The sequence below is a fragment of the Vibrio sp. 05-20-BW147 genome (assembly GCF_013369385.1).
Classification (GTDB): domain Bacteria; phylum Pseudomonadota; class Gammaproteobacteria; order Enterobacterales; family Vibrionaceae; genus Vibrio; species Vibrio floridensis.
This window is the reverse complement of sequence record NZ_SZTO01000005.1, coordinates 1-57,671: the sequence shown is the minus strand read 5'-3', so window position 1 is coordinate 57,671 and position 57,671 is coordinate 1. Positions and strand designations below refer to the sequence as shown.

Genomic DNA, 57,671 nt, shown 5'->3' with positions numbered 1-57,671 from the left:
CAGTGCGATAGGGTAAATTATTCGGGTCGCTGAGCAACTTGCGTTGATGTGCAGGATTGCGGTGAAACTCATCAATGCATCGTCCCATCAACCACTCTTTGCTGGCAGTAAAACCAGACCAAACGCCCCGAAAGGCCGCTTCATGGCGACGAAATAAGGACACCGTTTCTTCGTTGACGTAGGTAATGAGGAAATCACGGTCAATCATCACCATTGCAGTTTGCGCTTGGTCGATAGCGGCTTGCAAACGAGCAATGCGATCTTCTTTGCGTATGGCTTCCGTGACATCTTGCCACTCCAATGTGTTCCCCACATAGTTTCCCGATGCATCAAGCATCGCGCCAACATTCAATTCTAATCGCACGTCGTCAATAGCGATGGTGGTGGTGTATGGCAAATTCGCTGGCGTCGAGAGCAGTTGCCTTTGATGGGCAGGATTGCGGTGGAACATGTCGATGCACGCGCCCATCAAAAAGGTTTTATCAGCACTGAAATTGGGCCAATGTTTACGGAACAAACCTTCATGCTGCTTGAACAACGACATTGATTGTTCGTTGATGTAGGTAATTTTAAAATCGCGATCCACCATCATTAACGCGGTTTTAGCGGTGTTCAATGCCGATAGCAGTTGTTCTTTACTGAGCTCTTCTTGCTCTTCCACCTCATTTAACAAGGTATCTCTTGGATGAGATACTTGTGGACGAAAGCTGTGTTGCGTTTCCTTGTTGCGATTCCAAAATGCCATACCTGACCTCACATTAGCGCTTCTTCTACTGTTGTTCTGCTCAGCTCTGCCACATCAAATAGAGCTTCCAGATTAATTATCATCAAGTGACCATTGGCCGTTGCTGCCAATCCTTTGATGTATCGTTGTTCCATTTTCATGGTTTGTGGCGGCGGTTTAATTTCGCCGTCATCTAAGGCATAGACCTCCGCCACGGCATCCACAATGATGCCCAACGGGTTATGTTGCACATCGTTAAGCACCACCACCACCGTGGTATTACCAATTTCAGATGGCGAAAGATTAAAACGCACGCGCAGATCGGCAACAGGGACATACTCTCCGCGGATCTCTAACACACCCACCAGATACTTCGGTGCGTTTGGCACTTTTCTTACCTCGCTCCAACCTCGCACTTCACGCACATCCAGAATCGGCACACCGTATTCATCGTTATCCACTACAAAGCTCAAATACTCTTGCTGTTCCATCAGCTTGCCTCCTGAAATGACTCTATGTCCATCAGCTCAGACGTATCAAGCAACGTCATTACATGCTCACCAACGTTCACTAGACCAAGCATAAAAGTGGAAACCGGGGTGTCGCCGACTGGCCTGTTGATATCGTGGGTGCTGAGGCTCACCACATCGGAAACAGCATCCACCACAATGCCCATGAGACGCTGCTGTTCGAGAAAGCGATGACGAAGCACAATCACTACCGTAGTGGGCAGATAGACACACTCTCCGACGGAAAAACGCTGACGCAAATCCATCACGGGCACAATCATGCCACGCAGGTTAATCACCCCTTTCACAAACAAAGGAGAGCGAGGGATCGGCGTGGGTCTTTCCCAAACGCGGATCTCTTCCACATCTTCAATCGCTATGCCATACAGCTCATTGGCCAAGTTGAAGCTGAGGTACTCCACTTTTGTTGTACTGTCTTGCTCATCGCTCTCGGCCAACATCCTATTTAACGGTTGAACTGCGTCCATGATTGCCACCTACGCTGCCATGCCAGAATTGCCACTCTCGGCACGGCGTTTTAAAAAGGTTGTAATGAGCCCTTGCACATCCAAAATGAGCGACACCGAGCCATCACCCAAAATCGTAGCTCCTGAAATACCGGGCACTTTCTGATAATTGGATTCCAAACTTTTGATCACCACTTGTTGCTGATCCAACAGCTCGTCAATCAGCAGCCCGACTCGCGTACCCGCAGCTTCAACAACACATAAAATTTTGCTGCGGAATTCACGGCTGTTGCCCATATCGAACTCATGCTGCAAACGTAAAATCGGGATGTTTTCTTCACGTAGACGATAAAGCTCAACACCACCAGCGGCATGTTTGATGTAGTTCGGGTCAATTTGGATGGATTCGATGATGGTAAGCAGAGGAATGACATACACTTCACCCGCCACTTTCATTAACTGCCCATCAAGGATAGCCAGAGTCAGTGGCAAGCTAATGGTGAAGTTACTGCCTTGTCCGTAGAGGGACTCCACTTCAATATGGCCGCCCAACTCTTCAATATTGCGTTTCACCACATCCATTCCGACACCACGCCCAGAGATATCGGAAACTTGATCTGCGGTCGAAAAACCGGGGGCAAAAATAAGGTTGATGATCTGTTTGTCGCTCATCTCTTCGCGACGAGAATCGGAAGGCAGTACTTTTTTCTCTACGGCTTTTTGCCAGATGCGATCGCAGTTTATGCCTGCCCCATCATCTTTCACTTCGATAATGATTGAACCACCTTGATGGAAAGCATTGAGCGTGAGGGTGCCAAATGACGGTTTTCCCTTCTGCTCTCTCTCGTTTGGCATCTCAATGCCGTGGTCGATGCCGTTACGCACCAGATGCACCAAAGGATCGACAATGCGCTCCAAAACGGTTTTATCCAGCTCCGTGTGTTCTCCATGAATTTGCAAATCCACCTCTTTACCAAGGCGTCCACACAAATCTCGCACCAAACGTGGGAAACGGCTAAACGCAAAGCTCATCGGCAACATACGAATATTGAGCACATGTTCTTGCAAATCTTTGCTGTTTTGCAGCAGTTGATCTAACCCTGCTTTGAGCTTGTCCAGTTTGTCGATGGAGAAATCACTGCCAATTTCGGCCAACATGGATTGGGTGATCACCAACTCTCCAACCAAGTTGATTAGGTTATCGACCTTATCGATATCAACACGAATCGACGTCACTGCCGAATCGCTTTTGCTGTTTTTACTGCTTCGTGATACGGGTTTCGCGGCATCAGCAACCACCGTCGTTGGCTCAGTTTGCGCCACCTCGCGTTCAGGTTGAATGATGGGCGTGGCTGGGGCTTCTCGCTCGATATGGGTGGATACGGCAGGTAAAGCGGTAATCTCTAAATCGCATTCATCCTCCACCCACTCGAATATCTCTTCGATTTGCGATTTTTCGACCTCTCCAGATAGGGTGATAAACCAATGGGTATAACAGAGCTCAGGGTCAAGTGCTTGAATGTCGGGAAGTTGACTCGTATCGCAAGTCAGTTGCGCGTGCTCATCCAACTCGTTGAGCTCGCGTAAAATCCGCAGTGGATCGTTTCCGCTATAGAAAATTGTAGGGTGTGGACGAAACTTCACTTGCCACTGACTGGTAGTGGTGGCGCTGGTTTCTGTTTCAAACGGCGCGATGGCAGCTTGAGACTCGACCTCGTTATCTGACGTTTCGCCCAAGGCATCACTGCTGTTGCTATCATTGCCAAGAAGCAACTGAGCAAGCTCCTGGCTGACTCCTGCTAAGCTGTCGCTTTCCACCGCTTCCCCTGACTCGTGACCTTCAAGCAAAATTCGGATTCCATCGCAGCTGCGCAGCAAAACATCCACGCTTTCTCGTGTCATCACTAACTCACCATTGCGTACTTTGTCTAAATACGCTTCGACGGTGTGCGTGAACTCACTGATATCCAACAAATTGAAGGTTGCCGCTCCACCCTTGATAGAGTGAGCCGCTCTAAAAATGGTGTCGATGAGATCTTTTTCTACTTGAGCTGGGTCGAGATTAAGCAGGATATCTTCCAACACTTCTAAATTTTCACGACACTCTTCGTAGAACATTCTGCGCAGCAGTTCCATGTCCAAAGCCATCTGACGCTCCTTATTCCGACATTTACTCGCTTGTTAAAGTACGCGTTTTAAGGTTTTGAGTAATGTGTCGGGATTGAATGGCTTCACCAGCCACCCTGTTGCCCCTGCGGATTTACCTTCCATTTTTTTCTCAGGGCTGGTTTCCGTGGTCAGCATCAGTATAGGAATGAACTTATATTGGGGAATGGCTCGCATGGCTCGAACTAACTCAAAGCCGCCCATGTTGGGCATATTGACGTCGGAAATCACCACATCGAATTTGGTGAGTTTTGATTTGTTGAGTGCATCACTACCATCGTTCGCCGTTTCTACATCATAACCCGCGTCTTTTAGTGTATGACTTACCATTTGACGAATTGAGACAGAATCGTCCACTGCGAGAATCTTCACCATCTCGGCCCCCTAGATTGCAAACTGACACTAATTAATTGAGCTCGTACCCGAGAAGCGCGATGGCATCCTCAAGCACTTCAGAGAAATCTTTACACTCCATGATTGAGCCTGTTTGTTTGACGCTAAGAATAAACGAAGCAAGGGCCTGAATGCCTGCAGCATCCACTTTGCGCACCGCGCTTCCCATCAGTAGAAGAGGTTGGTCAGATTCAAGCCATTGCAAGTATTGTGCACGGCATTCATGTACCGAACTTATGTCTAAGCACTCAGCCAACCAACATTCCATCTATTTATCCTTATTGTCTTTTTTATAAACATAGGCTCATATTCTGAGTCTAGAAAGGATTCATTAATACGCAAATTCAATAAGGGTTCTTTTTTTGATCTGCTGAATGATTAATAACAACGAGTACGAATTTTCACAGATAAAACAAACAGCTAAGCTTGGGGAGCTTTGGACACGAGAGTGGTACGGTTTTGATCGGTTTGTCTGATTTACACTGTAAATATTCGTGGTGGCAAAACAAACAGTGGGGAGTAAGTCAGGCTGAACTCTCAACGACATCAACCCGACGTTGGTGATTTACAGTGTAAATCAGTGTTGTAAAAGCAAAGTCGCAATCACTTGACGTAATTGCCCTTCTACCTGTTTACGTCCTGGCAACGAAAATTCGCGGGCGCATTCCGTCCACGAGCGATTTTGCAATACTTTACGAATCAGCAGTTCATCAACTTGTTGAGCTTCAATCGTGAGTAACCATTGTCGAAGCCAAACTTGCACACTCTCAAAACTGTTGCCACCTTTAGCGTAATAACGAACAAGATTAAGTTGAGCAGAAGAGAGAACTCGACCGTTGAGTGAAGGCAACAACGCGCGCACAACATCGGTTTCGAGATCGCGAAGTGAAGAAGCCAGCCACTCTGGCACACATTGGTCAAACATCTGTTCGGCTTTAATCAACCAAGATTGAGTGCGGCCAGAGAGCGGCTTTACCATCATAAATGAGTGGCAACCACTAGCAGCATCTCGAGAAAAGCCAATACGAACGCCTTGATATTGGCAACGAGACCAAAAGCGCAATAGCGCATCGGTAGCGCCGAAACTGGTTGAGAGGAAATCGAACTTCTGTCCAAACTGTCGCTTTAGCTGTAACTCTAACTGCGCCAACATAGCATGCCCAATACCTTTCGATTGGTGTTGAGGATGAACAGCAATCCGCATTATGCGTAAAGAATGTTGCTCTGCCGCTTGAGATAAACCAAGGTGATTAGCCAACGATATGGGAACTAAATGACCTGAGGGGCGGCGTTTGCCTAACTGAATTTGCTCAATCAGATCGCTCGGTAAGCCGCCCTCTTCTACCGTCAGCAAGCAGCCGACAACCACATCATTGCTTTGTGCCAGCCACAATTGGCTTGCATCATCAGAAAGAAGCTGCATCAAATCATTCGGTGAGGTTTGATAATGCGCATTGACCAATAAGGCAAAACATTCACGCAAGAGCGAACTGTCTTGCAACAACTGGGACTTACTCACCAAGCGCAGTGACAAGTTCGAATAATCGACCGTTTCTGGCTGTGATATGTCGGCATCGAGCAAGAAGGTCTGGTTTAACCACTGCTCTAACGCATCGTTTGGATTCCAGCGAATAGGATGATCTAAGTGGCAATGCTTCATCCCTGGTCGATGAGTTTCTAGCCACGGCAGAAACTTCGTCGTAAAACCTCGTCCACAACCTTCATAGCCATGAATCGTGGTGGAAAAGACACAGCGATGATAATGCTCAACCATGCGTTTTAACATTGGCAGTGGAATCGCAGCCGCTTCGTCCACCAACAACAAATCGCAGCTAGGCAAGCGCTGTAATAAATCATCAGGGGCAATAAATTCCAACGAGGCATCCTCGGTCGTCATTTTACCGTGCGATACGTGGCCATTTGTCAGAGTGTTCTGTGCATGTTGGAAAACGGGTTCAACCGCACCAAGACTAGGCGCGGTTATCACAATATGTGTTTTCCGCTTTAACATCAGTTCACCACTGGCGATGCCTAAAGCACTGCTTTTGCCACGTCCGCGATCAGCCGTCAGCAACAGGGGACGTTTCCGATGCCCCGTGACCACACGTTGAATGGCTTCCACGGCAAAATTTTGCTGTTCAAAACGGAGGGAGTGAATACCATCGACGCAAAATAGTGATTCGGTAGGCTCAAAAAGGTGATCAGGTAGAAGCTGAATGAGTTGCTCCAGCCGTGAAGAAAACCACTGATGCCACACCGATTCTTGTGAGAAATTCGGAGGTAGAATCAGTAACAGCCCCCCACCACAGAGCGAGCCGCAAGCTGCGGAAAAACTGTTGGCATCGAACTGCTCACGGCAATCGATGATCAACAGTTGACACTCTTGACCTAAAAGACGTTGGCCTTGTTTAATGGAAACCACTTGCGTCACTAAAGAAGGTTCAATAATCCCCTCCCCCATCACAAACACACGTTGCTGATTTGGCTTTTGAAGCAGGTTACGAAGCAATGCATGCTGTTCGTTTTCATCGCCGTGTAATACCACGCCATAGCGTTGGCCCGTTAAGCGCGCTTGTTGCTGAAGTGACAAAAGTGATTGTAGTTGCTTGTCCATCATCGATTCCGAAAAATAAAATCACGCTATGGTAGCACAAGATCAAAAAAAGCCGCATGAGCGGCTTTTCGTTATTATTTCACTGAAAATCAGTTTAGCTTACTGGCCAAGAACTGCAGAATTTCGTCCATGGTTTTGTCATCTACTTTTTTCAAGTTTAGTGACAAGTTGCTGCCTTTGCGGCTGTAGCTTGCGCGATCTTTTACGAGTTCAACTTTCTCAGCTTTAGCCTTCGCTTTCACTGGGCTCAGTTCCGCAATCCACGCTTCGATGTTTTCCGTCACTTCTTTGGTTAAACGAGCCACACCTTGCGCTTGGCTGCGTTGCCAAACAAAGCCTTCATTGGTGCGGCATTTATTAAGTAGAGCTTTTTGCTGCGGTTCTGCCAACGAATTGTATTGCTTGTGCAGCTTGACGATGGTTGGACGTCCAAGGTCACTCACATTTGGATACGCTTGCAGTAACTCAAGTGGCAATGACGCCGCTTTTAATGCGCCACTGACGAGGGCCTCACTGCACTGGAACATTTTCGCCAGCGCTTTTTGGTCTTCCGCGTCGCCTTTTTCCAGTTTTGCCAACATCTCTTTGCCTTTTTCATACAAAGACAAAGGCTTGTGGGCATTCGCCACATCAGATAGGAACTTAGCATGTTCCGTACTGATGTTATCCGCCACATAGACTAAGAAATCTTGGCCCGCCAAAATACAAGACATACGACGGCGACTACCGTCCAGCACTTCAATTTTGCCATCCGCCGTACGACGACCCACCGCAGGGTATTGCTGACCACGTTCACGCAGTGTTGCCAAAACATCAGACAGCGCGTGCTCGGTTAAGAAAGATTGTTCACGCGCATTTTCTGCAAAAACTGAGGTCTTTGAGGCCACTTGATCCGCCGCAATACGAACCAGTTCAAACGTCACGGTTTCTTCACCCGCCACTGCCAGCTCAATCACCTGAGCTTGTTCTTTTGCCGCAGTTTGCGCTTCTTGAGGAGTTGCAACGCGGCGTTTGTTTGCTTTGCCAAACAGTTTCGCATTGAGATCGGAAGTTTTGATTGCCATAACTTAATTACCCTTAATTCAATGAGGACCAGTAAGAGTGAAGAACACGCTCAAGTTCTAATGCGCTCTTTTGCACCGCATCTTGCGCCGTGGCGAGGGTCTTTTTACCCCCTTCGAAATCACTGGTGGTGAGGTCAAATACCGTACTGTAGGTATCAGCACACGTTTCAAACGCTCGGCTGCGTGGAATCGTCGCCATCATCACTTGGTCACCCAACAAGTAGTTCATTTCTGTTAGCACAGAGACTTGCTTTTTGTTGTCGTCTTCAAACATGGTTGGCATTAGACGCACAAACTCCAAACCTTTCCAATCCTCTGGGAACATTTCATACACCGTAGGTAAATGCTGGAAGAAGTTCACCGTTGATGCCCAGTCCAAACGCTTGGCCGCACAAGGGATCAACAGTGCATTTGACGCATACATGGCATTCCATACTAATGGATCAACGTGCGGTCCCGTATCAATCATGATGATATCGAAGTCATCGGCAATTTTGTCAATCAGCTTCTCTTTGAGTAGACGTACAATATCTAGCGATTGATTTTGAGAGAGATATTGCCATGCTTCTGCGTTGAACATTGCATCTTCAGGGAAGGCAGAAATGGTTTTCAGGTTCGGATATTGCGTTGGTAACAACACATTTTTCTGTAGGAACGTACGATCAACGTCGACATTTTCCGGTACATTGTCCAACATAATATCGACCGCAGAATAAATGTTGTCGTGCTCTGCAATACTAATTTGTGGATTGAGGAACAGACGTAGCGACCCTTGAGGGTCCAAGTCAATCAGACAGATACGGTAACGCTTATCCAAATTCAACGCCAAGCAAGCAGCCAAATGCACCGCTGTCATGGATTTCCCCGTACCACCCTTTTGGTTCTGTACGTTGATGATCCAAGGTTTACCATTACCACCATTCTTACGCTGGTGGAATTTTGGCACGCCAGCAGCATCCATCAGCATGTGCGCTTCTTCAAGAGTGATCGAATAGTGATTCGCGTTGTTCTTGGTAAATTGGTGACCTTCAGCCTCCATCTTACCAATCGCGTCATCCAACTTGCGACGAGTTAATCCTGAACGTGTTTCCATTAATGCCTTTGACATTGGTGGGAAATAATCATCACTGCGCTCTTCTAGCACAATCTCAATACGGTCTGCTTGAACCTGTTGGGTAGATTCAGCCAACTGAATGAGATTTTCGATCGTTTTTTCTCTTTTCATTGTCTATTCCTTTGAGAAATATCTTTCTCCAGATTGTACAGCACTTACAACTTAAAACAACAAAAAGGTGAACGTTCATTTTGAAGAATAATCACATAAAAATGAATTATTCACGTCATAATGATGTAAAAATCAACATAGACTGGTCAATCGACCATTTCTTCATCATGGAATTTCGTTGATAATGGCATTCAAACAGGGAAACTTTTAGAGTGTTACAGCATCACTTATTTACATTGTAAAGTGAAGAATCACGGAACGATTGACATACATCACTAAATTACGGCCCATGTAAGATGAATATTAACGGAACGTTGGAAAATCGCTGCTAAGCTCAATAAAGCGCCAGCACAGACAATAAATGACACAACATAACTATGCTCGCTCACCATCGCACCCAATTATTCATGATCATGCTTCTGGCACTAGCTGGCCGCTTTTTCACCACAACATTGGTAGATTGATATAGGAAGAATGATCAAGTGTAGCGTTGATCATTCTTCCGCGACATTCATTCCTCACGAAACGATGATCATGGAGAGAATGATGAAAATTGATCGTGAACTCAGCGGAGATAATGATCCTTTTTCTACGGAACAATGATCAAGTACATTTATTCTCGGAAGCATGAAAAAAAACCATCAAACTACGGTCAAATGCAGATAGAATGGGAGATGCGGCAATAATCTGTCTGTGAGAGATAGACACCAATTATCAAGCCAACCAATTCATTTACAGCGAAATATCATGATCATGCTTTCGAGTATTGAACCGTGTTTTCTAAATAAGCCAATAGCGAGCATATTTTCACCTTTATATGGGCATGAGAGAAAAAGTGGCGAAATAGAGAACAACCAGTATAGAGAGAGGCCATTGGTGATCATGCTTCCGATTCACATTGTTGCCAAAGGAAAAGTACGAACAAGCTATTGAATAGCTGCAACTGTGGATAAGTTGTTTATCCATCATGATCATGCTTTCATGTTCACGTTGATCACACTTGGGGATTTCTGATGATCATCTTTGCGGGTCTATTTGATCATGTTTTCAAAGGTTTAATGATCATGCTTTCATTGTTATTATGATCATCCTTCCGACGGGAATATTTAAAAGTCTATTATTATCATAAGGTTATACCCTTCCATTCCTCTAGATCAATAGATCATATAATCAATTAAGATCAGTTTAATCAAAAAGATCAGTTATTTAAAAACAAGCTTTTTTCTTTATTTATGATCTAATTTTCTTTATTCTCTTGGAACTATAGTGCTTTTACGGCCAATGTGATCTGGATCTAGAATGACAATAGAAGAAAAAATACTGATCAAGGCTCCACGTAGCCACAAGGATGGTCATTTATTCGAGGTTAACGAATCGTCAGCCGATTGGGTTGAACAATACCAACATTTTAAAGGGGTAACCAAAAGCATTCTTGAGTTGCTTAACCTGATTTCATTACGAGGTTTTAGCAGTAAAGATGGTCTGGTTTCTACTACGGAACTAGTTGAAGCGACAGATGGGCATCTTACTCGCGCTGCGATTCAGCAACGATTGCGTGCCGCTGTTGCCATTGGTTTATTTACCCAAACACCAGTTCGTTTTGAAGAAGGACTAGCAGGTAAAACCATGCTGCATCACTTCGTTAATCCAAACAAACTGATTTCAGTGCTTGGTGCTAGTAGCCTAGTGACAGAAAAAGTCAAACAGACCGAAAAAGAAAAACGCTCAAAAGCACTAGCACAAACTCAAGTGAACAAACGCCTGTTGAATGAACATGGTCTTAACACTCCTCCAGGAATGAAAGACGAGGCCGATCAATTTGTTGTTTCACCAACCAACTGGGCCGGTATTATTGATCAAGCACTGGCACCACCCCGAACGCGTAAAAGCTATCAAAAGTCCATGGTGTCGATCTCGGGTACGCGGGCCGTGATCGAAACACGATCATCAAAAAACATCATGACGGTCGATGATCTGATGACCTTATTTGCCTTGTTTACGTTGACGGTTCAATACCATGATCATCACAAAGAAGAATATCAGATGGATGCGGCTCATGTTCCCAATAAAACGCCACTTTACATTACGGACATTCTCTCTTTGCGTGGCAAAAAAGACAGTGGTCCCGCTCGTGATTCGATCCGCGATAGCATAGATCGTATAGAGTTCACGGACTTTCAGCTGCATGAACTGACGGGACGTTGGCTGAGCGAAAATATGCCTGAAGGTTTTAAAAGTGATCGTTTTCGTTTCCTAGCACGCACCATCACAGCGTCGGAAGAAGCACCAACGGAAGGGAGTGATGGTGAAATTCGTATCAAACCTAACCTTTACATCTTGGTTTGGGAGCCGTCGTTTTACGAAGAGCTGCTCACTCGCGACTATTTCTTTCTGTTCCCGCCCGAGATCTTGAAACAGCATACCTTGGTGTTTCAACTCTATTCCTATTTTCGGACGCGTATGGCACGCCGTCATACCGACAGCATGCTGCTAAGTGAACTGAACCAAAAATTGGCGCGAAACATCGAATGGCGTCGTTTTTCCATGGATCTGATCCGCGAATTGCGTCGTTTGTCGGAAGGGAAGGGGACCGATGATCTTTTTGTCGTGAATTTATGGGGCTACCACTTAACACTGGAAACGATCGTTGAACAAGACAAAGTGATCGACTACCAAGTTGACATCAAATGTGATGTCGAAGAAGTATTACGTTACTCGCGTGCGCGCACCACCAACGCAGGCAAACGCAATATGGCGCCAACGCTGCCAAACCCACTCCGCAATGAAATGGTGAGTAAACAGAAGCTCGATGAGCTCTCAGGCATTATTGATGGCGAGTTCGAGCCAATACAGCGTAAAGAGCGTTCGCCAAAAGGCAATTTGGGACGTCGGGTAAAGCTACGTAAGCACCTTGTTGAAATCAATGCGGACGAAATCACCATTACGTTAACTAAATATACCTCTTTAGAGGCTCTAGAACGCAGTATAACGGCTTTGTCGGCAATGACAGGGCATCCATATGCCGCAATTAAAGAAGAGTGCCAGGAGCTGTTAGAGAAGCTTGATTACATTCGGGTGGATGAACACATCTTGCCTTATGAAACCCTAAGTAAGGTAGTGGAGCTGTACAACAGCCAAACGGAGAACAAACACCTCTCTATTGAACGACTGATCGCGGGTCTTGCCGTTCGTAGGAAAGTTTGTCGCCAAGTGTTTGAAGGGCATCTTGATGAGACGGTTTTTCGCGCTCTAGACGAAGTTTCGGTTTAAACGCATCGTTCCTTGATCATGCTTTCAGGCTCAAAATTGATCGAGCTTGATGTTCCATCGCGCTACTTTACGTTATTCACGTAACGAATTGTTGCCATTTGCAACAAATTGTATATTGATGGAAATCAGACCGAACGTTAACAATTCGCTGACATTAACGCGAGGTGGTGGGGATAATATCAACAGCGAATAGACAACCTTTTGTCCTTTCTGATGATTAATAGATTGGCTCATATTGTTACATTCATTCTGAATAGATTTCGCGAGTTCGTATGAACTCGCTTTTTTTTATCCAAAAATGTGCTGGTAACTTGTCTTCTCGTTGATCATCGATTCGTGATTGAGTTCGATCAATGCCAAGTGACTTGATCATGCTTTCGTGGTTCATTCCAAGCAAGCGCATCCATCAGCTTCACATGCCCTTCGATAATACTATTGGCTTTGGGTAACCAAATCCTTTGATCACTTTGTTCTGCACAAAACTCCAGACTGAGCACCGCCATATGTTGCAAGCGTTTGATACACCAATCGCGAATCTCAATGTCGGTGGAATAATCGCAACCAACTTGCTCGAGTTTACTGGCGGTATACATTAAGTACTCAAAAGCGCGAGAGGGATTGTGATACCGATAGTGTTGGAAAAGTCGAAGGCATCCATCTAGCCAACAAGCCACGGCCTTGCTTTGATCATCCGTCAGCTCAGGGCCAAAAACCGAATCGGGTGCGGAAAAAACCAGTGCTTCCAGTTCACGTCCTTGATCATGTTTTCGGTGCTGATACCAGTCGGAAAAGCTTGCTAGCCAGATAGAAAGATCCATTACGCCGCCTTAGTCCAAAGTTTGACAAAGTGATTAGGGCCAATCTGCTCGCATTCGTCTACTACGATACTGCTTTGCTGACGAATGGCATCCGCATCCACTGAATAGTTTGGTTCACTTTGAACGAGATTGCCAAACGGCAAATCTGGATCGGGCACCGCCGATATCAACAACTTAGTGTAAGGATGCTGAGGGTTTCGCAAAATCGCTTGTGTATCTCCCCATTCAACAATCTGGCCTTTGTACATGACCGCAGTCTCTTCGGCGATGTAGTGTGCGGTGGCGAGGTCGTGGGTGATGTAGAGAAAACCAATGCCCAGCTCTTTTTTCATCCGCTGCATAAGGTTCAATACCCCCAAACGAATGGACACGTCCAGCATGGATGTGGGTTCATCCGCTAAGATGATTTGTGAGCCAACCGCCAGTGCTCTCGCTAAGTTTACGCGCTGTCGTTGACCTCCGCTAAGTTCATGAGGGAACTTGGCCAGCGTCTCTTCTGGTAACTCGACTTGTTTGAGCAGTTCAGTTAGCCGTGCTGGAATCTCACTATCCGAGCGGACTTGAGCATGAATCTTAAGTGGTCGTGTTAAGTGATGCTCAATGGTGTGGGTGGGGTTGAGTGAGCCAAATGGATCTTGGAACACCATCTGTACTTTACCCCGATAGGCGAGTACATCTTTACGCGAACGCAGTTCTGCAATATCACGTCCATGGAATAGGATCTGCCCATCGGTGGGTGGATAGACCTTGGTAATCAATCGAGCGCAGGTGCTTTTTCCACATCCAGATTCTCCCACCAGCGCCAGTGTACGTCCTGAATAGAGCTTAAAGCTAACGCCTTGCAGGGCTCTAAAAGGTTCGCTGCGAGCAAACCCACCGCCAACGGTAAACTCTTTGATCACGTTTTTCACTTCAATGATTGGTGCATTCATGATTAGGCTCCTTGCTCTGCGGTTTTGTGGACATCATGGATATTGGGGAACGAAGCCCAGAGTTTTTGGGTATAGGGATGTTTAGGGTGATTGCGAACTTGATAGGAGAGGTCCACTTCAACAATTTCTCCGTGGCGCATAATGGCAATGCGATCGCAGAGCTGGCTCATGAGGGCCAAATCGTGAGTAATGAACAGGACCGAGAAGCCAAACTCTTCCCGCAGTTGATAGATTTGCTGCAAGATTTCTCGTTGCACCACAACATCGAGTGCTGTTGTTGGTTCATCCATGATAATGAGTTTGGGGTTAAGTGAGAGTGCTATCGCAATCACTAGGCGTTGACGCATTCCGCCGCTGAACTGGTGAGGATATTCGCTCAAACGATGGCGAGGAATGTTGACCAAATCCAATAGTTTTTCTGCTCGATCTTTCGCTTGGCTGTCGGAGAAGCCGCGATGATGGCGTAAAACATCGGCAAACTGTTCTTCAATTGTGAGCACTGGGTTGAGTGAGTTCATCGCACTTTGGAATACCATGGCAATCTCACTCCAGCGAAGAGCGCCGAGTGCTTGGTCTGAAAGTGACAAGAGATTACGATCTTCAAAGATAATCTCACCACCAGAAATAAATGCGGGCGGTTTATGTAAGCGATTGATGGCAAAAGCAATGGTACTTTTACCGCAGCCAGATTCACCAGCCAAGCCAAAAATTTCACCTTTGCCAATATCGAAACTGACCGATTTGACGGCATTAAAATCGCCGTTGTCAGTGATGTAGTCAACACACAAGTTTCGCACCTGCAGCACAGGATCAGGATGAAACGCTTTTGCGAGAGAATGAACACTCATAAGACACCTTACAGATATAATGATAATTATTATCATTTAACAGTTAGTGTTGATTTGAAAAAGCTTGCGGTGGAAATTTGTTGAAGTGGCTCGAAAGATTGGTGTTGAATAGGCGCAGAGAAGAAAAAGTATCGGCTGAAAATGAGAGCTTGATCAGTTCATTTTCGTTGGGGGAATTGCCTGAATGTACTTTGAAGATTTCGATTAAGCAAAAAGTTAGTGATGGTTTTATAATTTAGTTAGTAGAAGGGTGGAAAAGGTCACAAATCCTCACTGTTTTACTTAATTCACGAAATCGGGTTTGCTATAGATCGGGTGTCAACAACATGGTGCGTTCGGAGGAGATATGTCCATTAATTCAATCAACCATGACGAGATGGCAGATATGGCTCACAAGTGGGAAGTTTCTGAAGAAGAAGTTGTCATTAGGCCAGAGAAGCAAGTGAAATCAGCAGAAGCGAGACGCCGTATTGAAGCGCTAAGAGAGATCCGCGAAAGTGGTCTGAGCATTGAAGAAGCCAAGGAATTAGGATTGCTTCATTAAGTTTTGCTAACGATATGATTTTATAAAACTTGAGGGTAGCGCTACGCTACCCTTTGTGTTTTTCAGCACCAGAAGAACCCTTGTTTGGTTTGACAATCCTTCTGCGCGTTACTAAACACTATATCAATAAGATATGCATTTTATTTCTTATTGTTTGTGTAGTGACGTCAGGAGTAACACCATGGACAAACCGATTTATTTCTATGAGCCAGATGATGATCATGGCTTCCTCGCCAATTTCTTTCCGTGCTCGATTACTGTGTCCGGTGAGGTGTGGCTCAGCAGCGAGCACTATTACCAAGCACAGAAGTTTGAAGATCCCGCCTTGCAGTTGCAGCTTAAAAACGCGGAGTGCGCCGCCGATGCCTTTGCCTTGTCTCGTGTGCATGAAGCGTGTCAGCGACACGATTGGCTTGATATTCGCGTGGAAGTGATGAAATTTATTGTGCGCGAAAAGTTCTTTCAAAATCCTCCACTTGCTCATCAGTTGCTTGCCACCGGAGAAATGGATTTGCTCGAACATTCCCACAAAGACGCTTTTTGGGGCGATGGCGGGGATGGAAAAGGGCACAACCATTTAGGGCAAATTCTCATGACGGTGCGCGATGAGCTACGGCAAACCTCACCATATAATTTGGTGCAGTTTATCGACAGTGCCAAGCTGCCCACCCAATGGGGAACATTTCAAATGTACGGTTTTATCGAAAACGCCACGGGCAAAGAGCATCTGGCGCTGGTTTATGGTGACATTCGTCGTGATCCTTCCCCATTGATCCGGCTTCATTCAGAGTGCTTGACGGGGGATGCCTTGTTTAGTGCTCGCTGTGACTGTGGATTTCAGCTAGCACGAGCGCTAGAAAATATCGTTGCCGAAGGGTGTGGGGTTTTACTTTATCTCCGCCAAGAAGGACGAGGTATTGGTTTGATCAACAAAATCCGAGCGTATCATCTGCAAGATGAAGGGGCCGATACGGTGGAAGCGAACGAGCAGTTAGGTTTTGGCGCTGACATGCGAGATTACACTTTCTGCCGAGGCATCTTGAGTTATTTGGGCATAGAGAGTGTCAGGCTGATGACCAACAATCCTCGCAAGGTGAATGCGCTGAAGATGGCCAATATTGAGGTAAGGCAACGCGTGCCGTTGCAAGAAGGGAATAACCCGCATAATCATCACTACTTGAAAACCAAAGCCAATAAGTTGGGGCACATGTTTGATCAAAACTTCGTTAAACCTTAGCGTGCATAAAAGCGGATAAGTGAAGCAAAAGGGCCGTTAGGCCCTTAAATGTACTTGTCGATGATCGTTTGGAGCTCACCACTTTGCTTGATCTCTTTCAAGCGACGGTTGATGAAAGCTTGCAGTTGTGGATCCATGTTCGGTGAGAAAGCGAGGTAGATATCATAATCTGGTATCACCTGTTCAAACGGCTGCAGTGAATAGTGCGTGGGGTTGAGGCGCAGTTGTCTGATGTTGTAGTTCACCCGCGAAGTCATCTCCACAAAGGCGATTTCTCCCGGGGTTCGGCTGACAACTCGAAATGCCGCTTGATAATCTTTCACACGAATTTCTTCAAGGTAGCCCTGCTCGATATAGGGAGTGAGTTGAGGATAGTCAAACCCCATCAACAACACCAAGCCCTTGCTTTTTAAATCTTCAATGCCTTGAAATGAAAACGGCTTTTGGCTGCTGGTGACCAAAGTGTGTTTTACAGTGTAAATAGGTTCTTCGGAAAGATTCTCTGATTGTGCCTTGCCCCAACTCGGGCTGCCGTAGGTGAGCCAGTTTTGTTCGCCTCCGGCATCTAAAATCGAAATCATGCGATTGAAAGGATAGGTGTGATAGTTCACCGTGTGTTCGCTTTGGGCAAAAATGGATTTCACAATATCGGTCACAATGCCTTCTTGATGCTGCCCTTCGATCTCTATTTGAAAAGGCCGCGCCTGATTCGCAATGACGTAGTAGTTCACTTCGTCACTGTAGGCCGATGGCGCAAGTGACCAAGCGCAGAGAGAAAGGTACGTCCATTTGAATACTTTCATATGCCCTCCGTTTACTAATGAGCAGTCAGGACTATATTTATACTAGAACATGTTAAGTAAGGCGCTAGTTTCATATGAGTAAAAATATGAACAGCAGACGTCAGATGGGCATCGATAAACAGCTGATGATTGCTGTAATTCTGTTGAGTTTGGTTTTTACCTTAGTCAGTACAGCGTTCAACGTTTATTGGGACTATAAGCTTGAGCTCAAAAAGCGACAGGCGGATTTGAGTTGGGTGGAGCAAAGTTATCTGCACAGTCTAACAGAAAGCTTGTGGGTGGAAGATCGTCAGCATCTTGAATCTCAAGTACAGGGTATGATGACTTTGCCGTTTGTGGATGCCGTGGAGATCACCAGTGACAGTGAAACCATTGTGCAAATCAGCGAACTATCTGATAACGCACACAACGTTATTGAGCAGCGCTGGCCGATGGAATATCAACTGAGCGGTAAAAACTACTTGTTGGCCAACTTGATTGTACGTTCCGACTTAGAGGCAGTGTACCTCGGTCTGTGGCGCAAGTTTGGACTGTTGTTATTGGGAGAGTCGATTAAAACGTTCCTCTTGATGGTCGGAGTGATTTACATCGCGATCCATCTTATCGTGAAGCCCGTTTCTCTACTTTCAAGAGCGGTGAGTGATTTTAAAGATGGTGAAACCCCCAGCCGGTTAAGGCTTCCGACCCGCGCGTTTGATGATGAAATTTCGCTGTTGGAGAAAAAATACAACGCCAGTATTGAACGGCTGCGTCAGAATTACGCTGATCTTCGTCTTGCCAAAGAGCAAGCCGAAGTTGCAAACGTGAAGAAAAGTGAGTTTTTGGCGACCATGAGTCACGAAATTCGCACGCCAATGAACGGAATTATCGGGGTCGCTTCACTGCTCAAAGAGATGGCGCTGTCACAAGAGCAGCAGCAGTATGTTGAGATGATCAACCACTCCTCAGAATCGTTGCTCGATATCATCAACGACATTCTCGATTTCTCGAAAATTGAAGCGGGCAGAATGACCATTCAACAAGAGCCTTTCTGTTTAAGCGACTTAGTCGAACAAATGTGTGCAATCTACAGCTTGAAAGCCCATGCAAAAAATCTGCAATTTGTGGTGGAGTTAGAAGACGCGGTGCCACATTCAATGGCTGGGGATAGCAAACATCTTAAGCAAGTGCTCAACAACTTACTGGGCAATGCGGTCAAATTTACCGAGCGTGGCTATGTTAAGTTGGTGGTGTCTAAATTGACGGATGCGGAGCAGAACACGCACATTCGTTTTCAAATTTTTGACTCGGGTATTGGTATCGCTAAAGAGAAACAAGAGCTCGTTTTTGAACGCTTTCAACAAGCTGATGACAGCACCACCCGCAAATACGGTGGCACCGGTTTAGGGCTCGCTATTTCACTGCGTTTGGTGGATTTGATGGGGGGCAACCTGTCGCTCAAAAGTGAGGTGGGTTTAGGCAGTTGCTTTGAATTTACCGTGCCATGCATTGATGGCGAAGGGGTGTTCACCAAACAGCCCCCAGGTAACGTACTGCACTTTCAAGATCTTGCTCCTCAATCGCAGGAACGTTTGTCGTTAGAGAGAAAAGAACCGAAAAATCGCCCACGAGTGTTGCTGGTGGAAGATACCTTTATCAACCAAAAAGTAGCGAGGTTGATGTTAGAGAAAATCGGTTTGGTGGTGGATATCGCGGAAGACGGCCTGAAAGCTCTCGAGCTGTGCGCCGAGCGAGAATATTGTTTGATCTTCATGGATTGCCAGATGCCAGTGCTGGATGGTTTTGAAACCACCAAACTGCTCAGAGCCAAGGATTCATGGAGCCGCGTGGTGCCGATCATCGCTCTAACAGCGAATGTGGTTGTGGAAGACAAACAGCGCTGTTTTGATGTCGGCATGACAGACTTCATCGCCAAGCCCGTCACGCAACAGCGAATGATAGAAGTGGTTAACCGCTATCTCTCATTTGGAGATGAATCGCCCTCAAACCAGCAAACGCCATGATGACGCTCGCGTGCGGCTTCGCTATTGGCTCTTAGACATACGTCAGCGTTGGTTACCCGCGTTTGAGGTGTGAAATTTCTATTCTTCCAATGCGGCTTTTTATGCTATATTGCGCCGCTATACTCAAATAGCCTTGGATAACGCGTTATCGTGACGTGTGCCAATCAATTGGTCAGCCAAGGTGGTCATGTTTTAGTACATCAATTTAGTACACATTGTTCGAGGATATGCATGTCGTTTAATCTTTCACTGTTACCTGCGGATGAAAAAAATCGAATTGAGCTGGATAAGCAAGCTTCCTTTTTAGTCTGGCAATTGAAAGAAGCGAAATGTGGCCCTGAAGCGATCATCAAACAGGCCGAGAAGTTAACCGATCCCAGCGAAAAAGCGACTTTTGAGCAATCGATCGAAAAATATAAACGAGTGATGGGAGTGGCATAGCTCGATTTGTGCCCTGTTTCCTTTATTTAAGTGACCGGTGCCCCATTCCTCAGCTGAGCGAAAATTGAATTGGTTTCGCTTTTTGCTAAAATCCTTCGCGTTAAAAATGTAAATGTAGAGAGACATCCCGATGGGAAGAAGTTTTGAAGTGCGCAAAGCCTCTATGGCGAAAACTGCAGGCGCAAAAATTAAAGTTTATTCCAAATACGGTAAAGAAATTTACGTGTGTGCGAAAAACGGTGGTATTGACCCAGACATGAACTTGTCACTGCGTCACCTGATCACGAAAGCGAAAAAAGATCAGGTTCCATCACACGTTATTGATAAAGCACTCGACAAAGCAAGTGGCGGTGGCGGTGAAGATTACCAACCAGCTCGCTACGAAGGTTTTGGCCCAGGTGGCATTAGCGTGATCGTTGACTGTCTAACAGACAATGGCAACCGTACTTTCCAAGACGTTCGTCAGTGCTTTGTGAAGACAGGTGCAAAAATCGGTACTCCTGGTGTGGTTGCACACATGTTCGATCACCAAGCGGTATTCCAGTTCAAAGGTGACGACGAAGAGTCATTCCTAGAAGCGCTGATGATGGCGGATTGCGATGTGACTGACATCGAGCTTGAAGATGGTGTGATCACTATCTACGCGCCAAACACTGAGTTCTTCAAAGTGAAAACGGCGCTAAACACCGAGTTCCCAGATTTGGTTATCGATGTTGAAGAGATCACTTTCGTTCCACAGAACTACAGCCCTGTGCCGGAAGAAGACGCAGAAAAATTCCAGAAGTTCCTAGACATGCTGGATGACTGTGATGATGTTCAGCAGGTTTACCACAACGCTGAAATGTAAGATGTAAAAACCGAGCTCAAGTAGCTCGGTTTTTTTTATGCGCTGATTTGTGGGCTCGTCACTTTACTTGCCAGCCATGTGGCCATTTTTCTCACCTGTGGTAATACGGTGAGATTCAGTAGTAAAGCGCAAGGCCAAGCGATGGTGAAGCTTTGTAGCCAAATTGACGGCCAGTCAGCCAAAAGCGTTAACCTTGCTGATTGAAGCATTGTTAGAGAAAGTACAACAAGCCGAGTTCCGAGCGCGCCCCTAGCGCATCTGCCCCTTCTTTCAAGCTAACGCGCACTTCATTGTGCGCTTAATCCGTTTGTCTCCAATATCGACCCTTTATCCCGTTATTTTTCCGTTGGTCGCAAACCCCTGCATAGGGGTTTTAGTGCATTTATTCTGTCATCGTCAATCAAAGAAAAGGATACCCTGATGATGCTTATGAATAAGAAAACGTTGGTGACCCGTTTGCTACTTTCTACTGCGCTTTTAACATCGCTAATATCGCCTGCTGTGTTAGCCAATCCTGATCAAAGCCTGATTAACCAGTACAACTTGGCTGCAGATGGGGAAAGTGGGCTTGCTGATAGTGTCTACGACCAGTTGAATGCCTTAATTGCGCGAGAAGGGGCGAAACCCTTGTCATTGGTGTATCTCGGTAGCACACAAACACTGCAAGGCCGTGATGCCTTCTTACCATGGAACAAAATGAAGTTTACGGAAGAGGGATTGGCAACCATCTCTAAAGGGATTGGTATGCTAAACACCTTGCCAGCATCACTCAGTGAACAGCAGCGCATTCAAGGGTTGCCAGAGGGCTACCTTGCCCGTGCGATGGCTGCCGCCACGTTTACCTCTCTACCCGATATGTTCAATCATTTCGAGCGCGGCTATGAGCTCTATTTAGAGTTGTTAGCAGAACCGGATTTTCAAGCGCAGTCCTTTGCCGCCACCTCGTGGGTCTATCGCTATGCCATTCAAGCGGCACTACGAGCTGAGGATTTACCACAGGCCAAATCATGGCTGAGCGAAATGGAACATCGTGATCGCGATAACCTTGATACGCGCGCAGCTCAAGCCCAAGTGAACAGTCAAGGTTGAGGAGGCACTATGATTCAGTTTGCCAACGTACAACGGCATTATCAGCTTGGTCAGGTGGAAGTGCCTGCGCTACAAGAGGTGAGTGGGGAAATTCTTCAGGGCGAAATGGTGGCGCTTTGTGGCCCTTCGGGGTCTGGGAAAAGCACGTTACTCAACATTCTAGGGTTGCTTGACATGCAGTACCGCGGGCAAGTGACGCTGCATGGCGATGATTACCCTCGCTCGGCCTATCAAGCGGCAAAACTTCGACGCGAAAAGCTCGGCTTTATCTTCCAAAAATTCAATCTTGTGCCCGTGATGACGGCACTAGAGAACGTGGCGTACCCGTTGTATCTCAATGGTGTTGATAAGGCCAAACAGCGTCAGTTAGCGGCTGAAATGCTCGAACGTGTTGGTTTAGGGGAGAGTTTACATGCTTTGCCGGATCAGCTTTCTGGCGGTCAACAGCAACGGGTGGCCATTGCACGGGCGTTGGTGCATCGACCCGCCTTAGTGATCGCCGATGAGCCGACGGCCAGCCTAGATAGCGTCACGGCCAACTTAGTCATCGACATCATGAAGCAACTTGGCCATGAGCAGGCCACCACGTTTGTTGTGGCCACCCACGATGGGCGAATGGCATCACGTTGCGATCGCACTATTGAACTATTGGATGGCCGCTTGCGTCAGCATCACGAGCCGGAGGTGATCTCATGGGCCAGTTAGTTGCACGTCTGTTTCCTGATTCGCTGCGCTTGGCGTGGCTCAACCTAAAACGCAATGGTCGCCGCAGCTTGTTGTCTGTTCTGATCATTGCCATTGCGGTATTCGCGTTGACCAGTGCGGGTGGGTTTGGTTTGTACACCTACGACAGTTTGAAAGAGTCAACGGCAAGAGACACTGGCCACATTACCATCAGTACGCCGGGCTTTTTTACTAAAGAAGAAGAGATGCCTCTGAGCAATGGCTTAAGCCAGCCGGACGACCTTATTGCCAGCGTCATTGGCCTCAATGAGGTGCGTGGTGTGCAGCCGAGAATAGAATTCAATGGTCTCATTTCCAACGGCAGTAAGTCGGCGATTTTTGTCGGCATTGGTGTAAATGATCGTGAATTTGATATGAAAGGGCCCTTTCTCGATGTTCGAGAAGGTAAGACGTTATCCAACCCACGAGGACAACGCTACGATCCGGCGGAACCGGAAGTGATGTTGGCGATGGATCTGGCGCGAAATCTCAACGTGACGGTGGGGGATTGGATTACCCTGTTGGCCACCACCACGGACGGAGCTCTCAATGCATACGACTTCAAGGTGCGTGGTCTCTACGCAACGGGGGTGCCTGAGTTGGATAAGCGCCAGCTTTACATCCACATTGACAGTGCGCAATCGCTGCTGGCAACAGACAAAGTGAGTGTGATTTCGGTGTTCCTGTTTGAGACCGAAAAAACCGCAGCCGTGCAGCAGCACTTGTCGGCTTTGCTGAGTCAATTCTCTCAAGAGTTGGAATTGACGCCTTGGCAAGAGCGGGCCTTCTTCTATCAGAAAGTGAAAGATCTGTATGACCGTATTTTCGGCATCATGGGGGCGGTGATGGGGCTGGTGGTGTTCGTGGCACTGTTCAATACCATGACCATGTCGGTCACTGAGCGAACTCGCGAAATTGGTACCTTATCGGCTCTGGGCAGCTACCCGCGCGACATCATCATTGGCTTCTTACGTGAAGCGGGGCTATTGGCTTTGCTGGGGAGCCTTGTTGGTGCGCTAGCCAGTGGTGCTATTTCACTGCTTTTAATGGTGGTGGATGTACAAATGCCACCTCCTCCAGGGCGCAGCGATGGCTACCCATTGATGGTCTATTTTTCATTTGAACTGGTTCTGATGGCCACCGCAGGCGTGTTGGTTATCTGCTTAGCGGCTGCGTTTCTTTCTGCCCGCAAAGGCGTCCACAAACCGATTACCGAGGCACTCACTTATGTTTAGTTTACCAACCCTAACCCAATCCGCGGTGCTAAGTTTGACCCTGCTCTGTGCTCCACTCTTCGCTCAGCCGGATCAACTCAATATCGAAAGCATGATCAAGAAAGCAGACGACTATCGATTAAAAGAAGAATCGGCACGAGTGATCTCATTGGTGAGCCTGTACGAAAATGGCGAGCTCGACAAAACTCGCGAATACCACGTATACACCCGGCCAAACCGCGAATCACTGGTCATTTTTAAGTCGGCCGTGGAGGCTGGGCAAAAGATGTTGATGCTGCAAGATAACTACTGGTTACAAATGCCAAAAAGCCGTCGACCGATTCGCATTACGCCAATGCAGAAACTGCTGGGAGAAGCGTCGGTAGGGGACATTTCAACCCTCACTTGGAGCGAGGATTATCAAGGCAAATGGGTCGCAAGTGAAAAGGTCCTCGGGCTTCAGGGTGAGAGTGTTGCAACACAACGTCTACAATTGACCGCAAAAACAACGGGAGCCAGTTATCAGTTGATTGATTTGTGGTTAACAGAGCAAGAGGATTTTCCCCTCAAAGCGGATCTTTATCTTCGCTCTGGCAAGTTAGCCAAGCAGGCATGGTTTACACGTGGCGAGCGCAACGGGGAGCCGAGCGTGACGGAAATGACGTTGCTCGATCATATTCAGCCAGCGAAGAAAACCGTGATTGAGTACCAAGATATTCAATCTTGGCAGCTTGAAGATAAGTTTTACAACCCAAGTTATTTGCCCAAAGCGAGCTCAGTACAATTCTGATGGAGAACAACTGTGGTGATGAAGGATAAATCGCATTTCAGTTTGTGCAGACATCCGGTTTTTAGCGCGTCACTGGCGTTGCTATCACTCTCGCTATCAAACTTGTGTGCCGCAAACGAGATAAACGCAGAGTGGGATTGGGCACTTAGCTACGAATCTGCCAAGTTACGAGAGAGCACGTTTGTCCGTGCGTCATCGGAGCAGCGTCATCGACTCAATGGTCTGCTGGACTTGCAACTTGGCTACGCATTCTCGAGTGGCCATTTGACTAGCGCGGTGGCGATCTACGCGCAAGATTTGTATTTAGAGAGCGAATCGGAAGCGATGTGGTGGAAGGATCGCGATACGCAGTGGATCGTACGCGAGTTGGCCTGGCAAGGGGAGTGGCAAGTTGGTGAACAAAGCTTGGATGTCAGCGTGGGGAAACTGCAAGTAGATTGGGGAGTGGGTTATGGTTACCGGCCGCTCGATCTCTTCAAGCCTTACCGACAAAACCCTATCAAGCTGGTGGCGGAAGAGGGCGCCGGCGTTTTCATGCTCTCTCACTATGATCAGCAAGGTGAATGGAGCGTCATCGCGAGCGATTCGAGTTGGACGCAAATGACGCAGAGCGCATTGGATAAAGCGACTGCGCAGCAAGGAGCGGGGCTACGTCGATTTCAGCTCGTCGACGACACGGAATGGCAGTGGTTGGCGTATTATGACAACGTGCGTAAAGGAGCCCTCGGCGGTAGTGCTCGCACCGTTTACAGCGACGCACTCTCATTACATGGTTCTTTACTATGGCAGCATCAAAGCGTCACCTATCAAATTCCGGATGAGATGCTTAAACCCGTTGACGTTGGGGAAGATGGAGAAGCATGGCAATTTTTGATGGGAGTGAACTGGTCGACACAAAGTGGCCACAGTGTGTTGTTGGAATATTGGTACGATAGCCGCGCTTGGTCAGATGATGAGTGGCAGATGGCGATGGAGCGATCGCGTCAACTTAAGCAACAACCCCTCACATCACCACTGGCGGCCAGTTACGCTCAAGGATTGCAACACGCCAACTTAGTTCAACACAACATAATGTTTCATTGGCGCTGGGACAGTAATGCTTGGATGGCGTGGCATGGAGTGAACAATGCGCAATGGTTAGCGGATATCACCCCAACCTTAGACGTGCTCTTTTCGCCACAAGATGGTGGTGTGATAGCGACTCAATGGATCAACTATCAATGGCTTGATACTGGACTATATAGTGTGGAATTGGAATTTGCTGCACGCTTTTTGGTCGGCGATAGCCAATCTACTTATGCTCAAATTGAGGATAAGCATATGATGGTCTTCAATCTAAAAGGGAGGTTTTAGATGTTTTTCTCTCGTATTCCGAAGAGCTCAGTAGAGTCGGACTCATGCTCAACCTTGTCAGATTTAAACGAACGTAGCCAGATGTGCGGCTGGTTGAAAGCGTTTTTAGTCACGACTGTCTTTTGTCTCTTTGTGTCGGTGCTGACGTTCTCCCTGTGGGGGGGGCCTTATTATGTGCATCTCATCATTAGTTTTGGCTTTGGACATTCAGCGCTGTTTTTCTCGTGGTTGATTGAACGCCTGCTCCCCATGATCCCGCGCAATGCTGAGATCCTCCTGTCTCTGACCGCCTGCCTGTTGTTTGGTATTCTCAATGCCCGTTTTTGGGTGGGAGATTACTTTGGCATCACCGATATGGTGCCTGTGGGGCTGATGGGGTTGTTGTTTAGCGGCATGTGCTATTTCTATTTTCATTCGAAAGAGATGCAGATGATCGCCGCGCATGATCTTGAAGTGATGAAACGGGAAAAAGCAGAGCAAGAGCGCGCCCTGCTGATGAGCCAGCTGAAGCAATTACAAAGTCAAATTGAACCTCATTTCCTGTTTAACACGCTGGCCAACATCAGTGCTTTGATGCGTTATGATGTTCCCAAAGCAGAGCTGATGTTAACGCGTTTAACGGAACTATTACGTTCAACGTTGAAGAGTTCTCGTGAAGAAACCACCTCACTATCGAGTGAACTGGAAGTGTTGGAAGCCTATTTGTCGATTCAACAAATTCGTTTGGGTGAGCGGCTAGCATTCCACATCGATTGTGAAGAGGGGTTAAAATCACGTTTTATCCCCCCGATGCTGATTCAACCGTTGGTAGAAAATGCCATTACTCACGGCATCGAACCGAAAGCGGCAGGGGGGCGAGTGGACGTCTCGGTCAAACAGAGCGACCAAAGCATCGTTATTCAAATTCTCGATACAGGCGTGGGATTTGGCCAAGGAGACACTCCAGGCAGTGGCATTGGGTTGAACAACATCAAACAGCGCTTGGAGACCATATTTGCGGATAAGGCGAGCTTGTCGATCCTAGAAGGACAGCCAAGCGGAGTTTGCGCTGTGATTCAGATACCAAAGGAGTTTACATCGTGACAAGTCGGATGACCGCGATGATCGCGGATGATGAACCGCTATTGCGCCATCATTTGAATCGTTTGTTGGCCGATGTTTGGCCTGAGCTGGAAGTGGTGGCATTGGTTGGCGATGGGCAGCAAGCGCTGACATCGATAGCGACGCTGAAACCGGATGTGGTGTTCCTTGACATTCGTATGCCCGAACTAGATGGTATGGCGGTGGCAAAGCAGCTTAATAGAAGCGATTATTGCCCGATGATTGTGTTTGTGACCGCATACGATGAATATGCGGTCAAAGCGTTTGAGCAACAGGCCATTGACTATTTGATGAAGCCGCTCAATGAAAAGCGGCTGCTGGAAACGTGCCAGCGTATTCAAACTCGGCAACAAACCACGCCAGCGCCTGATATCGGTGCCTTATTGGCGCAGCTGCAACTCATTTCAACACCTCAATCACAACCTCAGTATTTACAATGGATTCGCGCGGCATCTGGGGAAGAAATTCACCTGATCTCAGTCGCCGATGTGCTCTATTTCAAAGCGGATGAAAAATACGTGGTTGTTCACAGTAAGCAGAATAGAGAGTTTTTGATCCGCATGTCATTGAAAGAGTTGCTCGCCCAGTTAGATCCGGCGCAATTTTGGCAGATTCATCGCGCTTCTGTGGTGAATGTGGCTGCAATTAAGAAAGTACAGAAAGATTTTACTGGTCGCCTCGTCGTCTGCGTTGGCGAGCAAAAACTGCCGGTGAGCCGTGGATCTCAGCATTTGTTTAAAGGGATGTAAACGTCCGTAATGTGCACTTTTACAGTGTAAACTGAAGATAAATCAGGGCAGTAAGACTGCCCTGTTAAGTCTTTGTCACGTCGATAATTACACGGTAAAGCGACCAACGAGATCGGAAAGCTGGTGTGCTTTCTTGTTCAAACTTTGGCTGCCTTGGCGGTTTTGGTTGGCCAAGTCAGCCGATTGGCTACTTTGATCTGAAATCACCACGATCCGCTCTGAAATTTCCTGACCCACAATACTTTGCTCTTCCGTTGCGGTTGCAATCAAAGAGTTCATATCCATGATGGTGCCAATGGAATCAATAATTTTTAGTAACGCAGCGGCAGCGGCGTTGGCTTCTTCCACCGTACTTTCACCACGAGCTTGGCTGGCATCCATCGCTTTCACCGCCGCATCAGAAGCGGCTTTCAACTGATTAATCATCTGATGAATTTCACCCGTGCTGTCTTGCGTACGGCTGGCGAGTTTGCGAACTTCATCGGCCACCACCGCAAAACCACGGCCTTGTTCGCCAGCGCGTGCCGCCTCAATAGCGGCGTTCAATGCCAGCAAGTTGGTTTGCTCTGCAATGTCTTGAATCACTTCCAAAGAGGAGGAAATGTTTTTCACATCGCCCTCGAGGCGAGAAATGACATCATTGGCTTTCGATACTTCACTTGCGAGCTCTCGTACCGACGAAGCCGCAGAGTTGACGATGGTCTGTGCTTCATGGGCATTCTCTTCCGCATAACGTGCTGCTTGCGCTGCTTGGCTGGCGTTGCTGGAAATCTCAGTCGCGGTAGTGGTCATTTCCGTCATGGCGGTGGCCACTTGTTCGGTTTCCTCACGTTGGCCCGCTGCGATGTGATCCACTTCGGTTGCACGGCGAGACATTTTGTCGGTTTCGCTAACCACGTCTTGTCCAACTTCCGTGACGCTACGGATGATATTTTGCAAGCTCGCCACGAATTTGTTGAAGTTTTGACTCAGTTGCTTGAACTCTGGCACGCTGAAATCTTCCATGCGTGCGGTCAAATCGGCGTCACCACTGGCAAAGGAGCGAATCGATTCATCAAACATTTCCAGCGGTCGCATAATGCTGCGGTTAATAAAGACAGCAACAATACCAACAAGAATGGCGATGGCGACACAAAACAGGCCGATGGATGTTAGCGTATCTTCCAGTGCTTGGTGCGCACTCTCTTCCATTTGGGTGATGAGTACATCGATATCATCCGTGTAAAACCCGGTCCCCAACGTAAGGTCCCATTGTGGGATATAAATCGAGTAACTAAGTTTGGGGAGCGGCGTACTTTGTCCTGGTTTAGGGAAGTAGTAGGTGGTGAACTCGCCTTTTCTGGCATTATCAATCAAATCTTTGATTAAATAGTTGCCTTTTTTATCCTGCATATTAATGAAATTTTCACCGATGCCTTGAGTACTCTTACCGATAACAATCCGCGTCCCTTTGGAGTCATAACCAAAGACATAACCAGAATCGCCAAACTCCAGCAAACGGAGTGTTGGCAGTGCTTCTTCTAACGATGCCTTGTTGTCGAGAAAGGTTTGAACCGATGATTTTGCAAGCTGGAGGTAGTTCTTCAGTTCTTCTTTTTTCATCCGCATCATATTGTCGCGTGTGATTTCAACTTGCTGTTGATTAAACGAAGTGGTTTTCAAGTAGGTAAACCACATCATCCCAAGTGCGATCGTTAAAACGGGCACGATTGAAAGAACATACAATCTTTGTCTTATGGTTAAGTTCATAACAACTTCCTTGCGTTACAACCGCATTGGCGGGCGGATTAGCATAGTAAATGGAGGCGATAATCATGCTTTAAGCTTAGCCAATCCTTTCCAAAGGGAATGTGAAATTGAATGTCTTTATGAAATAAAAAGAATGAGTTTGTTGCTATTTTGTTTTACATCATGATTTCTCTGTCTGATCAAAACACAAAGCGGATTGTTTCCTACCAACAAAGGGTTAGTGATTGGCCGTTTTTAAATAACGATGCCAGTTTTCACTCAACGTTTGATAATTAATTTGGCAAAACTCGGTGCGTTCTTGGCGGTACTCTTTTTCTATTTCATCAAGCAGGTTTGGGTGTCGCTCAGGATTGCTGCCATAGACCAAACAGAGCGTGGCAAAGTAGCGCTGCAAATCAAAGCTGTGTTCATCAAGGTATTCATCGAGATCGTAATATTCGGGTTTGTCTTCTGACTCAAAAGCAAACATGTCTGCTGCGCTGATGGCAATCTCATCGCCATTTTCGACGTAATCGACCAGTAGTAAGGTGGCGAAGTTGTCAACGGCGTCTTCTTCTTTACCCAAAATAGCGATGTTTTGATCGGCAATGTAGGCGTGGCCAGCTTCATGAAGTAGGGTATGCAGCATAGTATTGATCGCACCGCTTTCCGCGCTTTTTCCATAGTTTTTTTGATACTCATTTTTACGGAAATAATCGAGTGACTCGGTATAAAACGAAAAAGGAATGTGCACGGTGTGTGTTTCGGGATCATACAGTGGACCTTGATCGCCACCGTAGCTGACGGTTAAGGTCTTTTTGAACGGAAAGAGCGAATGAGAAAGATCGAGCAGAGTCGTGTTGATTTGGGAAGACTCGAATGTATCGATAATCGTCTGCTCTTGTTTGGTAACCTGCTTGGGGTAGAGGATTTGAATGGATTCGGCAAGTGCTCCAGCGCTAAAACAAGACGCCAGTAATAGACTGAGTGGCCAGCGTGTTTTCTGGCAAGAGGGTTGTGGATGTTTCATGATGTTTCCTTTCAACTGAGGCTGAATGTGTGTTTCATGTTTATGCTAAATGGTTCTGTTTAATCAGTGAATTTGGGTGATATACAGTCTGATTGTTGGAAACTTTGACCAAGATCGGACATTTTCGTCGATTTATGTTATAGTCCGCTTCCATTTTGGCCACTGTTGTAGAGTAAAGCTCAACAATCCGCCCTTTGCCAGTTTAGGTGCTCGCTCCGAGTTGTCGGCAGTTTGTCGATAGAGGAAACCGTCAGGAACGAAAAAAGCGCGGCAAATAGAGGCAAAATGGAAGAGGATTTTGAATGCCAGTTATGGCGTCGAGGCATCTGTATACCGTAACGGAATGTTTGTCGTACAGATTGGCCACTCATCGATTAGGGAGCTAGAAATAGCTCCTTTTGTATTTTGGAAGCTTGCAAAGGGTGTTTGAGACATCACCCAATGATCGCCTTCCATCCCTTGAGCCTAACCAGATGGCTTGTACTCGCTGCCTATACCCCGTTTAGACTGGTGTTTCACCTTAGTTGGCAGCGCATTAGACGATGCAGTAACTGACGTTCAAAAGCAAAATACTAACACTCTGATATTAAGGAAGATAAAGAGTCTGAGATGAAGAGGTTGTATGAATCATTTAATCACGGTCGGTGCACTGGAATCTTTTTTAGTGGCGATTAGCGTGCTGTTTTTAGGGCATTTTATTAATGCCAAACTCCCCATCCTAAGAAAATTCAATATTCCCGAACCCATTGTTGGTGGTTTGATTGTCGCCTGTATCATTACGATTTTGCATTTCCGTGGCATCGATTTGGAATTCAACTTGCCCTTGCAAAATACCTTTATGCTGATGTTTTTCTCGACGGTGGGTTTGGCGGCAAACTACACCCAATTGCTCAAAGGTGGTGCCAAAGTGTTCCTGTTTTTGGCGGTGGCGTCGGTGTACATCGTGATTCAAAATGGCGTGGGTGTTTCGCTGGCGAGTATGCTGGGCCTGGATCCGTTAATGGGCCTGATCGCGGGCTCCATTACGCTTTCCGGGGGGCATGGAACTGGCGCAGCGTGGTCGCAAACGTTCGCAGATAACTATGGCATGTCCAACACGCTTGAAATCGCGATGGCCTCCGCGACGTTCGGTTTGATCATCGGCGGCCTAATTGGCAGCCCAGTGTCGCAGCGTTTGGTCGACAAGCACAACGTCGAGTCCGAGTATGGCCGAGGTTCAAAAACCCACGAAAAATTCCCTGAACTGGTGACTTACAACGAATACGAAGAAGATAAGGTGACGGCAAAGAAAGTGATTGAGAAGCTGTTCTTCCTGATCATTTGTGTGACTGGAGCCAAGTACGTTGAACAGTGGGTCAGCACCTATGAAATCAAATGGTTGATGATTCCAGACTTTGTCTATGCGCTGTTTATCGGCGTCATCATCACCAACTTCCTTGAAGTGACGAAAATCCGTAAGTTAGACGCTGAAACCGTCGATATGCTCGGTACGGTGTCGTTGTCGCTGTTTTTGGCGATGGCGCTAATGAGCTTGAAGCTGTGGAACATCTTCGATCTGGCGATTCCATTCTTGGTGATCTTAGCGGTGCAATCGGTGGTGTTGGCGCTGTTTACTTACTATGTGACGTTTAAAGTGATGGGCAGTAACTACGATGCGGCGGTGATTGCGGGTGGTCATTGTGGTTTTGGCCTAGGAGCGACGCCAACTGCGGTGATGAACATGGGGTCAATCGTGAATCGTTTTGGCCCTTCGCCTCAGGCCTTTATGGTGGTGCCGATAGTAGGGGCCTTTTTTATTGATATTGTTAATTTAATCGTGTTGCAGGGATTTATATCCTTTATCGGTTGAAGAAAATGGGAGCCTGATGAGCTCCCATTTTTATTAAGTCTTTCTCACTTGGTGAGATAATCATGCACTAATGTCATAGTTATTCTCTTTATGTGAGAATTTTACATGGATGCATCAGTGACATTTCTCAGTTGGACGGCACACTGGCCTCTTTTCAAAATAACGCGCGTTGTCTCAATGACCATCACTTCGCTTAACGTTTGCCCTTTCTTTTGCCATCACATTCGCGTGGAGAGTGAACCAGAGGGAGTGGTGCGTGATTAAGTCACTCATGCCACAACAAAAGAGGTTTTATGAATAGTGTTGTTTCTGTTGGTCCGCAGGAGTCCTTTCTCATCGCCGTTGGCGTATTGTTTCTTGGTCACTTTATTAATGGCCACATTACTCTTCTCAAACGCTTTAACATTCCAGAGCCGATTGTCGGCGGCTTAGTGGTGGCCTTGGTGATCACCCTTGCCCACTTTAATGGCATCACTTTTGACTTTGACTTACCGCTGCAAAAGACGTTTATGTTGATGTTTTTTGCGACCGTAGGTTTGGCCGCCAACTACAAGCAACTGCTTAAAGGTGGTATGAAAGTGGTGATCTTTTTGCTGATTGCATCGGTCTATATTGTGGTGCAAAACGGAATTGGTGTTTCTCTTGCCACCATTTTGGGGCTCGATCCCTTACTAGGCTTAATTGCAGGTTCTATTACGCTCTCTGGTGGACACGGAACGGGGGCGGCCTGGTCGAACACCTTTGCACAAAGCTACGGATTAGAGAATGCCTTAGAAATCGCGATGGCCTCGGCGACATTTGGATTAGTGATGGGGGGAATTCTCGGTAGCCCTGTGGCGCAGCGTTTGGTGGACAAACACCAGCTTGAATCGGAATATGGCCGAGAGTTGCAAGCCCACCAACGTTTTGCTGATTTGGTGACGTACAACGAAAACGAAGAAGACAAAGTTACGGCGAAGAAGGTGATTGAAAGCCTAGCGCTGATGTTTCTGTGTGTGATTGGCGCGCGATATTTGTCTCAATGGGTCAACCAGTTAGAGATTGCATGGTTGATGATCCCTGATTTTGTTTACGCGCTGTTGCTGGGTGTGTTTGTGACCAACTTCCTTGAGCTCACCAAAGTGAGAAAGTTGGATTTAGAAACGGTGGATATGCTCGGTACCGTTTCGCTCTCACTGTTTTTGGCCATGGCGTTGATGAGCCTAAAACTATGGAACATCTTTGATCTTGCACTGCCTTTTCTGCTGATCCTCTCCATTCAGTCTTTGGCTATGGTTCTGTTTAGCTATTTTGTCACCTTCAAGTTGATGGGTAAGAACTACGACAGCGCGGTGATTGCCAGTGGGCATTGTGGTTTTGGTTTAGGCGCGACCCCCACTGCGGTGATGAACATGGGGTCGATTGTGAATCGCTTTGGCCCTTCACCTCAGGCGTTTTTGGTGGTGCCGATTGTTGGAGCCTTCTTTATAGATCTTGTTAATATGCTGATTCTTCAGAGCTTTATTGCATTTTTAGCGTAATTAACTTTCTACTCATATACGCAGCATCGCGGTGGGAGCCACACCGCGATTTCCTTCCGACAAAACAAAAGGTTAGTCACTGCGTTTGTTGAAAATTTGAGCTAGAATGGCGGTCATCATGTGAGCTTTAGCAGCAAAAGAGAATGGAGGCGGCCATGACAGATAAAATCTCAACCACAGCGTTGGCCAAAATGCGTAGCTTGGAAGCCGCTCAGCTCTTTACTGACCTTAGCCGTGCTGGTTACATCAGCCGAGTGGGTGACAAATGGATTTTAACCGAACTGGGCGCTCGATTTGGTGGTGAGTACGTTGATCACCCAAAATTCGGACAGTTTATCGTCTGGCCTGTAAACCTGCATATTGAGCTGACATCCACTAAGGGAAAGCGACTAAGTGCCACGCAGATTGGTGAACAACTGGGCTTAAATGCTAAAAAGGTCAACCAACTACTCAGTGAGCTCGGTTGGATGGCAAAAAGTGATCAAGGTTGGGAAGTCACGGAATCTGGGATTCGCGCTGGTGGCATGCAGAAAGGTGATGGAGATAGCCATCCTTATTATTTGCTCTGGCATGATTCGATAAGCCGCAATAAACGTCTGAAGCAGTCCGTGATCGAGTTTTTAGGTCACGATGCCGAGTCGCATGCGACAGACAAATCCTACTCTAGTTTTCGACAAAAATTTGAAGCAAAGCATCGAACCTTAGATGGTCACTATGTGCGCTCAAAAGGAGAGTTAATCATCGATAACTGGCTTTATATGGCAGGTGTGGTACACGCGTATGGCCGCCAGTTACCGATCGAAGAAGACGTGATCTGTGATTTCTATTTGCCAGCTGGAAAAGTTTATCTCCAATACTGGGAGAGTGCTAACAGCGGTATGCCAGAGGCGAGCAAAGCCAAGATCCGTGAGATATACCAGGCGCATCATTTCCACTTAATTGAAGTGGAAGAGAGTGAGCTAGAAAGCTTAGATGAGCTATTGCCTAAACGATTAAGGCCGTTTGGCATTAAAGCCTATTAGAGAGCGCGTATCAGGGAGGCTTGCGTTGCTTGATGCTGTGAAGTCCAAACCAAAGAAAAATCCCGCGATGATCGCGGGATTTGCTTTTTATCGTTCGCTCAGAGCGAAATTAGAAGCCGACGATGTTCTTCGCTTCTAGCTCAGTGAAGTATTTTACCGTCTTCACTTTTAGCTCTTGAGTTGATGGCTCATCACATACGATCACTGACTTAGGATGTAGTTGAAGAGCAGAAACAGTCCATAGGTGATTTACACAACCTTCTACCGCTGCTTCTAGTGCAAGCGCTTTGTTGTGACCAGTTACTAGGATCATGATTTCTTGAGAATCAAGCAAAGTACCTACACCGATAGTTAGCGCGTACTTTGGTACTTGGTTAATGTCGCCATCGAAGAAACGAGAGTTAGCAATACGAGTGTCTTCCGTTAGTGTCTTGATGCGAGTGCGAGACGATAGAGAAGAAGCTGGTTCATTGAATGCGATGTGACCATCGTTGCCCACGCCACCCATGAATAGGTTGATACGGCCGTAAGATTTGATCTTGTCTTCGTAACGCTGACATTCTGCTTCGTGGTCTTCCGCATTGCCGTTTAGCAGGTTGATGTTCTCTTCCTGGATGTCAATGTGGTTGAAGAAGTTGTTGTACATGAATGAACGGTACGATTCTGGGTGATCAGCGGCGATACCAATGTACTCATCCATATTAAAAGTCACAACGTGCTTAAAGCTCACTTCACCTGCTTGATAGAGTTCGATCAGTGCTTTGTAAGTCGCAAGAGGTGTGCCACCCGTTGGTAGGCCCAACACGAAAGGACGCTCAGCAGTTGGTTGGAAATCATTGATACGCTTAGCAATATGTGCCGCTGCCCACTTACCAACTTGTGCTGCGGTTTTTAACGGGATAAGTCTCATTTTTTGCCCCTAGATATTAGAAATTTTGGATGTACCGAAACATTATTTTGCATTATAAAATAAGTTTTTGGTGGCTGCCATTGTTTTAGGTCAAAATTTCCGATTTTTCACCGAATGGTCATCTAAAATCACCATAACACACGTTTGCGTTGCCGTTGTGTGCTTTTTTTCTTGTTTAGATATCAAGCGATTCTTTCGCATTTTGTTGATAAATTTATCTTTGAAATTAAGTGTTAGTTTGAGTCAGTTCAAAAATGCATATTGGCGAAATGAAGGTCTGTTTACCATACTTACGATGTGTGCTTTTTAAGGAGCCTGACCATGAAAAATGAACTGGATTCCACCAAAATTCTCCACGCGTATGAAACCATAATGGAACGAGGCACTCCGACGGAATTTGGCAAAATTTATGAAGGAGTAGAGGCGTTTTCTGATTACGATGGTTACAGCGTTTACATGAGAGGCAACGGCGTTGAACTTAAAGTGGGATTCCACAATACCTATCATTTGGATTATGAACAGGAACATCTTCGCGATAGCTTTCTTAAAAAAGTGGCTAACTTGGCGAAATAGCCGCGATGTAATCCAAGCCGTTTAAAACCCAAAGTCGTGTTTGCTTTGGGTTTTCGTTTTTCTCACTCGCTTACCTTCGAGAACGTTGTCTTTTATCGCATAAAAAAATTTAGCGTAAGGCGAGCTGGCGACGCAAATACAGGTAGAAAAATAATGAGTTCAAAGCCCGCCATTCGGAGCGGGCTTTCTAACATTCAGTCTGACAACTCAATGTAAATACTCTGTTTGAGGTCTTGAGTCCTCTTGAAGAACTCGACAAAAACAAAAGCGGTTTTTGTCTTTAATGATTAAGCCATTTGTTGTACTGGCAACCATGTGATCCCTTAATCGTCATTGGTGAATGAGCCTTAAGGTCGAATCATTGTTTGATAAACATGATTGCATCAAGAAGCAAATGGGATTAATCGTCCTCAGTTAAGCTCGCATCTTCCTCTACGTAATCATCGTTCGCATCAGGTTTATTGCGACCGTTTAACGTATGGAATCGCTTACGACCACGCGCAAGACGAATGTATTTCAACCAGGTGCGTTCTACTTTGCTTTGTGCTGCTTCTGGAGTCTCTAAAGTCAGCAAAAAGTGTTTCTCATCTTCATTTTCAGGGGTTAGTTGTCCTGTCTCTAGACCAACTAGGGTTTCCCCATAAATCATTAGGATTTCCTCTTCTGCAAGAGTAAAATCACCAGACTTTGCAAATCCGCGTGGGAATTTTGCGTTATCGAAAAATCGTTTTTTGCCATGACGAATCGTCGAGTCAGACATATCAGACAGCCTCTGTAACCGTATAGATTATTAATGATGATTTACGGCGAAAGTTAGGCGCAAAATTAGCAAAAGAAAAACAAAACTTTTCTATCGATATGATTGTATTTTATTGTTAATCTGGTGTCGTTCAACCAGGAGATGAGTAATGGACGTAAAGGTCTTTCGAACTTTTTTAGAATTAGCTAATGTTCGACATTTTGGTCGTGCGGCTGAAAATTTGTACATTACCCAAGCGGCAGTGAGTGCCCGCATCAAACAGCTCGAAAGTTATTTCGATGTCGAGCTTTTTATCCGAGATCGCAACAATATCAAGTTAACCTCTGCTGGAGAGCGTTTAGTGGGTTATGCGGAAGTGATGGTATCTACGCTTCAACAGGCCAAATTAGAGCTTTCGATGAAAGATGGCAGGGCATTGCAGCTGACGTTAGGCGGGACGCCTAACGTATGGGATGCTTATTTGCAAAACTGCCTTAGCGCTGTAACAGATTCGTTTAGTGGCTACGGTTTTAACGCTGAAGTGATGGGGCGAGAACTGCTGACTCGAGGCTTGCAAGAGCGCACGTTAGACATGGCATTTGCGTTTGATCAGATCAAAGCGGATGAGTTTTCATGTAAAAAAGTGGCTGACTTGGTTCTGGTGATGGTGTCGACTCAAGAAGACAGCAAAGAGACGGTGTTCGATGGAAAATACGTTTACATCGACTGGGGCACCAAATTTGCTTCTGAGCACGCAGAGCGCCATCAAAAGCACATTGCACCTTACCTCAGAACGTCCACTGCGCGTATCGCACTGGATTTTATTCTAGAGAAAGGTGGAAGTGCTTACTTACCTGCCTCTGTCGCCCAGCCTTATCTCACAACAGGGCAGTTGCATCGTGTACATGGTGTCGAAGAGTGGAATCGACCTATCTATCTGAGTTATCGCAAGGCGAGCACCTCTATCGATGCGATTAGGCAAGTTGAAGAGCTCGTTAAAATGATTGACCCGCTGGCGAGTTAAAAAACCAGTAATGGCTTAATACCCCCTGTTACTGCAAGCGGGAATCCGAATCGATCTACATCACTGACTTTAAAGCCTCGCGATGACGAGGCTTTTTTCGATCAAATGAATCCGCACGCTGTGATGATTTAAAGATTCATTAAGTTTTCCAATGAATCCTCTATGTTGGCGCAGTGATAGGTGTGAATCGCGTTGCCATCACGTGCGTTGATTTGAATGGTTGAAATGCCATTCTGTCCTTGAGATTCGATAATACCGAGAGAATCTTCCACAGAGTTACTGGTAATCACTTCTTGATTACGCAGCACAATAATGCAGGAGTGCAAATCCATAGCCTCTTCCTTATACGTTATTTCTGACGTTGTTTGCCACTTTTGAGGTGGCTACTTTTTACATTAGTGTAGATTGTGAGATTTGCCACAAATAATACAGGTGACACTATTGCAAAAGGATATGACCGAAATATATCCCCTCGTTTTGTTTGAAGTCGCAATGCGGGTGGTGATGCTCGTTTACTCAAACACCAGTCCGGATCAATCATTTTATTAATCTGTGCGCTTTTGCTTCCATATTCATTTCACCCATTTACGATGCTCAGTGGCTTGGGTGTCACATCACTCGATGTATCATTCCGGCTTCAGTTCCGAAAATGGCTACTTCTTGCGCCATTTCGTCTTACAATCGTTGATAACGATGGGTTGACTGTTAGGCTAAAACAAGGACGATTTTGTGGCATTATCCGATTTTTCCTCTCTCACTATTGAACAATGCCAACAGGCAAGAATGGCTCGAGATGCACGCTTTGATGGGGCGTTTTACATTGCGGTAAGAAGTACCGGTATTTTTTGCCGTCCGATTTGTCCGGCGAATTTACCAAAAGAAGAAAATGTTGAATATTACAACGACAAAGCTCAGGCATTGCAGGCGGGATACCGTCCTTGTTTGCGTTGTCGGCCAGATAGCGCTCCGGACTCGTGGGCATGGAAAGGCGTGGAAACCACGTTTTCTCGTGCGCTGGGTTTGATTGAGCAAGGAGCCTTGCAAAATGCCAATATGGCCGAGCTAGCGGCTCGCTTGGGGGTGAGTGATCGTTATGTGAGACAGTTGTTTGCCCGCTACCTGGGTATGTCGCCCAAGTTATACGCCCAGTATCAGCAACTTTTGTTTGCGAAACAGTTGCTCCATACCAGCACATTTAGCGTTGCAGATATTGGTTTTGCCTGCGGATTTAACAGTACACGCCGTTTCAACGATGCATTTCAGAAAGTGATGAAAATGACGCCTTCAAGAGTTCGCCATCAGTCTAAGATGGCTCAAGGAGAACAACCAAAGCTCTGTTTGCCGTTTAAAGGGATTCTCAACTGGCGACATATGCTGGCCTTTTATCGCATGCGAGCGATTGACGGAGTGGAACGAGTGACAGAGACTCACTACCAACGTAGCTTGCTTTTGCATGGCCGCGAAGTCGAGTTTAGCGTGGCGCTATGCCAAGAAAAATCGTGCTTACTGGTGGAGGTTGCGGTTGATGATCTTTCGTTGCTCCGCACGGTTGTTGCGGGCATAAGACGTATGTTTGACCTTGATGCGGATACTGATGTGATTGAAGCGCATCTCCGTTCTGTTGCGCCAGGTCTGGTGCGTGAAACTGGTATTCGAATTCCTGGCGTTTGGAGCGCTTGGGAGGCGGGTGTGAGGGCGATTCTGGGCCAGCAAGTGTCAGTAAAAGCGGCCATTGGGCAGTTGAATTTGTTGGTGGCGACTTTAGCGGTTAGTGCGGATAAGTTCACGTTCCCAACCCCCGAGCAAGTGGCATTGGCGGATCTTTCGTTTTTGAAAATGCCACAAAGTCGCAAAGAGACTTTGCAACGATTTGCCGCTTATATGATGGAGAACGAACATCAAGATCCCAGTGAGTGGTTGGCTTTGAAAGGTATTGGGCCCTGGACGATCAGTTATGCGCATCTCAGAGGGCTCTCATTACCAAACTGTTTTCTCGATAAAGACTTAGTGGTGAAAAAAAACATGACACAATACCCATTGCTCACTGCAAAAAGCGCAGCGCCTTGGGGAAGTTACGCGACGTTTCATCTATGGAATCAATAACATGAAGTTTTACACACAAATGGATAGCCCATTGGGAGTCGTCACGATTCAAGCTGTGGATGAAGGCCTTGTTGGGATCTGGTTTGAACAACATACAACCAAACCTCAAATGTTGGGAGAGGTATCCACCTCTCACCCTGTTCTCGTGAAGGCAGTGCTACAACTGACGCAATACTTTGAAGGGACTCGTCAGCAATTTGAATTACCGCTTGCGGCCAACGGCACTGACTTTCAGCGACAAGTTTGGCACGCTCTCAGCCAAATTCCTTACGGTGAGAGTTGCAGTTACCAAGATCTTGCCAACACCATAGGCAACCCCAAAGCGGTGAGAGCGGTTGGTCTTGCTAATGGCAAAAATCCAATATCGATTGTGGTGCCGTGCCATCGCGTGATAGGTAAAAACGGTAAGTTGACTGGCTACGCTGGGGGTGTTGAGCGCAAACAACAACTGTTGGCGTTGGAACTTAAATACCGATAGCTTGAATGCTCTATCACGTTATATGAGCCTTGGATGCATCAGGTATAGTCACGATTTACACTGTAAACATGGTTGTTCAGCAGTCAGCTTAGGAAATGATAACGAGAAGCCATTGGGCTTCTCGTTATTGAGTGGATAGTGGCGCTGGTCGCTACGAGGCCACGGGCGATTTTGGTTGATAGCGCCCCGGTTTGTGGTTCATCGCTAGAATCAAGTTTGTTGCTACGGCACCGAGCACCGATAAAGCAATTAAATAAGGTTCAACGATAAAGAGCGAAAGGACAACGATGGTACAGTCGAGCGCCATTTGAACCTTGCCCGCTCGAATGCCAAACCGCTCTTGCAAGAATAAGGCGAGAATATTGAAGCCGCCTAAGCTCATCTTATGACGGAAGATGATTAACATCCCAATGCCGATCAAACCGCCGCCCAGCAGCGCTGCATAAAACGAATCAATATGCGCAATTTCGATAACATGGTGCAGGTGATCCACGGCAAAAGAGACGATGGTAACTGCGATGAAAGTGTTAATGGTAAAACGCCATCCCATGCGCATGACTGAAAGTATGTAAAAAGGGAGGTTCAAGGCAAAAAATACCTGACCAAAACTAAAATCAGTGACTTTGGTGAGGAAAATCGCTAATCCAGCGGTTCCACCAGTTAACAATCCTACCTGATTAAAAAAGATTACGCCGAGGGAAACCAAGGCACTACCAAGAGTGAGCGCGAGTAAATTTTCTCTTAGGCTATGATCTTTATCCATTATTCCGACTTCCTTTAAAATTTGCTGTCAAAGAGATAAAACAGACTGAAAACCCGCTAAAGATGTCGATTATTGAGCGTTTTGTCGAGCGTCGAACGCAAATGGCAAAACTGTTAAGTGTTTAACAATATTTACACACTGTGATTGTCTAAGCGTAAGAATGTGCGTTTTATCGTCAAACTAAGATCGATAAAAACCAAGGAGAAGATGATGATTAAGCAAGTCGGCTCAACCATTATTCAGGCAAAACACAAAGCAACTTGTCACTGTGGTGGGGTGGAATTAGAGCTCGATTTACCTAATGGCATTGAGAAGCCCCGTCGCTGTGACTGTTCTATGTGTCGTAGAAAAGGGGCCATTGTGGCATCGGTAAAATTGGATGGCATCCGCATCATCAAAGGCGAAGCCTTGTTGAAGCTCTATCAGTTTAATACCCATACCGCCAAACACTACTTTTGCTCAAATTGTGGCATTTATACTCACCATCAACGTCGCTCTTCTCCAGACGAATATGGCTTCAATTTGGGCTGCTTAGAAGGGGTGAATCCGTATGACATCGGTGAAGTGCCACTCATGGATGGCGTTAATCATCCATCAGATAGGTCGAGTGAGAGATGAGTGAGAGAATTCGCGATCTACAAGGGTTGGGGTTGAAGTCAGAACAGATGCTGCAATCTGTCGGGATCAACACATCTCAACAATTGCGGGATCTGGGGCCTATTCGTGCATATTTGCGTGTTCGTGAAGCACAGCCCAAGGCCAGTTTGAATTTGTTGTATGCGTTAGTGGGCGCGTTGGAAGGGGAACATTGGCTGCAAGTTGCCAAGCAACGCCGTTGGGAGTTATTAACGCAATTGGAGGGCTACCAAGCATTGATAGCCCTATTTGAAGAAAATCAGTAATTAAAAGTCTGGGTGTTATAGACCAAGTGAATCGCGATGCTGGCGCAATAGCCAAGTAAGATCACTGGCGTCCACTTCAAATGGCCAAAGAAGGTATATTGACCGCGGGCAGCCCCCATTAGTGCCACCCCCGCCGCTGAGCCAATCGACAGTAAACTGCCGCCAACCCCAGCGGTTAATGTCACCAATAACCAGTTCCCCAATGACATTGAAGGTTCCATGCTGAGCACGGCAAACATCACGGGAATGTTGTCGACAATGGCAGAAAGGAAGCCAACAGTAATGTTCGCCCAAACCGGATCCCATTTGGTGTAGAGGGCGAATGAAACCATTTCGAGATATCCGAGTAGGCTCAACCCTCCCACACACATGACAACGCCATAAAAGAACAACAAGGTGTCCCATTCTGCTCGAGAGACACGATGGAAGACATCAAACGGCACTACTGAGCCGATGCGCTTCAGGGCATCCTCATCCCCGTTAGCAATGGCAATGGCGGTTTTCTTGGCTAACGATTGTGCCAAGGTTTTCCGCAAGAAATAGCCAAAAAACTGCAGATAAGCGAGGCCCATCATCATACCAATGACGGGTGGGAAGTGGAGCACGGCGTGAAACGCCACCGCGGTGGCGATGGTGAGAATAAATAGGCCAACAATCCTTTTAGCACCACGTTTGAGCTCCACTTCAACGTGCACAGTTTGTGGGCGTTCCTCTGGAATAAAGAACGACATGATGAGGGCGGGCAATAGATAGTTGATCGCAGAAGGGAGAAAAAGTGGCATAAACTGTGAAAAGCTCACGTGGCCTGCCTGCCAGACCATCAGCGTGGTGATGTCGCCAAAAGGACTAAACGCACCGCCAGCATTCGCGGCAATCACGATGTTAACGCAGGCTATATTGACAAATTTTGGGTTGTCGCCGGCAACTTTCATCACCACGGCACACATCAACAAAGCGGTGGTAAGGTTATCGGCAATTGGGGAGATGAAGAAAGAGAGAAAGCCAGTGAGCCAAAACAGCCGACGAAAATCAAAGCCTTTACTTACCATCCACGCTTGCAGCGCATCAAACAGTCGTCTTTCTTCCATAGCATTAATGTAAGTCATCGCCACCAGTAAGAACAACAGTAGTTCTGCGTACTCCAGCAAGTTGTGTTCTAGTGCGGCTTTGGCGACCTCGCTTTGCCCATGGGACTGATAGCTAAATCCAATCAAAATCCAGATTAACCCTGCGGCAAGCAGTACGGGTTTGGATTTGCGCATTTTTAAGTACTCTTCCAGCATCACTAAGATGTAGGAGAGGACGAAAATAAACAGGCAGATGATGCCAACAGCAGAAGAGGTGAGGTTGAGTTTTGAGGTTGTTGCGCCGTAGGCAAAAGTGGGTAACAAAAGGGTAATTAGCACAACAATCCGTTGATAGATGCCCATAGATAGTTCTCCATTGTTATCTGGAGAAATTTTAGACATAAATGAACGGCTTATATGTGACAGCTATCGTATTAGCAGAAGCTAACTTGATTTACCTTTTAAGGCTGTAGACGCTGGCGATGCCAAGTAAAGCGACGACCAAGAAAAGCCCGTGAGATAACCACGCACTGATTTCAAGAAATGGTGTTAATTGAGTGCTCCACATAACCCCTCCTTCTTTGCAATGGCTACAACATGTGGAATGAAGCGGTTACTTTAATCAGATTGGGGATCGATTAGTGTGAGTTAATACAAATATTTAACTAGCTGTCGTAAGGAGAACGGTGACTTTGCGATTGTAGTCTCATTTTATTAAATGAGAACCATTACTGATCAAGTGGTTTATGATCAGTAATGGCGGCAGTACTCTTATCTCAATAGCACTCTTCTAAGTGGGCTGTGATGGATTAGCCAAACCAATGCAATGCTCAAAAGGATGGTGACTGGGTAAATAAAGAGATCTCGAGCAATTCCTTCCAAACCAGTCATTCCAGCGATATTCATCAGTAAAATGATGATCAAAAGATGGCACACGTACACGCCTAAAACATAGCGTGAGAGTGCAAAGGTCAGAGCATGATTACCCCAATTAGGAAAACAAAGCAGTAGCAAGAAAATGCCAGTTGCCCACATTTCTGTACCAAAAAGAAAATCGTGACCGTTAAAGGCAATGTCGAACTTCATCAGGCTCCACGCTTGACCAAAATGAAGTGCGATGCCGATTGCAACCAAGGCGAGGGCTTTGGCAGGAGAAAGGCTAAGGTTTCTATCACGAATGACGAAACCTATGACCACTAATAGGGTACTAAAAAATGGGCCATTTCGAGTAAAAAATGGTGACGCGATCTCCGTCAGTGGTTGGTAACTACCTGCTAAAACGCCATACAGATAAAGAAGTGTAGCAATCGCAACCAGCCAACTTTGGCGTTGAAAATGAAGGCTGAGCGCAATAATGGCGACCGCGATGACCAATGCCGGGATAAACCATAAGTGAACTAATCCGCCTTCTAATAGCGAGTTGAGTGGCGCTTGACTCAAGTAGCCCCAATAGCCTTGTCGCTCGGCTAAGTAACCGTGTTCCGCCACCACTTGAAAGTTAAAGGGCATCAGTAGACTTAAAATGCTCCATACCAACCAGATTTTGAGTAAAGGCTTGGCGTAACTTTTCAATGTGCTTAATGGTGTAGCAGTGAGTTTTGGCTGAATTAAATAACCAGAAATCAGGAAAAATAGCGGTACGGCAAAGCGTGCCAATTGATTGAGCAGGTAGCCGACCCAAGGAATGTCATCGATTTGCCAGTAGGTCAATGCCATTTGGCAATGTAAGCCTATGATGGCAAGCATCGCGATGATCCGCCCAAGCTCGAGGCTAGCGATTTTGGTTTTCATGTTCTCTCCCATTAAAATAACTGACCACAATCTATCATTGCTCTCAAAGGGAGAACCTAGCGAATATCAATAGTTGCGATGTGAAAAGAAAAATATTTAAAATCATTGCATTACAATTAAATCTATTATTTGTGTCGCCAATGGTATGTTGGTTTTCTGGTCTGATCTCTAATATAAAATTTGCAAAATGGAACGATCGTGCTAAAAATTAGGTCATTATGAGTAAAGGTCGAATTACAAAAGAACACATCCTGCAGCATGCCTTTCAGCTGGCCAGTGAAAATGGCTTAGAAAGCCTCACCATTGGCGAGTTAGCGAAGCAGTGCGGAATGTCAAAAAGTGGCTTGTTTGCCCACTTCAACGCGAAGTTGAATTTGCAACTCTCGGTACTGGAGTATGCCAACCTGATTTTCGCTGAGCGTGTGATCGCACCTGCCCGTTTGTCTGGTGATGCGGATATGGAGAAGAAAATCCGAGGGCTGCTGGATAACTGGATGACATGGAACCACTCTTTTCAAGGCAGTTGCATGTTTTTAGACGCTTGGAATGATGCGGCGCCGAAAGAGTGTGAACTGCAAAAAGCGCTGCAAAGTTCGATTGCTAAGTGGTTAGATTACCTGCAAATCCAAGTTGAAAAAGGAATGGAACAAGGTGCTTTTTCCGCTGATTTGAATGCCCAACAAGCGGTGTTTGAACTGTATGGCTTGTACCTCAGTGCGCATGTGTTTTATGCCATACGCGGGGAGGAAGTGAGTTTGCAGCATTTTTGGCAAGGGGTCGATAAACTGCTGGCAGGATGGAAAAACGGTTAAGAGAGCAAAGAGCAAGGTATTGCTCTTTTTAAACAACATAAATAGCACGGTCGTTCTTTTTGGGCGAACGGAGGATATGATGAGTGAGAAGATTTACTTTAATACGTCGCAGAAGTTTAGCCTTAAACGCAGTTTAGTGAACTGGACGACACGCCTACACCATACGCTGGCCCCTTCCCATGCGAAAAGAACGGCGCGAAAGCTATTGCTAACGCCTGCTCGCACCCAGAGTAAAAACCTACCACCACAAGGCTTGCGTAAAGGCCAGGTAGACACGGCCCATGGCACCTTGACCACGTACGCTTTGGGAGACGGGCCGGTATGGGTGCTGACGCACGGTTGGTCGGGCACGGCAAGTCAGTTTTTTCCACTGATGGCGCACATTGCTTCACGCGGCTTTACCGCGTTGGCCTACGATCACCCAGCACACGGCGAAAGCTCTGGCGATGTTGGGCATATCCCTGCGTTTGTTGAAGGGCTTGATGCGGTGTTGGATTCATTGGATGAGGTCGCAGGCCTGGTTGGTCACAGTATGGGCACGGCATCGGCTCTAGAATGTCGCCACCAAAAGCTTGAGGACAAACCCATGTTGCTGATTGCGCCAGTATTGAATTACGTGGAAAACTTGTTTTCGAGCATTGAGCGCTCGGGTTACAGCATGAAACTGTTTAGAGCCGTGGTGTCTGAGGTGGAAGAGCAGTTTAACTATCCTATTCAATCGGTTGATCCGTATCGTCGTTTGGCGCAACGTCGTGTGCAAACCCTGATAGTGCATGATGAACAAGACAAGTTTACTAGCCATGCAGTATCTGCCTCTGCCGCTCAAGAAATGGAGAATGTTGAATTAATCAGCACGCAAGGACAAGGGCATGGACGCGTGATGAAGTGTCAGCAGGTGCTAGACAGTTTTGATCGCCTGATTGCGTAAAGGGCGGGGGGCAACTCTTGTCGAACGCGTAAGAGCAGGAGATAAAAAAGGCCAGACGCGAAGCATCTGGCCAGAATTGCTAGGAACAGCAATGATTAGTTACAGTTCGCAGGGCCGATCTCTTTCCAAACCCCCCATTGACCTGATTTCGATGGATCTTCACCAGTAGTCCACCACTTCGCTTCCCATGTTTTGCCTGCATGAGTCACTTGTTGGCCACCCGTGTAAACCGCGCTCGCATCCCATGCATTGCTACATGTGCCGCCGTTATCCACTTTCTTCGCAACAACAACCGTTGTTGATGCCACAGACGATGCTTGACCATCGCTCACTGTTACGGTGAACGTTAGGCTAGTATCTGCCGTGTATTCTGCCGCAGTGAAGGTCACTTGTGCGCCATTAGTTTGTGCTACAAGACCGGCTGGAAGCTGCCAAGTGTAAGTCAGTGTATCGTTGTCTGCATCTGTTGAAGCAGACGCATCAACCACGACCACATCACCCGCATTTGCCGTGGCAGGTGCTGTCACTTTCGCCACTGGGGCTGTGTTCACAGGACCTGTGTCTTTCGCGTTCACCGTCACAACCACAGTGTCAGAGGCGCTTGCGCCATCTGCATCCGTTACCGTGAGTTGGAAAGTGAATTGCTGCGCTGCAGTCACTTCTGGTGCATCAAAGCTTGCAGAAGCCGTGTTTGCGCCCATCAGCGTGACCGCTGGACCACTCACTTGAGTCCAAGCGTAGCTAGCGATAGGGCCTTCAGCATCTTTCGATGCACTGCCATCCAATGTCACGGTTGCTGGGCCAACCACGACGGCATCGGCACCCGCATTTGCGGTTGGTTTTTTGTTTGGTGGGATCACCACACCGCCCGCCAAACCTTCATGCATCGCATTGAGGATGTCACCATTATCGGCATCGATTTCCCATGAGAATAGACCCGCTAGACCAAGGCTCTTCGCGTATGCGCCTTTTGCAAGAACAGAGCGATGATCGTCAAACGTGATCAACTCACCCGTGGTGCGGTTCCACACGTATGGCGCTTCAGCTTGATCATCATAGCCGTATTCGAAGCCGTTGATGCCTGTGCTGTTTGGACCCAACATGAATGACTTAATGCCTTTGTAGTCAATCACGCCATCTTCCCAAACACCTTGAGCGGTGCTGCCTTTCAGTTTACCCGTTGCAGTGCCAGTCATTGGGTCATTTGGATCACGTAGAGTGCTTGGCATTACGCCTTCCCAACCACGGCCGTACATGGCAGTACCAAGCACCAGTTTGTTGGCTGGCACACCTTGCGCAAGCAGAAGTTGAATACCGTGATCAGAGGTGTAAGCCGGGCCTTTGTAAGGCACGCCATTCTCGTCTACACCCGTACCGTCACACTGACCAGGGCGCATGAAGTTACCACAGTAAAGCGCGGTTTGGTGACCAGGGACGTTGTTCCAACCGCCGTAGAAGTCGTACGTCATGGCAAAGATGTAATCCATGTACTGAATGGCATCTGCGTAGTTCACGTCTTCAATCTTGTCGTGACCCACACCGATAGCGGATGTCAGTTCATAAGTGCGACCTGTTTCTGCTTCCAACTCGTTCAGCATGGTGCGCAGTTCGCGCATCAGATCAACGTAGGCTTGGCCATCGCGTGCAGGATCGCCTAGGTTTGGCGCAGCGCCGTCACCACCAGGGAATTCCCAGTCGATATCCACACCGTCGTAGAATTTCCACGTCGTGAGGAAGCGCTTGACGGACGCCACAAACGTATCGCGGTTTTTCTTATCAACGAAGTCAAAGAATGGGTCAGAAAGCGTCCAACCACCGATGGATGGAATGATTTTGAGATCTGGGTAACGCTGTTTCAGCGCCATCATCATCGCGTAGTTGCCTTTGATTGGCGTGCTGTATTGATGGCCAGCTTGTGGGAAGCTCTTTTGATACGCTGCCCATGGGTCATGAATCACGACTTCGTAATCTGGCACACCCTGACACGCGGTTTTCAGTGCATTGAAGCTGTTACCGCCAACCGATTTCACCGACTCATTTGGACCACAGATAGGAATAAAGCCGTAAAGAATATGAGTCAGGTTCTGAGCTGGGATGTTGTCAACGGTGTAGTTACGACCATAAATGCCCCATTCAACAAAGTAAGTACCGACGACAAGGCTTGGGTCTGTGTTGTAAGACTTATTGTTCGGGTCAACATTCATGGTGAGTGGCTTAAGGTGCGAGCCGTCGGTATCGGCGATGGTGATCTCCGCGGGTGCGCTTTTCGCACAGCCAGTCGCATCACACGCTTCGATTTCCATTTGGTAAAGGCCGCCTTTACCGTATTGGAAAGTCGCCGCTGTTTGGCTGCCAGAAATTGGGCCAGAGGCCACTTTTACGCCGTCAAAATAGATATTGTAGGTATCACCAGTATTGCCACTCCATTGATTGAACTTCACAGAGATGGTTGCCTGATCATGGTATTTCACCATTTGGTTGTAGCCCGCGGTGGTTTCCATCGCGAGTTCAATCTTAGAAAACTGAAGATTGTTTGAACCGTACAGGTCAATACTTGGGGCTGTAGGGGCGGCAAGCGCTGCTCCGGAAAGAGCTAGCGCAATACTCGCGGCACACAGGTTTAGTTTCGTCATAATTTTTCTCTCATTCCTTTGTATATATGCCATCAATTGCGAAGGCATAAGCTGCTTTGCGAAGGTAGGCACAACGCATCGAGATCAGTATTAGAGAGTCTTTTTTTTCGGCAAAAAAAATTAAAACGCTTTTCGAGTGACCGAGAATAATCTCGTGCAGGGAAACAACGTGTTACATAAAATTTGGAAGCGTGTTTTAGACTTTGACCAATAATTGGCACTTTGATGGAGAAATAGAAAATAGCATGCCATTGCTCCAGCATGATGGTAATTGGAATTAACTTAACAAAAATAGATGAAACGAAGAGTCTTATTCTGATTGGTGGGACTAATTAAAATGTTCGCTCAGTGCGGCTCGGCGATTTTGTGCGCCGCCTGTGGCGCTGTCGGTAATGGTGTCTTCATAGCCTTTTTTGACAAAACGTTGCACGGGAGTAGCGGGCTGCAAACGTCTTAATTGAGGGGAAGACTCGCTACCAGTGAGCTGGTAAATGGTGAGGCCGCCACCGGTTTCGACCATGATTCGTTCGCCATCAAACTGATATTGTGTGGCGATCAAACGGTTGTTGCGGAAAACGCCTTGTTCAGAGAGCGTGAGACGCTCAGTTAAATAGGGTGGAGCGCCAATTTCTATCCATTCTCCGTAAACATTTTCTGGAGCCACATAGAACTGATATTCCGAGTAGATTCGGTAGGAAAAATAGCCAGTGAGCAGCAGGAAAAAAATCGTTAACAATCCTCGAAACAAAACCAGCTTGTTGTTAATACGCGCTTCGGCTTGCTGTTCGATACGATTGTTTTTGCTGTTTTGCGTGGATTTCTTAACCATATTGCACTTCCTTATCCCGTTAATAGTGGATTTTGGACGACGATTTAGCAACTTTTCAGTGTCAAAGTTTGAAGCAAGAGCAAGGCGAGGTGGTGGGATTTCACACCTGTTTTCAATGAATACTTGAGGGAAGAAAAAAAACAGGTTACAAAGAATGCCTGTTGTAATGATGTTGGGTGTTCGAGCAATATGAAGTACACCCTGTTTAAGGATAAACGATGATTAAAGAAAACAGCTATTTTGCCGGAAATGTTAAGTCTCTCGGTTTCACTGAGCAAGGCGAGAACAGCAGTGTCGGCGTGATGATTCCAGGCAGCTATACGTTTGGTACTGATGCACCAGAGCGCATGACGGTGGTGAAAGGGGCTCTTGTGATTAAACGCGAAGGCGATGAAGAGTGGAGCACCTATCAAGCAGGTGAAGCGTTTGAAGTGGCTGGCAAATCTTCATTTGATCTGCAAGTAGAAGTGACAACCGCTTATTTGTGTGAATATTTATAATTGGCATCATGGATACCGATTGATTTTTGTCAGAAACCGCACGTTAGTGCGGTTTCTTGTTTGGGAGAACAGTTTAAAAAATGGCATTAAACTGGACGTAGGGCCCCCACATGACATCGAATCGAGAATAGTTAAAGTAGATATCATCATCAGAGGCATCAAGAAGCGGCGCACTTGTGGTGTATTCCAGACGCGCGCGAACACCACCTTGTACCGAGAACCCTAGACCAGACGCTTCTCTCCAGCGGCGCTGATAAATATAACCTGCATCCAATCCACCACTAAGCACCATGCCATACTCACCGACGATATCACCAGTTTCCCCGTTTCGAGCGATTTGCTCTGCTTGCTTCGAGAAACTGTGTTTTACCAAACCCAAACCGATGTTTGGGCGAAGGTAGAATCGGTCGTAGTCGATTTCATAACGAGCACCGTAAGCGGCCTCATCGGAACCTGCGACCAGCATGATTCGCGATTGCTCGTAGTCCTCATCCAGTGCGGCACCAAGTACATAATCACTCTCTTTATCGCGTGTAAAACCGATAGCACTTGGCATTGCATAGGTAGAATAGCTTAAGCCGAAATAGTTGCCGCCATCGCTGAGCACCAAGGTTTCGATGTTTTTGTAATCGGTCGTAAAGTCTTGGCTCATTTCACAACTGCCGCTGTAGCACAGGCTGTCTCGAGACGACTTATAGGTCGCAGTGCCACTGGTTGTCATCCAATCCATTTTCAGACGCAGGGTATCTGCTCCTTCAAAGAAGCCGTTAAAATCGACTAGGCCAGTCAATAAACTGACCGTGTCGGAGGCGGCTTGAGAGCCGCTTTCTTTCACTTCGTTCGTTAGGTATTTTAATGACACTTGTGTATCGGTGTAGCGTGCTTGGAAATAAAGGGAATGAAGCAAGCTTGGCTCGATGTCGTAATCGGTTTCAATGTCATCGCCAATCGACTGGCTCGCGTGCCAAAAGTTGTAGGTTGCGCCATATCCCGCTAAGAACTCCATTTTGCTTTGAGTGGCGAGTTCGTTGTGATAAGTGTCTTCAGTGAGGAGCCGCTCAGGGTCAATGAGGTAGGTTTTGTGCTGCTCATCTTTGCTCGCTTTTGGATCTTCCGCGGTGATGGCGTACTGAGAGCCGTAGACAAACACCTCTGGGTTAAAGCCAAAGTTGCTGCCATCTTCGCTGTTGGTGACCACGTGGCGTCGAGTTTCTGCCTTATCAAATGAGTAGAGCGTTAACCCTTTGTTGAACGGATTGATGTACTCGTACATCGCGACCAAGCCAGTGCTTCGGTTTACTGGGTAAGTAGCAATCACATCTCGGCGATCCGAACGATTGTGGAGGCGTGTCGGTAGCTGTTGCCACGCTGAGTCTCCTTGACGATCGAGGGTGTGGAGATTGGTGTAATGCAGAGTTCGCTTGTCGGCATTAACAAAAGCGATTGCAAGGGTGCCTGCGAGGTTATTGTTGATCTGACCAAAATCCGACTCGATAGGCAGTTTGATTTCACGGGCGGAGTTGACGGTGTAGATCTGGATGTTCTCTTCGTTCAAACAGACGAGCTCACCAGAGTAGTTAAAACCGGTCGCTTGCGACCCTTCACATAAGATGCGCTTGGTCAAACGTTGGTTATTGCGGCCTGAGACGAAATGGTAATCTTCGCGCGAACTGCTTTTACCGTTGCTTTTAACATGCTCTTGTCGAACTAAAGCGAAGGCGCGATCTTGGTAGCGAGTCACCGTAAGCAGTTCAGCGTCTGAGTTAAAGCGGTGTGCATAGCCACCGATGATCAGCTCTTGTTCACAATCCTCTTTACACTCGGGATTACGTTTACCAAACGACACCCTAGGCGCGCCAGCGGCGTCGCGGAACTTTGATTCACTGACGGTTTGGTTGCTCGGCGCAGTCAGTTCATAAGCCAAAACTGGACTGCTCAGCACTCCAACAAGAGCACTGATGAGTAATGTTGGTTTCATATCTAAATGTCTTTCCGTTGATTTTATTGTTTTGAAATAAATTGGCTAAAAAGGTATTTACTTTCGTGATGGTTAAAACGTCACTCGTGTTGGGCTGGTTTCTTCGGCCACCGCGGGTTTCGCTGATTTCGCTGGTTTGGCGGCAGGCTTAGCTTGTGCTTTGACTGGCCTTGCAATCGCGTGTTCTTTGATTTCATCGTAAGAACCGCTGACCAAGCTGACGTAGCTCACTTTGGGGTTCACTCGCGCCACTTTCACTCGCGCCACTTTTCGTTCGTGATAGCCTAATGTCTCCTTGGTGTAAGGGTCTGTCAGCCGTTCGCCCATCACAAAAATGTCGTACAGTTGGCCTGCGACAATATTGTCGCCACCGGAGTTGAGGATCAGTTCATTGCCTGTTTTTAGGGCGACTAAAGGGTAAATGTTTTCTTTCAGCTGTTGGAAAATTTTGCCTGCTGTCAGGTTGAGTAACAGGTCTAAATTATTGCGTGAAGAAGTCGTTGGCACTTTATCACTCCACTTGACTTGCTGAGTCACGCGGTCAATCAGTTTGTATTCAACAATGACCTTGGAGTCGTAGTAGGTTTTGACATCCTTAATCTGTTCGCCCGTTAGCTCAATAGTCGTAGAGTTGTCGACCACATTTTTACGTGTACGTGCCTCAACAACGCGTCCTTCAAGCACGTAATCCAAGTTGCTGCTGTCCACATCTTGCAGCACTTTGAACTTGCGATCTTGAACTATGTTGGCTTCAACCTGACGTGTGATGGTTGAACCATGAGGACCGGTAAAGGGTTTTACCGCAATGGTTCGTCGATTTTTATTGAGTGCCGCCAACTTTTTTTGACGTTCAAAGCCCTCAGGCACATCCACCTCTACCGCAAGGCGAACACGGCATTCAGAAGGCGAGCATTTCTCACTCAATATTCGGTAGGTGGCATCGCCAGCACTGGACGTTCGCTGTCCCGTCACCGCGCGAGTGGAGGATTGGCTCTCTTTGCCAGTTTCTCGCTGATAGCTGGTGGTGCTTAGCCGTTCACTGTCCATCGAGACGCCCTTGACTTGTTCGATCGAACGTCTGACGGCTTGGTCGATGGCGAGATCCAAGGTCTGACCAACTCCGGTGTTTTCAACGCTAATGGTGTCCGCTTGCGCTGGAAAAATCATCAGTAGACTCAGCGCAACTGCGCTGAGTGTATAACCGTTTTTCATCGTCAATCTCCTGGCTAAAAATCAGAGAGATCGAAGCGATCTGCCGATTCTGATTCGGTCTTGAGATTAGACGGAGAGGCGTTCGATGATGTCGGTTTTTCCAGTTCATCGGCACGAGCACCGCTTTGCATCTTCACGGTGTTTTGAACTTTGATAGGATGCCACACCAATACCACCCCAACCATTTCATGCCCAGTAGTCGGGTGTTTTGCTCGCCATTTGTGCTCGATGGAAACGCCAGTCATTTGTTTTAACGACGAGGTCATTTTTGAGCTTTCCGTGGAGGTTGTTTGAACTGTGCGTTGTAGCGAACCTTCCGCGGTGCGTGTTGCATCTGGGCCAATCAGCGTGGTGGTGCGAGACTTCTCTTTGGCCGTTCTTTTGATGCTTTCACGTGCGAAATCACCACTTAAATTATAGGTGCTGGCCAATGCACTCCAAGCCGCATCTTCGGCAAACCCTTCTGCCGCTTCACGCTCGATAGATCGCATATCGCGATCACTCGTGTGTACGACACCATATTGACCAAAAGAGACCAGCATTGGGTAGCCTTGAGCATCATACATCAGGTCTGTGCCCGCATTCATATAAGGTACTGACTGGTTTTTAAAGTACTCTTTTAGATTGGCGGCCGTGGGATTTTTACGTGTTGGGTCCGGTTGGACATCACCTTTCGAGTTGATGAGGTCAACCACTTTATCGCGTTTGTTGAGCGATAACGTCATCACCACCCCAATGGTGCCTTTGCCTGATTCATCGTACTGTTCATACGTTTTGGTGACAAACATACCCGAAAGGTCACCGTACGCTTTAGAAATGCTGCGGTTTTCAAAGTACTGTTGCATCAAAATTTGCTTCTTCTCTGGGGGAGCTTGTGCAAATTCAGGGGCGCTAATACCGAACTTTTCCAGTTCTTTGGATAGGTGCCCGTCAAACAGCGCTACGGCTTTGCCCAATAATTGTTGGAAGCGATTGTCCGACTGAAAATCTTTCGCGGTGGGTTCTGGTAACCCATGTTGGTGAAACGTTTCGCGGACTTGCTCTTCGACAAAATCGCGGTTGAGTGTTTTGAGGTAACTGTCGCGAGCTCGGTGCATAGCTTCAGCCAATGCCATTGCCCGATAGACAGCCCAATCAGGGTGGTTGGTGGTAACCGAAATCTCCGCTTGCCCCCCGAAGAATCGGATAAGGTGTGACTTATTGGCAGCTTCGATAAGTTGCTCTTTTTGAGCGATATATTCGTCAATTTTGCTTTCGATCGCGTCTGCCGTGTCCTCGTGGCTTACTACGATAGCATTGACGTTATGATCCGCATTCTCAAGTGTTTGAACAATATCTTGTGCCAACGTTTGAGCACTAATACTGCTGGCGATGAGACCAGCAAGCAGTGTGTATTTAATTTTCATCTGAATACTCGCCCTGTTTACCAACTAACCGTATCGCCATCGGCAATTTTGCCGATCACTCTTTCGCCTTCCCAATACGCGATGCCGTACTCTAGATGCGTTAGCGACATTTGGAAGTAGTACTCAATGCGAGTGTCACCGTTGTCTAGGGTCAGGTCGCGTTGCATGATTTTGCCCGTTAGGCTGAAATCTGGAGCCAGCGCTTTACCACCGGTTTTTACCGTGGCTTCGTTGAAGGTTTTGGACTTTTTCAGTTCAGACATTTTGTGGATGGTGTTGTCTTCGCCCATCGCTGTTGTCATGGCAAATTTGCCTGACTGAAGCATTTTCACACGAATGCCTTTCGTCAGTTGTTCGGTGTCAATACGCTGCATCGTATCGTTGGTGATCTCTGCAACGTAAACGATAGTGCGACTGCCGTCTTTTTGGCCGATGCCTGGTGCTGCAATGACCTCTTCTGCAAGTTCAGTGGCAGCCTTGTTGAAGTCGGCATAGGTCAGAGCCGCTGCCACGTGATTTTGTGTATCTGATGCATCGATATAAGCCGTTGGCGTTTGACAGCCAGAAAGCAGCGCGCACGAAATGACGGCTGCAATAGCAGTTTTTTTCATTCTGGAAACCTTGTTTTTTTGTTATAGATTGATGACCGAAATCAGTGGCTCGGCATGCTTTGTAGGCACACTGACCCAAATAATGTGTCGGTCAAATTGGTTGTTAAGTGCAACTGAAACGGTTTTGTTCCCAACAACGATAGGCACTTGGTCGCCCGGTTTGTTGAGTCTCAGCACTTGGTACTGGGAAGGAAGAGCACTAAAGCTACGCGTATCTGCGCCTGTTGTGGCTGCGGTATAAATGGCACCCGCACCCTCTAGCCAATCGTTCTCTAGCGAGAGTAGTTTTTGACTTGAGCTTTTGACGAGTAAGCGAACCACTTCACGCGTAAGGATGATGGGAAACTGCTTGTCAAACTCAGCCGAGATCACTCGATCCATATCGCTCAGTAGTTCAGTGGATTGCTGGGCAACTTTAATGGAATCATAAGCTGTCCCACGAGTTTTTAGTCTAGGTAGAGCGGCACTGACGTAAGAGATGCCATCACTGACTAAAAATAGCGGCAGATCGAGACGTTTTTCTTCTTTGATAACCGATTGGCCATTTTCAAAGATGACCCAAACTTGGTTGCTCACCCGTTGTGACGGATTTTTCACCAACTGTTTGGCGAGAGTGAGATCATCCGCGACCGTTTTCGCCCCCGTCATACCGTAAACGCGTTCGAGATTATCGACGGCACGCTTATAGTCGGAGCGATCTTTTCCATTCAATAGATAAAATAGAGCTTGAGAGTAGCTGACAAACGGATTGGTATAACCTTGATATGGTTGCCAGCGATTTAACGATATTCCAGCATCTTGTAACGCGTATTTCATGCTCTGTGATTGCACGGCTTGATTCGTGTACTTTTCAACCACATCGTTCTGTTTAATTATTTTGTTCTGCTCAGAAATCTCGCTATTAAAATAATTTACAGCCCGTCGTTCTCTTTCATAGGCGCGATTAAATTCGACACGTGCATTCGAGAAATCGCCTTGAGCAATAAAGTTCCATGCTTTAATGGTATTTAACATGACTCCATCATAGTGTGTACTTTGATATTCCATGACCTTGTCATTCACGGCAATAGCTGCAGAACCTTCAAGACTCTTTGATGCCCAATTTTGCGTATCTTTAGAGCGCATACCTTGCTCTACAGAATCTAAAATTTCATTAGATTCAATGAATTGTTCAGACTTGTTCAGAGCCGAACCAGCTTGTAGACCCCAAAATACATCGTCGACTTGACGAGTTTGTTTGTCATACTGCGCTATTTGACTGGCATAGGAAGCTGCAGAGGAAAAATCACCGTTTGAGATGTATTTATTAAAATTATCAAGGTCTCCATTACTGGATAAC

The 57,671-nt window shown here is 46.8% G+C and carries 53 protein-coding genes and 1 pseudogene (1 of these 54 running past the window's edge); 25 read left to right on the top strand and 29 right to left on the bottom strand.

Annotated elements, in window-relative coordinates; all coding sequences use genetic code 11:
* From aer2 to FC652_RS05565, 9 genes are all read right to left on the bottom strand, one after another.
* Positions 1-745, bottom strand: partial view of an aerotaxis transducer Aer2 gene (gene aer2, locus FC652_RS05605; protein WP_176297824.1) — the 5' end (the start) only. It extends 1,685 nt beyond the left edge of the window; the window shows 745 of its 2,430 coding nt (coding positions 1-745); it begins with the start codon at positions 743-745; the stop codon falls past the left edge of the window.
* A gap of 8 nt (positions 746-753) precedes the next feature.
* Positions 754-1,215 (bottom strand): chemotaxis protein CheW, encoded by a 462-nt coding sequence (locus tag FC652_RS05600; RefSeq protein ID WP_176297823.1) that lies wholly within the window; start codon positions 1,213-1,215, stop codon positions 754-756.
* Positions 1,215-1,694, bottom strand: coding sequence for a chemotaxis protein CheW (locus tag FC652_RS05595; RefSeq protein ID WP_237286471.1), 480 nt, complete (start codon positions 1,692-1,694; stop codon positions 1,215-1,217). The genes FC652_RS05600 and FC652_RS05595 overlap by 1 nt, the downstream gene beginning before the upstream one ends.
* A gap of 36 nt (positions 1,695-1,730) precedes the next feature.
* Positions 1,731-3,848 (bottom strand): chemotaxis protein CheA, encoded by a 2,118-nt coding sequence (locus tag FC652_RS05590; RefSeq protein WP_176297821.1) that lies wholly within the window; start codon positions 3,846-3,848, stop codon positions 1,731-1,733.
* A gap of 33 nt (positions 3,849-3,881) precedes the next feature.
* On the bottom strand, positions 3,882-4,241 hold the full coding sequence (locus FC652_RS05585; RefSeq protein WP_176297820.1) for a response regulator: 360 nt from the start codon (positions 4,239-4,241) through the stop codon (positions 3,882-3,884).
* A gap of 31 nt (positions 4,242-4,272) precedes the next feature.
* Entirely contained in the window at positions 4,273-4,527 is a 255-nt protein-coding gene (locus FC652_RS05580) for an STAS domain-containing protein (RefSeq protein WP_176297819.1), read from the bottom strand.
* 309 nt (positions 4,528-4,836) lie between these two features.
* A complete protein-coding gene (locus FC652_RS05575) occupies positions 4,837-6,873 on the bottom strand; it encodes a tRNA(Met) cytidine acetyltransferase TmcA (RefSeq protein WP_176297818.1) in 2,037 nt (678 codons plus the stop codon).
* An 89-nt stretch (positions 6,874-6,962) separates the two neighbouring features.
* Positions 6,963-7,937, bottom strand: a complete 975-nt coding sequence (locus FC652_RS05570) for a ParB/RepB/Spo0J family partition protein (protein ID WP_176297817.1) — start codon at positions 7,935-7,937, stop codon at positions 6,963-6,965.
* Positions 7,938-7,950: 13 nt separating this feature from the next.
* Positions 7,951-9,162 (bottom strand): AAA family ATPase, encoded by a 1,212-nt coding sequence (locus FC652_RS05565; RefSeq protein WP_176297816.1) that lies wholly within the window; start codon positions 9,160-9,162, stop codon positions 7,951-7,953.
* Between the two features lie 1,299 nt (positions 9,163-10,461).
* On the opposite strand from FC652_RS05565, the gene FC652_RS05560 reads away from it, so the two are divergent.
* The gene (locus FC652_RS05560) at positions 10,462-12,432 is read left to right on the top strand and encodes a replication initiator protein RctB domain-containing protein (protein WP_176297815.1); all 1,971 of its coding nucleotides are present in this window, start codon (positions 10,462-10,464) and stop codon (positions 12,430-12,432) included.
* Positions 12,433-12,782: 350 nt separating this feature from the next.
* Here the strand turns inward: FC652_RS05560 and FC652_RS05555 are convergent, their stop codons facing one another.
* From FC652_RS05555 to FC652_RS05545, 3 genes are read right to left on the bottom strand one after another with little or no spacing between them, the layout of a single operon-like run.
* Positions 12,783-13,250 carry a transcriptional regulator gene (locus FC652_RS05555; protein WP_176297814.1) on the bottom strand — a complete coding sequence of 156 codons (468 nt, stop codon included), beginning with the start codon at positions 13,248-13,250 and terminating at the stop codon, positions 12,783-12,785.
* Complete coding sequence (locus tag FC652_RS05550; protein WP_176297813.1) at positions 13,250-14,182, bottom strand: ABC transporter ATP-binding protein; 933 nt, start codon at positions 14,180-14,182, stop codon at positions 13,250-13,252. Before FC652_RS05550 ends, FC652_RS05555 begins: the two co-directional genes overlap by 1 nt.
* Before the next feature lie 2 nt (positions 14,183-14,184).
* The gene (locus FC652_RS05545) at positions 14,185-15,030 is read right to left on the bottom strand and encodes an ABC transporter ATP-binding protein (RefSeq protein ID WP_176297812.1); all 846 of its coding nucleotides are present in this window, start codon (positions 15,028-15,030) and stop codon (positions 14,185-14,187) included.
* A gap of 346 nt (positions 15,031-15,376) precedes the next feature.
* Here FC652_RS05545 and FC652_RS05540 point away from each other — a divergent pair, with 346 nt between their 5' ends.
* Positions 15,377-15,574, top strand: a complete 198-nt coding sequence (locus FC652_RS05540; protein WP_176297811.1) for a PA3496 family putative envelope integrity protein — start codon at positions 15,377-15,379, stop codon at positions 15,572-15,574.
* A 181-nt stretch (positions 15,575-15,755) separates the two neighbouring features.
* Positions 15,756-16,811 carry a GTP cyclohydrolase II gene (ribA, locus tag FC652_RS05535; RefSeq protein ID WP_176297810.1) on the top strand — a complete coding sequence of 352 codons (1,056 nt, stop codon included), beginning with the start codon at positions 15,756-15,758 and terminating at the stop codon, positions 16,809-16,811.
* A 44-nt stretch (positions 16,812-16,855) separates the two neighbouring features.
* On the opposite strand, the gene FC652_RS05530 is transcribed toward ribA, so the two are convergent.
* Positions 16,856-17,614 (bottom strand): ABC transporter substrate-binding protein, encoded by a 759-nt coding sequence (locus FC652_RS05530; protein WP_176297809.1) that lies wholly within the window; start codon positions 17,612-17,614, stop codon positions 16,856-16,858.
* Positions 17,615-17,688: 74 nt separating this feature from the next.
* On the opposite strand from FC652_RS05530, the gene FC652_RS05525 reads away from it, so the two are divergent.
* From FC652_RS05525 to FC652_RS05515, 3 genes are all read left to right on the top strand, one after another.
* Positions 17,689-19,617 carry an ATP-binding protein gene (locus FC652_RS05525; RefSeq protein ID WP_176297808.1) on the top strand — a complete coding sequence of 643 codons (1,929 nt, stop codon included), beginning with the start codon at positions 17,689-17,691 and terminating at the stop codon, positions 19,615-19,617.
* Positions 19,618-19,848: 231 nt separating this feature from the next.
* Positions 19,849-20,058, top strand: a complete 210-nt coding sequence (locus tag FC652_RS05520; protein ID WP_176297807.1) for a DUF3283 family protein — start codon at positions 19,849-19,851, stop codon at positions 20,056-20,058.
* A 130-nt stretch (positions 20,059-20,188) separates the two neighbouring features.
* A complete protein-coding gene (locus FC652_RS05515) occupies positions 20,189-20,905 on the top strand; it encodes a YebC/PmpR family DNA-binding transcriptional regulator (RefSeq protein ID WP_015727328.1) in 717 nt (238 codons plus the stop codon).
* 35 nt (positions 20,906-20,940) lie between these two features.
* Here FC652_RS05515 and FC652_RS05510 read toward each other — a convergent pair.
* Positions 20,941-21,081 (bottom strand): annotated as a pseudogene (locus FC652_RS05510) (DUF2798 domain-containing protein); the annotation flags it as partial.
* A gap of 244 nt (positions 21,082-21,325) precedes the next feature.
* Here FC652_RS05510 and FC652_RS05505 point away from each other — a divergent pair.
* From FC652_RS05505 to FC652_RS05475, 7 genes are read left to right on the top strand one after another with little or no spacing between them, the layout of a single operon-like run.
* Positions 21,326-21,994, top strand: coding sequence for a hypothetical protein (locus FC652_RS05505; RefSeq protein WP_176297805.1), 669 nt, complete (start codon positions 21,326-21,328; stop codon positions 21,992-21,994).
* 9 nt (positions 21,995-22,003) lie between these two features.
* Complete coding sequence (locus FC652_RS05500; RefSeq protein WP_176297804.1) at positions 22,004-22,699, top strand: ABC transporter ATP-binding protein; 696 nt, start codon at positions 22,004-22,006, stop codon at positions 22,697-22,699.
* Positions 22,687-23,952 carry an FtsX-like permease family protein gene (locus FC652_RS05495; RefSeq protein WP_176297803.1) on the top strand — a complete coding sequence of 422 codons (1,266 nt, stop codon included), beginning with the start codon at positions 22,687-22,689 and terminating at the stop codon, positions 23,950-23,952. The genes FC652_RS05500 and FC652_RS05495 overlap by 13 nt, the downstream gene beginning before the upstream one ends.
* A complete protein-coding gene (locus FC652_RS05490) occupies positions 23,945-24,721 on the top strand; it encodes an outer membrane lipoprotein-sorting protein (RefSeq protein ID WP_176297802.1) in 777 nt (258 codons plus the stop codon). Before FC652_RS05495 ends, FC652_RS05490 begins: the two co-directional genes overlap by 8 nt.
* Before the next feature lie 18 nt (positions 24,722-24,739).
* Positions 24,740-26,074 carry a hypothetical protein gene (locus FC652_RS05485; protein WP_176297921.1) on the top strand — a complete coding sequence of 445 codons (1,335 nt, stop codon included), beginning with the start codon at positions 24,740-24,742 and terminating at the stop codon, positions 26,072-26,074.
* Entirely contained in the window at positions 26,075-27,157 is a 1,083-nt protein-coding gene (locus FC652_RS05480) for a sensor histidine kinase (RefSeq protein ID WP_176297801.1), read from the top strand.
* Positions 27,154-27,924 carry a LytTR family DNA-binding domain-containing protein gene (locus FC652_RS05475; RefSeq protein WP_176297800.1) on the top strand — a complete coding sequence of 257 codons (771 nt, stop codon included), beginning with the start codon at positions 27,154-27,156 and terminating at the stop codon, positions 27,922-27,924. The genes FC652_RS05480 and FC652_RS05475 overlap by 4 nt, the downstream gene beginning before the upstream one ends.
* Positions 27,925-28,011: 87 nt before the next feature.
* Here the strand turns inward: FC652_RS05475 and FC652_RS05470 are convergent, their stop codons facing one another.
* Positions 28,012-29,673 carry a methyl-accepting chemotaxis protein gene (locus tag FC652_RS05470; protein ID WP_176297799.1) on the bottom strand — a complete coding sequence of 554 codons (1,662 nt, stop codon included), beginning with the start codon at positions 29,671-29,673 and terminating at the stop codon, positions 28,012-28,014.
* A gap of 217 nt (positions 29,674-29,890) precedes the next feature.
* The gene (locus tag FC652_RS05465) at positions 29,891-30,682 is read right to left on the bottom strand and encodes a DUF4344 domain-containing metallopeptidase (RefSeq protein WP_176297798.1); all 792 of its coding nucleotides are present in this window, start codon (positions 30,680-30,682) and stop codon (positions 29,891-29,893) included.
* Between the two features lie 622 nt (positions 30,683-31,304).
* Here FC652_RS05465 and gltS (FC652_RS05460) point away from each other — a divergent pair.
* From gltS (FC652_RS05460) to FC652_RS05450, 3 genes are all read left to right on the top strand, one after another.
* Positions 31,305-32,531, top strand: a complete 1,227-nt coding sequence (gene gltS / locus FC652_RS05460) for a sodium/glutamate symporter (protein WP_176297797.1) — start codon at positions 31,305-31,307, stop codon at positions 32,529-32,531.
* 293 nt (positions 32,532-32,824) lie between these two features.
* Positions 32,825-34,051, top strand: a complete 1,227-nt coding sequence (gene gltS, locus FC652_RS05455) for a sodium/glutamate symporter (protein ID WP_176297796.1) — start codon at positions 32,825-32,827, stop codon at positions 34,049-34,051.
* A 155-nt stretch (positions 34,052-34,206) separates the two neighbouring features.
* Positions 34,207-35,073 carry a glycerol kinase gene (locus FC652_RS05450; protein ID WP_176297795.1) on the top strand — a complete coding sequence of 289 codons (867 nt, stop codon included), beginning with the start codon at positions 34,207-34,209 and terminating at the stop codon, positions 35,071-35,073.
* A 109-nt stretch (positions 35,074-35,182) separates the two neighbouring features.
* On the opposite strand, the gene nagB is transcribed toward FC652_RS05450, so the two are convergent.
* Complete coding sequence (gene nagB / locus FC652_RS05445) at positions 35,183-35,983, bottom strand: glucosamine-6-phosphate deaminase (protein WP_176297794.1); 801 nt, start codon at positions 35,981-35,983, stop codon at positions 35,183-35,185.
* A 321-nt stretch (positions 35,984-36,304) separates the two neighbouring features.
* Between nagB and FC652_RS05440 the strand changes: the two genes are divergently transcribed.
* Positions 36,305-36,556 carry a DUF3081 domain-containing protein gene (locus FC652_RS05440; RefSeq protein ID WP_176297793.1) on the top strand — a complete coding sequence of 84 codons (252 nt, stop codon included), beginning with the start codon at positions 36,305-36,307 and terminating at the stop codon, positions 36,554-36,556.
* Positions 36,557-36,956: 400 nt separating this feature from the next.
* Here the strand turns inward: FC652_RS05440 and FC652_RS05435 are convergent, their stop codons facing one another.
* Positions 36,957-37,316 carry a DUF413 domain-containing protein gene (locus tag FC652_RS05435; RefSeq protein ID WP_176297792.1) on the bottom strand — a complete coding sequence of 120 codons (360 nt, stop codon included), beginning with the start codon at positions 37,314-37,316 and terminating at the stop codon, positions 36,957-36,959.
* Between the two features lie 148 nt (positions 37,317-37,464).
* Between FC652_RS05435 and FC652_RS05430 the strand changes: the two genes are divergently transcribed.
* Entirely contained in the window at positions 37,465-38,319 is an 855-nt protein-coding gene (locus FC652_RS05430) for a LysR family transcriptional regulator (protein WP_176297791.1), read from the top strand.
* 128 nt (positions 38,320-38,447) lie between these two features.
* Here the strand turns inward: FC652_RS05430 and FC652_RS05425 are convergent, their stop codons facing one another.
* Positions 38,448-38,651: a hypothetical protein gene (locus FC652_RS05425; RefSeq protein ID WP_176297790.1), complete on the bottom strand. Its 204-nt coding sequence runs from the start codon at positions 38,649-38,651 to the stop codon at positions 38,448-38,450.
* 397 nt (positions 38,652-39,048) lie between these two features.
* On the opposite strand from FC652_RS05425, the gene FC652_RS05420 reads away from it, so the two are divergent.
* Positions 39,049-40,422 (top strand): DNA-3-methyladenine glycosylase 2 family protein, encoded by a 1,374-nt coding sequence (locus tag FC652_RS05420; protein WP_369597880.1) that lies wholly within the window; start codon positions 39,049-39,051, stop codon positions 40,420-40,422.
* Position 40,423: 1 nt separating this feature from the next.
* Entirely contained in the window at positions 40,424-40,900 is a 477-nt protein-coding gene (locus FC652_RS05415) for a methylated-DNA--[protein]-cysteine S-methyltransferase (RefSeq protein WP_176297789.1), read from the top strand.
* A 151-nt stretch (positions 40,901-41,051) separates the two neighbouring features.
* On the opposite strand, the gene FC652_RS05410 is transcribed toward FC652_RS05415, so the two are convergent.
* Positions 41,052-41,663: a YitT family protein gene (locus FC652_RS05410; protein ID WP_176297788.1), complete on the bottom strand. Its 612-nt coding sequence runs from the start codon at positions 41,661-41,663 to the stop codon at positions 41,052-41,054.
* A gap of 210 nt (positions 41,664-41,873) precedes the next feature.
* On the opposite strand from FC652_RS05410, the gene FC652_RS05405 reads away from it, so the two are divergent.
* Positions 41,874-42,281: a GFA family protein gene (locus FC652_RS05405; protein WP_176297787.1), complete on the top strand. Its 408-nt coding sequence runs from the start codon at positions 41,874-41,876 to the stop codon at positions 42,279-42,281.
* Positions 42,278-42,565, top strand: coding sequence for a TfoX/Sxy family protein (locus FC652_RS05400; RefSeq protein WP_176297786.1), 288 nt, complete (start codon positions 42,278-42,280; stop codon positions 42,563-42,565). Before FC652_RS05405 ends, FC652_RS05400 begins: the two co-directional genes overlap by 4 nt.
* Here the strand turns inward: FC652_RS05400 and nhaD are convergent.
* Both nhaD and FC652_RS05390 read right to left on the bottom strand, forming a co-directional pair.
* A complete protein-coding gene (gene nhaD, locus FC652_RS05395) occupies positions 42,559-43,995 on the bottom strand; it encodes a sodium:proton antiporter NhaD (protein WP_176297785.1) in 1,437 nt (478 codons plus the stop codon). The genes FC652_RS05400 and nhaD overlap by 7 nt on opposite strands.
* 408 nt (positions 43,996-44,403) lie before the next feature.
* Entirely contained in the window at positions 44,404-45,423 is a 1,020-nt protein-coding gene (locus FC652_RS05390; RefSeq protein WP_176297784.1) for an acyltransferase, read from the bottom strand.
* Positions 45,424-45,641: 218 nt separating this feature from the next.
* On the opposite strand from FC652_RS05390, the gene FC652_RS05385 reads away from it, so the two are divergent.
* The gene (locus tag FC652_RS05385) at positions 45,642-46,235 is read left to right on the top strand and encodes a TetR/AcrR family transcriptional regulator (RefSeq protein WP_176297783.1); all 594 of its coding nucleotides are present in this window, start codon (positions 45,642-45,644) and stop codon (positions 46,233-46,235) included.
* 79 nt (positions 46,236-46,314) lie between these two features.
* The gene (locus tag FC652_RS05380; protein WP_176297782.1) at positions 46,315-47,163 is read left to right on the top strand and encodes an alpha/beta fold hydrolase; all 849 of its coding nucleotides are present in this window, start codon (positions 46,315-46,317) and stop codon (positions 47,161-47,163) included.
* A 95-nt stretch (positions 47,164-47,258) separates the two neighbouring features.
* On the opposite strand, the gene FC652_RS05375 is transcribed toward FC652_RS05380, so the two are convergent.
* Both FC652_RS05375 and FC652_RS05370 read right to left on the bottom strand, forming a co-directional pair.
* A complete protein-coding gene (locus FC652_RS05375; RefSeq protein ID WP_176297781.1) occupies positions 47,259-49,796 on the bottom strand; it encodes a glycosyl hydrolase family 18 protein in 2,538 nt (845 codons plus the stop codon).
* A 328-nt stretch (positions 49,797-50,124) separates the two neighbouring features.
* Positions 50,125-50,625 (bottom strand): DUF2850 domain-containing protein, encoded by a 501-nt coding sequence (locus FC652_RS05370; RefSeq protein ID WP_176297780.1) that lies wholly within the window; start codon positions 50,623-50,625, stop codon positions 50,125-50,127.
* Positions 50,626-50,843: 218 nt separating this feature from the next.
* Between FC652_RS05370 and FC652_RS05365 the strand changes: the two genes are divergently transcribed.
* The gene (locus FC652_RS05365; protein ID WP_176297779.1) at positions 50,844-51,125 is read left to right on the top strand and encodes a pyrimidine/purine nucleoside phosphorylase; all 282 of its coding nucleotides are present in this window, start codon (positions 50,844-50,846) and stop codon (positions 51,123-51,125) included.
* Positions 51,126-51,198: 73 nt separating this feature from the next.
* On the opposite strand, the gene FC652_RS05360 is transcribed toward FC652_RS05365, so the two are convergent.
* The 5 genes from FC652_RS05360 to FC652_RS05340 form a co-directional block, all read right to left on the bottom strand.
* Positions 51,199-53,103 (bottom strand): hypothetical protein, encoded by a 1,905-nt coding sequence (locus FC652_RS05360; RefSeq protein ID WP_176297778.1) that lies wholly within the window; start codon positions 53,101-53,103, stop codon positions 51,199-51,201.
* A 72-nt stretch (positions 53,104-53,175) separates the two neighbouring features.
* Positions 53,176-54,315 (bottom strand): hypothetical protein, encoded by a 1,140-nt coding sequence (locus tag FC652_RS05355; protein WP_176297777.1) that lies wholly within the window; start codon positions 54,313-54,315, stop codon positions 53,176-53,178.
* A gap of 14 nt (positions 54,316-54,329) precedes the next feature.
* Positions 54,330-55,721, bottom strand: a complete 1,392-nt coding sequence (locus FC652_RS05350; protein ID WP_176297776.1) for a DUF6844 domain-containing protein — start codon at positions 55,719-55,721, stop codon at positions 54,330-54,332.
* Positions 55,722-55,738: 17 nt separating this feature from the next.
* Positions 55,739-56,332 (bottom strand): penicillin-binding protein activator LpoB, encoded by a 594-nt coding sequence (gene lpoB, locus FC652_RS05345; protein ID WP_176297775.1) that lies wholly within the window; start codon positions 56,330-56,332, stop codon positions 55,739-55,741.
* Positions 56,333-56,353: 21 nt separating this feature from the next.
* A partial coding sequence (locus FC652_RS05340; protein WP_176297774.1) for a hypothetical protein occupies positions 56,354-57,671 on the bottom strand: 1,318 nt, incomplete at its 5' end.

Bases quoted from the DNA above. Each gene is read 5' to 3' on its own strand.
- FC652_RS05495 (WP_176297803.1), top strand. From the start codon at position 22,687: ATGGGCCAGTTAGTTGCACGTCTGTTTCCTGATTCGCTGCGCTTGGCG.
- FC652_RS05375 (WP_176297781.1), bottom strand. From the start codon at position 49,796: ATGACGAAACTAAACCTGTGTGCCGCGAGTATTGCGCTAGCTCTTTCC.
- FC652_RS05550 (WP_176297813.1), bottom strand. From the start codon at position 14,182: ATGAATGCACCAATCATTGAAGTGAAAAACGTGATCAAAGAGTTTACC.
- FC652_RS05380 (WP_176297782.1), top strand. From the start codon at position 46,315: ATGAGTGAGAAGATTTACTTTAATACGTCGCAGAAGTTTAGCCTTAAA.
- lpoB (WP_176297775.1), bottom strand. From the start codon at position 56,332: ATGAAAAAAACTGCTATTGCAGCCGTCATTTCGTGCGCGCTGCTTTCT.
- FC652_RS05470 (WP_176297799.1), bottom strand. From the start codon at position 29,673: ATGAACTTAACCATAAGACAAAGATTGTATGTTCTTTCAATCGTGCCC.
- gltS (WP_176297797.1), top strand. From the start codon at position 31,305: ATGAATCATTTAATCACGGTCGGTGCACTGGAATCTTTTTTAGTGGCG.
- FC652_RS05590 (WP_176297821.1), bottom strand. From the start codon at position 3,848: ATGGCTTTGGACATGGAACTGCTGCGCAGAATGTTCTACGAAGAGTGT.
- FC652_RS05500 (WP_176297804.1), top strand. From the start codon at position 22,004: ATGATTCAGTTTGCCAACGTACAACGGCATTATCAGCTTGGTCAGGTG.
- gltS (WP_176297796.1), top strand. From the start codon at position 32,825: ATGAATAGTGTTGTTTCTGTTGGTCCGCAGGAGTCCTTTCTCATCGCC.
- FC652_RS05585 (WP_176297820.1), bottom strand. From the start codon at position 4,241: ATGGTGAAGATTCTCGCAGTGGACGATTCTGTCTCAATTCGTCAAATG.
- FC652_RS05430 (WP_176297791.1), top strand. From the start codon at position 37,465: ATGGACGTAAAGGTCTTTCGAACTTTTTTAGAATTAGCTAATGTTCGA.
- FC652_RS05520 (WP_176297807.1), top strand. From the start codon at position 19,849: ATGTCGTTTAATCTTTCACTGTTACCTGCGGATGAAAAAAATCGAATT.
- FC652_RS05365 (WP_176297779.1), top strand. From the start codon at position 50,844: ATGATTAAAGAAAACAGCTATTTTGCCGGAAATGTTAAGTCTCTCGGT.
- FC652_RS05435 (WP_176297792.1), bottom strand. From the start codon at position 37,316: ATGTCTGACTCGACGATTCGTCATGGCAAAAAACGATTTTTCGATAAC.
- FC652_RS05440 (WP_176297793.1), top strand. From the start codon at position 36,305: ATGAAAAATGAACTGGATTCCACCAAAATTCTCCACGCGTATGAAACC.
- FC652_RS05405 (WP_176297787.1), top strand. From the start codon at position 41,874: ATGATTAAGCAAGTCGGCTCAACCATTATTCAGGCAAAACACAAAGCA.
- FC652_RS05560 (WP_176297815.1), top strand. From the start codon at position 10,462: ATGACAATAGAAGAAAAAATACTGATCAAGGCTCCACGTAGCCACAAG.
- FC652_RS05410 (WP_176297788.1), bottom strand. From the start codon at position 41,663: ATGGATAAAGATCATAGCCTAAGAGAAAATTTACTCGCGCTCACTCTT.
- FC652_RS05490 (WP_176297802.1), top strand. From the start codon at position 23,945: ATGTTTAGTTTACCAACCCTAACCCAATCCGCGGTGCTAAGTTTGACC.
- ribA (WP_176297810.1), top strand. From the start codon at position 15,756: ATGGACAAACCGATTTATTTCTATGAGCCAGATGATGATCATGGCTTC.
- FC652_RS05525 (WP_176297808.1), top strand. From the start codon at position 17,689: ATGAGTAAAAATATGAACAGCAGACGTCAGATGGGCATCGATAAACAG.
- FC652_RS05530 (WP_176297809.1), bottom strand. From the start codon at position 17,614: ATGAAAGTATTCAAATGGACGTACCTTTCTCTCTGCGCTTGGTCACTT.
- FC652_RS05415 (WP_176297789.1), top strand. From the start codon at position 40,424: ATGAAGTTTTACACACAAATGGATAGCCCATTGGGAGTCGTCACGATT.
- FC652_RS05385 (WP_176297783.1), top strand. From the start codon at position 45,642: ATGAGTAAAGGTCGAATTACAAAAGAACACATCCTGCAGCATGCCTTT.
- FC652_RS05485 (WP_176297921.1), top strand. From the start codon at position 24,740: ATGAAGGATAAATCGCATTTCAGTTTGTGCAGACATCCGGTTTTTAGC.
- FC652_RS05465 (WP_176297798.1), bottom strand. From the start codon at position 30,682: ATGAAACATCCACAACCCTCTTGCCAGAAAACACGCTGGCCACTCAGT.
- FC652_RS05575 (WP_176297818.1), bottom strand. From the start codon at position 6,873: ATGGACAAGCAACTACAATCACTTTTGTCACTTCAGCAACAAGCGCGC.
- FC652_RS05450 (WP_176297795.1), top strand. From the start codon at position 34,207: ATGACAGATAAAATCTCAACCACAGCGTTGGCCAAAATGCGTAGCTTG.
- FC652_RS05370 (WP_176297780.1), bottom strand. From the start codon at position 50,625: ATGGTTAAGAAATCCACGCAAAACAGCAAAAACAATCGTATCGAACAG.
- FC652_RS05390 (WP_176297784.1), bottom strand. From the start codon at position 45,423: ATGAAAACCAAAATCGCTAGCCTCGAGCTTGGGCGGATCATCGCGATG.
- FC652_RS05360 (WP_176297778.1), bottom strand. From the start codon at position 53,103: ATGAAACCAACATTACTCATCAGTGCTCTTGTTGGAGTGCTGAGCAGT.
- FC652_RS05355 (WP_176297777.1), bottom strand. From the start codon at position 54,315: ATGAAAAACGGTTATACACTCAGCGCAGTTGCGCTGAGTCTACTGATG.
- nhaD (WP_176297785.1), bottom strand. From the start codon at position 43,995: ATGGGCATCTATCAACGGATTGTTGTGCTAATTACCCTTTTGTTACCC.
- FC652_RS05555 (WP_176297814.1), bottom strand. From the start codon at position 13,250: ATGGATCTTTCTATCTGGCTAGCAAGCTTTTCCGACTGGTATCAGCAC.
- FC652_RS05570 (WP_176297817.1), bottom strand. From the start codon at position 7,937: ATGGCAATCAAAACTTCCGATCTCAATGCGAAACTGTTTGGCAAAGCA.
- nagB (WP_176297794.1), bottom strand. From the start codon at position 35,983: ATGAGACTTATCCCGTTAAAAACCGCAGCACAAGTTGGTAAGTGGGCA.
- FC652_RS05425 (WP_176297790.1), bottom strand. From the start codon at position 38,651: ATGGATTTGCACTCCTGCATTATTGTGCTGCGTAATCAAGAAGTGATT.
- FC652_RS05505 (WP_176297805.1), top strand. From the start codon at position 21,326: ATGATGCTTATGAATAAGAAAACGTTGGTGACCCGTTTGCTACTTTCT.
- FC652_RS05580 (WP_176297819.1), bottom strand. From the start codon at position 4,527: ATGGAATGTTGGTTGGCTGAGTGCTTAGACATAAGTTCGGTACATGAA.
- FC652_RS05350 (WP_176297776.1), bottom strand. From the start codon at position 55,721: ATGAAAATTAAATACACACTGCTTGCTGGTCTCATCGCCAGCAGTATT.
- FC652_RS05595 (WP_237286471.1), bottom strand. From the start codon at position 1,694: ATGTTGGCCGAGAGCGATGAGCAAGACAGTACAACAAAAGTGGAGTAC.
- FC652_RS05540 (WP_176297811.1), top strand. From the start codon at position 15,377: ATGTCCATTAATTCAATCAACCATGACGAGATGGCAGATATGGCTCAC.
- FC652_RS05480 (WP_176297801.1), top strand. From the start codon at position 26,075: ATGTTTTTCTCTCGTATTCCGAAGAGCTCAGTAGAGTCGGACTCATGC.
- FC652_RS05600 (WP_176297823.1), bottom strand. From the start codon at position 1,215: ATGGAACAGCAAGAGTATTTGAGCTTTGTAGTGGATAACGATGAATAC.
- FC652_RS05545 (WP_176297812.1), bottom strand. From the start codon at position 15,030: ATGAGTGTTCATTCTCTCGCAAAAGCGTTTCATCCTGATCCTGTGCTG.
- FC652_RS05515 (WP_015727328.1), top strand. From the start codon at position 20,189: ATGGGAAGAAGTTTTGAAGTGCGCAAAGCCTCTATGGCGAAAACTGCA.
- FC652_RS05400 (WP_176297786.1), top strand. From the start codon at position 42,278: ATGAGTGAGAGAATTCGCGATCTACAAGGGTTGGGGTTGAAGTCAGAA.
- FC652_RS05565 (WP_176297816.1), bottom strand. From the start codon at position 9,162: ATGAAAAGAGAAAAAACGATCGAAAATCTCATTCAGTTGGCTGAATCT.